A 57,361-nucleotide genomic window follows, 5' to 3' on the forward strand; every position below is an offset into this window, starting at 1 on the left:
ACCCTTACCCTTACCCTTACCCTTACCCTTACCCTTACCCTTACCCTTACCCTTACCCTTACCCTTACCCTTACCCTTACCCTCTCCCCGTGAAGAACGGGGAGAGGGGGTCGCCAGCGTTGCGGTCAAGCCCCTTCTCCCCATTTTTTTTCGGGAGAAGGTCCCGGCAGGGGGATGAGGGGCAGCCTCAACGATCGATCAAAAGCTCACACGTGCTGGCCGCCATTGATGTGGATTTCCGAGCCCGTCACATAGGACGCCTGCTGTGAGCACAGGAAGAAGATGATGTCGGCGACTTCCGCCGTGGTGCCCAGCCGCCGCAGCGGAATCGTCTCGACGATCTTTTCCGTGCCCGGTGACAGGATCGCGGTGTCGATCTCGCCAGGTGCGATGGCGTTGACGCGGATGCCGTGCGGGCCGAAATCATGCGCCATTTCGCGCGTCAGCGAGCCGAGCGCCGCCTTCGACGTCGCATAGGCGGTGCCGGCGAAGGGATGCACGCGAGTGCCGGCGATCGAAGTGACGTTGACGATCGAGCCCTTGGCCGACGCCAATTCCCTGAACAATCCCCGCGCCAGCATGATCGGCGCGAAGAAATTCACCTGGAACACGTCGCGCCAGACATGCATCGGCGTGTCGATCGAATTCATGCGGCTGTTGCCGTCCTTGAGCTTCGGCGAGATACCGGCATTGTTGACCAGCGCATGAAGTTGGCCGCCATGCGCCTCCAGCCGATGGCGGATCTCCGAGATCGCGATGCCGACATCCTCCTGGTCGGCGAGATCGACCTTGATGTGGTCTTCCGGACCGGCCGGCCACGGGCAGTCGTCGGCAAAGGCCTGGCGCGAGCAGGTGATGACGCGCCAGCCTTCGCGCGAAAAGCGCTTGACCGTAGCGTGGCCGATGCCGCGGCTGGCGCCGGTCAGCACGATGGTCTTTCTGGTGTCGGTCTCGGCCATTCACGATCTCTCTTTAACCCGCAGATGTAGCGGAACACGGCAACGATGACGAGGGGTCAGCCGCCGGTGAGGATGTCGAGGATCGAGGTCTGCCGCTTCTTGACCGGGCCGCCGACATCGGCGGGCGGCACCGGGCGCTTGATCGATGCGGTGGTGCCGCCACCGCCCGGCATGCCGAAGCCGCCGGCATCGACCGTTTCGGCGGGACGCACGGCGCGAGGCGGCGACGCTTTTTGGGCGGACGGCGCGGATTGGCCAACCGAAGCGGACGGCACCGGCGCCGGTTGCGCCGTGTTGGGCGGTAATTCGTCCTGCACGATCGTATCGGCAGGCGTCGACCGCCATGTTCCGGGCAGCGGCCGCACCGGCACGCCTTCGTGCGCGGCGACCATGAACTCATGCCAGGCCTGCGCCGGCAGCGCGCCGCCGGTGACCTTCTTCATCGGACCGCCATCGTCATTGCCGAACCAGACTCCGGTGGTGAGATTGGCGGTATAGCCGATGAACCAGGCGTCGCGCGAATTCTGGCTGGTGCCGGTCTTGCCGGCGGCCGGCCAGGCAAAGGCCGCCTTCCTGGCAGTGCCGATTTCAACGGTGCCCATCATCATAGAGTTCATCATGCCGACGATCTCGGGCTTGATGACGCGCGGGGCGCCGCCATTGTTGTCGTAGAGCACCTTGCCGCCGGCTGTCGTCACGCGGCGGATGAAATGGACATCCGGCCGGTAGCCGCCATTGGCGAAGGGGACATAGGCCGACGTCAGTTCCAGCGGTGTCACTTCGGAGGTGCCGAGCGCGATCGAGGTGTTGGCCGTGAGGTCGGACTGGACACCCATGCGATGCGCCGCCTCGACGACCGCGTCAGGCCCGACTTCCATGGTCAGCTGGGCGGCCACCGAGTTCAGTGACTTCGCCAGCGCCGTCGCCAGCGTCACCTTGCCGAAATACTTGCCGCCGTAATTGGTGGGCGTCCATTTGCCAATTTTGATCGGCGCGTCATTGCGCACGCTGTCGGGCGTGCGGCCGGCTTCCAGCGCCGCCATGTAAACAAAGGGCTTGAACGCCGAGCCGGGCTGGCGGCGCGCCTCCGAGGCGCGGTCGAACTGGCTGGTCGAATAATCATAGCCGCCGACCATGGCGCGTACCGCGCCGGAATTGTCGATCGACACCAGCACGCCCTGGCTGGCATTGAGCTTTTTGCCGCTGCCGTCGATCAGCCGGCGGATCGATTGTTCGGCGAGCTTCTGCAGCGTCAGGTCGACGGTGGCGTCGACGATGATGTCGCCGCGCACGTCGCCGATCAGGTCGGGCAGTTCTTCCACGATGGCGTCGGCGACGTAGTTTTCCGAGCCCGTCCAGTAGGATGCCACCCGCGACGCCGGCGCGCTCATCGCCGTGGTCAGTTCCTTGGCGCTGATCTTGCCTTCGTCGCGCATGGCGGCGAGAACAAGCTGCGAGCGCCGCTCGGCGGCCTTCGGGTCACGCGCCGGAGACAGTCGCGACGGCGCTTTCAACAGGCCGGCGAGGAGCGCGGCCTCCGGCAACGTGACGTCGCGCGCGCTCTTGCCGAAATAGCGGCGCGAGGCCGCTTCGACACCATAGGCGCCGGAGCCGAAATAGACCCGGTTGAGATACATTTCGAGGATCTGGTCCTTGGTGTGCTTGTGCTCGAGCCACAGCGCCAGAAGCACTTCCTGCACCTTGCGTTCCAGCGTGCGATCGGGTGTCAGGAACAGGTTTTTCGCCAATTGCTGGGTCAGCGTCGAACCGCCCTGCGAAAAACGCCCGCCGACAACGTTGGCCACCATGGCTCTGGACAGACCGATCGGGTCGATGCCCAAATGCGAATAGAAGCGGCGATCTTCGATGGCGATGACGGCTTCGGGAATATAGGTCGACATTTCATGCAGGCCGACGGCTTCGCCGCCGCTCATGCCGCGATTGGCAAGCAGCTTTCCGTCGACGGAGACGATCCTGATATTGGGTGCGCGGTCGGGAATGGCCCAGGTGGTGGCCGCCGGCATTTTCGCACCGTAATAGACAACGATGCCGGCGGTGGCGATGCCGCCCCAGATGGCCAGAACGAAGCACCAGTAGGCCAACCGGCCGAGCACGCCGAACAGGCCGCGCCGGCTTTTGCCGCGTCCTCGACGCGACGCTTTTGTCCTGGCCGATTGGCGCTTTGCAGAGGTCTTGCGGTTGCTCGGCACGACGCGATCCTCCTCGCTCACCGAAAAACCGGCCGAGGATTTCGCCCGTGGCGGTCCCTCGAAGCTCGGTTCGATGCGGCTGTCTCTGCGGTTCGCCATGCGCTGTGCTGTCTGTCCCGATGCTTATCGCATCGGCCCGAAACTCGCAATTTTCGGGCCGATGCGAAGCTTCAAAGTCGTAGAGCGCACTCTGTGCGTCCGAACGGACGCACGTCGCTCCATGGCGTTCGGGGTGAAGAGTAGATGCGGCGATTTAAGGGCGGGTTAAATGGTTCAAAGTTAGTTCAATGCGTTACGGCACGTCACCGCTCCGTTCCTTGCTCCTGGCGGTCGGCAACAATGGCGTCTATCGCGAGACGGCGGAGCGTTCTCGCATTTCGGCATCAACTGCCCAGCCGCAGTCGTTCGGCGCGGACCGCCAATAGCAAGGTAGCCGCAATCTATGCTCGTCATTAGAGCGCGATCGGTAAGTGCGTTCGATCGCGCTCTAACCCATTGACTCTACGCATGACCTTGTTACCAAAGTTACGCGAACTGGGGATCATGCGTTAGCCAATCGCAGCACGAACGGAAAGCGCTGCCCAGGATGATTGCATCGTCTCGCCCACATGGCAGTAGCAGACAATTTCGTGGAGCTCATCGTCGGTCAATTCGAAGAAACGCTTTGCTTCGCCATAAGTATCGTCTTTCAGCCCCTCATCGCGCAGGACCGAATCCTCGAAGGCAACCGATATTGGCGAGCCTTCGCCACGCATAATGTCGCGCTCGGGTGACGAACGATATTCGGTCCCGATAAGTGCGGTGAGGAGTCGGTTGGGCTGCCGTTCAAGAAGTTTTGACCAACGTTCGAGACGCTGGGTTCGGTCCATTGCAGGAGGTGTTGGGTCTCTGTGTACCTTTGCCACCGTATGCAGTTGGTCCAGTGTTTGGTGCCTCATGGCAACCTCCTAATAGTAGGTGGGTTGGCCCCAAACTCCCTGTACCAAGATCATACCGCGAATGTGTCGATACGTCACTCTCATTCCATATCCGGCTTGGCTTCTATCCGGGTGCATCGAAGGATGGAGCGGCCCCTGCCTAATCGTCAATTCTCGGCCTGATAGGGTTAGATCATCGGCACCTCTGCCGTGCCACCCCAACGCCGCTCAGTTCTGCTGGATCGAAATGCCTTTGTCGTCGATCTTCAGTTCCACGCCCTCCGGCCTGGTTTGCTCGCGATAGACATAGATGCCGAGCGCGATGACCACGACGACGAGCGCGCCGATGACGAGATAGAGCATGTTCTGTTTCATGGCGCGCCTTGATGTGCTTCGCAGGATCAGGCCTGCTTCACCAGCTTGATCAGCACGAGCAGGATCACCGCGCCGATCGTGGCGTGGATAATGGAGGCAAGTATGCCACCGCCTATGGCGAATCCCAGCCTTGGGAAGAGCAAGCCGGCTATCAAGGCGCCGACGATGCCGACGACGATATTGCCGATCAGGCCGAGGCCGAAACCCTTGACGATCAAGCCGGCGAGCCAGCCGGCGATGGCGCCGATGATGATGAAGACAAGCAGGCTCTCAGTACCCATTGCAGATCCCTCCCGAGCGAATGGTCGCGGAGCGGAAAGCTCCGAATCGACCTCCGATTGCAACAGGTCCAACCTATTGGAAAGAAGCCGGCGCCGCCAGCGGCGTCATTCGCCGTCGTCATCCCCGGATGCAGGCCGCCAGCTGATCGGCTCGATCTTTCTTTGCGTATGACCGTCCGTATAGGCCCACCAGCCGGTGTCGTTCTCGTCCCAGTCGCCGCCGGCCGCTTTCAGCCGGTCGAGCGACCTGTACTGCGCGATGGATTCGTTCATCACCCCGTCGCTGTCCTTCCAGTAGACGGTGACCTTGGAGCCATCCCTGGGTGCTGTTTCGATTGGTTTTCTGGCAGCCATTTCATCCCCTCCATCGATCGATAGAACGTCGAGGCGAACGCCTGGTTCCACTTAGCTGTGGGCGAAGATGTCTGCCTCATCCCAGCCCATCAGGTCGAGTTTCGCACGCGTCGGCAGGAAGCGGAAGCAGGCCTCGGCCTCCTTGGTCCGGTTGTCGCGCGCCAGCCGCATCGTCAGCACATCGCGCAGCTGGTGCAGGTAAAGCACGTCGGAGGCTGCGTATTCGAGTTGTTCGGGCGACAGTGTCTCCGCCGCCCAGTCCGACGATTGCTGCGCCTTCGACAGGCTGACGCCGAGAAGCTCAAAACAAATGTCCTTCAGCCCGTGCCGGTCGGTGTAGGTTCGGGTCAGCCGCGAGGCGATCTTGGTGCAAAACACCGGCTCTGGCATTACGCCGAAGGCGTTGTAGAGGACGGCGAGATCGAAACGGCCGAAATGGAACAGCTTGGTTATGCTGCGGTTCCTGAGCAGGCTGACGAGGTTTGGCGCCTTCTTCTGGCCGGGCGCGATCTGGATGACGTCGGCGGAACCGTCGCCCGGCGAGATCTGCACCACGCAAAGCCGGTCGCGATGCGGATTGAGCCCCAGCGTCTCCGTGTCGATCGCGACCGCCCCGACGTCGTAGTGCAAGAGCCCGGGCAGGTCGTTCTTGTGGAAGCGGATATCGCTCATCGTCTTCTCCGGTCGCGGCCCATTCGTGCGTCCAACTGGGCGCGGCGTCGCTCTATCCCGTCCTCGCCGCGATCCGATGAAAAATCAACAGAAAGTTGCAGTCTGGCCCTCTCAGCGTGTCAGCGCGTCGAGAATGCGCGCCCACGAGCGCTGGCCCTTGTGGAAGGAACTCATCTCGTATTTCTCGTTCGGCGAATGGATGCGGTCATCGTCGAGCCCGAAACCGACAAGCAAGGATTCGATGCCGAGATAAGTCTGGAAATCGCCGACCACCGGGATCGAGCCGCCGCTTCCCGTGGTCACCCCCGGCTTCGGCCACTCGTCGGACAGCGCGTCCTTGGCCTTGGCGAGAAATGGCGAGTCGTAGGAAAGCTGGATCGCCGGCGAGCCGCCATGCGGGTGGAAATCGACTGAGCAGTCGGCCGGGATGCGCTCCCTGACGAAGGCCTGGAAAGCGGCGCGGATCTTTTCCGGGTTCTGCTTGTGGACGAGGCGGAAGGACACTTTTGCCGAGGCTTCCGCCGCGATCACCGTCTTGAACCCTTTGCCGGTATAGCCACCTATAATGCCGTTGAACTCAGCAGTCGGCCGCGCCCAGGTGAGTTCGAGCACCGAGCGGCCGTGTTCGCCGGAAGGGATCGACAGGCCGACGGGCCCAAGGAACGTCTCAGCGGTCTCGCCGAGCGCCTCCCACGACTTCAGGATCTGCGAAGGCGTCTCCTCGACACCGTCATAGAAACCGGGAATGGTGACGCGGCCGTCATTGTCGTGGATGTCGGCCAGGATCCTGGCCAGGATGCGAATCGGATTGGCGGCAGCACCGCCGTAGAGACCGGAATGCAGGTCGCGGTCGGCGGCTTTCACCGTGATCTCCTCGCCGACCAGACCGCGCAGCGCGACGCAGATCGACGGCGTATCGCGGTCCCACATGCCGGTGTCGCAGACGAGGGCGAAGTCGGCCTTGAGTTCGGCCGCATTTGCCTCGAGGAACGGCTTCAGCGATGGCGAGCCGGACTCCTCCTCGCCCTCGAACAGAATTGTGATGCGGCACGGCAGCCCGCCATGCACCTGCTTCCAGGCGCGGCAAGCCTCGACGAAGGTCATCAACTGCCCCTTGTCGTCGGCCGAACCACGTCCCGTGATCACCTGGCGGCCGGGCTCGATCTGCTTTACCGAAGGTGCGAACGGATCGCTTTCCCAGAGCTCGATCGGGTCGACCGGCTGCACGTCGTAATGGCCATAGAACAGGACATGCGGCGCGCCTGCCGGCCCGTCATGGTGCGCCACCACCATCGGATGGCCTGGCGTGTCTCGCACGCTGGCGTCGAAGCCGATCAGCTCGTGCTCAGCCACCAGCCATTCCGCCGCCTTGCGGCAGTCTGCGGCATAGGATGGATCGGTGGAGATCGACTTTATCCTGAGCAGGCCAAACAGGCGCTCCAGGCTCTCGTCGAGATTTTTGTCGAGGCGGTCGAGGACGGGAGAAATTCTGGACATTTTATCAAACCTTTCGATTCTGAGCGGCAACCCTAAAGCTGCGAGGCAGAAACGAAAAGCCGGCGGTCGTTGGACCACGGGCACCGAAAGGCAAAAAAATGCCGCCGTGGTGGAGGGGAACCACGGCGGCCTTTACTCGAAAGGATGCGGCAGCCCGGAGAGGGGGGATAGGCTGCCGCAAGTGTCCGGGATAGGCGGGGGACGGGCCTTGCTCCGGACCTCGGCGAAAAATGCCGATGGCATTTATCTGTGTCTCCGAACGTGGCGATTCAAGGGCACGAAGATTACACTTTCGTAACATACCCGTGATCGGATCGACGTGTCAGGGATGTTGCCGGAACCGGTGGTTGAGGCCGCCTTTGGCATGGACCACGACGCCGCGCCGCGCTATCCCTTCGTCCCATGAAAAAAGGCGATCATCTGTTCCTTGTCGACGGCTCCGGCTACATCTTCCGTGCCTATCACGCGCTGCCGCCACTGACCCGCAAATCCGATGGGCTGCCGACCAGTGCCGTTCTCGGCTTCTGCAACATGGTGTGGAAGCTGACGCAGGACGCCCGCAACACCGATGTCGGCATCGTGCCGACGCATTTCGCCGTCATCTTCGACTATTCGTCGAAAACCTTCCGCAACGACCTCTACCCCGAATACAAGGCCAACCGCTCGGCACCGCCGGAAGATCTGATCCCGCAGTTCGGCCTGATCCGCCAGGCGACCAGGGCCTTCAACCTGCCCTGCCTCGAGACGGAAGGCTACGAGGCCGACGACCTGATCGCCACCTATTGCCGGCTTGCCTGCGAAGCCGGCGCCGACACCACCATCATCTCCTCCGACAAGGATCTGATGCAGCTGGTCGGCCCTTCGGTCGCCATGTACGACCCGATGAAGGACCGCCAGATCGGCGTTCCCGAGGTGATCGAGAAATGGGGCGTGCCGCCGGAAAAAATGATCGACCTGCAGGCGCTGACCGGCGATTCGGTCGACAATGTGCCGGGCGTGCCCGGCATCGGGCCGAAGACGGCGGCGCAATTGCTGGAACAGTTCGGCGATCTCGATACGCTGCTCGCCCGTGCCACCGAGATCAAGCAGGACAAGCGCCGCGAATCGATCATCGCCAATGCCGACAAGGCGCGCATCTCGCGTGAACTGGTGACGCTGAAGAACGACGTGCCGTTGAACGGCGGGCTCGATGATTTCGTGTTGCACCCGCCCGACGGACCAAGGCTGATCGGCTTCCTCAAGACGATGGAATTCTCCTCGCTGACCCGCCGCGTGGCGGAAGCAACCGGAACAGAAGCGGCTGACGTCAAGGCCATGCCCGTCATGATCGAGCGCGCCGACACCGCGCATGGTCCCGATATGGGGTTTGGCGTGCCGGGCGCCGCCGAAAGCGCGGCGGGCACAGTGACAGACGAAGCCGGGGAAGCGGTGCCGGCCACCGTCAAGGTGGAACCCACGCAAGGCGACACCCCATCGCTTCTCTCGGCGCTTCGCTTCGAGGACGCCACCGCCAGCAAGATCGACACCAGCGCCTACGTCTCCATCCGCGACACTGAAGTGTTGAAGGCATGGGTGGCCGTGGCGATGGAGGCCGGCATCGTCGGCTTCGACACCGAGACCAATTCAGCCGATCCGATGCAGGCCGAGTTGATCGGCCTGTCCATAGCCACTGCGCCCGGTCGCGCCGCCTATGTGCCGCTCGCCCACAAACGCGGCAATGGCGACCTGCTCGGCGGCGGAGTGGTCGAAAACCAGATTCCGATCCGTGATGCGCTTGCCATTCTGAAGCCGTTGCTGGAGGACAGGTCGGTTCTCAAGATCGTTCAGGAGCTGAAATACGACCTCGTCGTCATGAGCCGCCACGGCATCGATATCGCCCCCTTCGACGACACCATGCTGATTTCCTATGTGCTCGACGCAGGCACGTCCGGCGGCCACAGCATGGCGGCCCTGTCGGAAAAGTGGCTCGGCCACTCGACCATTGCCCTCAAGGAACTGGCCGGCTCTGGACGAAGCTTCGTCGGCTTCGACCAGGTCGACATCGACAAGGCAACCGCCTATGCCGCGGAGCATGCCGATGTGACGCTCAGGCTCTGGCGGGTGCTGAAGCCGCGGCTTGCCGCCAAGGGCCTCGTCTCGGTCTACGAGCGGCTGGAACGGCCGCTGGTGCCGGTTCTGGCAAGGATGGAGCAGCGCGGCATCTCCGTCGACCGGGAGATCCTGTCGCGGCTCTCCGGCGAGCTGGCACAGGGCGCCGCGCGGCTGGAGGACGAGATCTACCAGCTCGTCGGCGAGCGCATCAATATCGGCTCGCCAAAACAGCTCGGCGACATCCTGTTCGGCAGGATGGGCCTGCCCGGCGGCTCCAAGACCAAGACCGGCCAATGGTCGACCTCGGCCCAGCTCCTGGAAGACCTCGCCGCAGAAGGCCACGAGCTGCCGCGCAAGATCGTCGACTGGCGCCAGCTGACCAAATTGAAATCGACCTATACCGATGCGCTGCCCGGTTTCGTCCATCCCGATACGAAGCGCGTCCACACCTCATACGCGCTTGCCGCAACGACGACGGGCCGGCTGTCGTCCTCCGATCCCAATTTGCAGAACATTCCGGTACGCACCGTCGAGGGGCGAAAGATCCGGACGGCGTTCATCGCCGACAAGGGCAACAAGCTGGTTTCCGCCGACTACAGCCAGATCGAGCTGCGCGTGCTCGCCCATGTCGCCGAGATCCCGCAGCTCAAGCAGGCGTTTGCCGACGGCGCCGACATCCACGCCATCACCGCCTCGGAGATGTTCAACGTGCCGGTCGAGGGCATGCCCTCGGAGGTACGCCGCCGCGCCAAGGCGATCAATTTTGGCATCATCTACGGCATTTCCGCCTTTGGCCTGGCCAACCAGCTGTCGATTCCGCGCGAAGAGGCCGGCGCCTACATCAAGAAATACTTCGAACGCTTCCCCGGCATCCGCGATTATATCGACGCGACCAAGGCCTATGCCCGCGAATACGGCTATGTCGAAACGATCTTCGGCCGCCGCATCCACTACCCGGAGATACGGTCGTCAAACCCGTCGGTCCGTGCCTTCAACGAGCGCGCCTCGATCAACGCCCGGCTGCAGGGCACCGCGGCCGACATCATCCGCCGCGCCATGATCCGCATGGACGAAGCGCTGGAAAAGGCGAAGCTGTCCGCCCGCATGCTGCTGCAAGTGCATGACGAACTGGTCTTCGAGACGGCCGAAGCGGAGGTCGAGGCGACGATCCCCGTCGTGCGTCATGTGATGGAGAACGCCGCGATGCCGGCGGTGTCGATGTCCGTGCCGCTGCACGTCGACGCCCGCGCCGCCGACAATTGGGAAGAGGCGCATTAGCGCCTCATGCGGATGTCCGCGGCCGACCAGTTGCAATCTGTAGCGATCCTTCGCGCCCCCCTCTGTCCTGCCGGACATCTCCCCCACGACGGGTAGATTGGCAGCTTCGGCGCTGCAACCATCTTGCTCCGTTGGAGATTGGCGAAAGCCGGTAATGGCCGATCTCCCCCCGTGTGGGGGAGATGTCCGGCAGGACAGAGGGGGGCGCTGTCCCTCCGGCTTCCACCGCTAGGTCACGGCACAACCGGCCCTTAAGCCGCCTCGGCCAGGCATTTGGCACAGGTGCCGCGGAACTCGATCACCGCCTTCTTGGCGGCGAAGCCGGTCGAGCGTACCCATTCGTCGAGCCGGTGCCCGACATCATGGTCGGAGAATTCGGTCACCTGCCCGCATGTGTCGCAGATGGCAAAGGCGGTCATCGAATGGCTGTGGTCGTGCGGCTCGGCGCAGGCGACAAAGGAATTGAGGCTTTCGAGCCGGTGCACGAAGCCGGACTTCACCAGCGTGTCGAGCGCGCGATAGACCTGCAGCGGGGCGCGAAAACCCCGATCGCGAAGCTGGTCGAGCAATGTATAGGCGCTGAGCGGCCCGCTGGCGGCCTCGAGTTTCTCGAGCACGCACAACTGGTTTTTCGTCAGCACATCCCTTGCCGCCATGATCCTGTTCCAACCCGTTTTGCGCCGGTTGCTCGTCATTTTCCGCATGCAAGCGGCTTCAATTCTCTCCAGATAGCGACGAACCGGCCTTTTTGCTACTGTTTCTGTGCCGGCGCCGCAAACCTGAAGTGATTGCCCTGAATCACTTGCGTGGCGGACCCTTGCGCTCGGCGGAGGCGGCCCACAGATTGATGTCGGCCTCGCGCGCGTAGGTGTCGATTTCGGCGAGTTCGGCATCGCTGAAATCGAGCGCCTTCAGCGCGCCGACGCAATCCTCGACCTGTTCCGGCCGGCTGGCGCCGATCAGCGCCGAGGTCACCCGGCCCTTGCGCAGCACCCAGGCCAGCGCCATCTGCGCCAGCGTCTGGCCGCGTCGGCCGGCGATGGCGTTCAGCGCCTTGATGTTGACGATGGTCTTGTCGTTGATGAAGGCCGGCCGCAGCGACTTGCCCTGGCTGGCGCGGCTGCCCTCAGGGATGCCGCCGAGATATTTGTCGGTCAGCATGCCTTGCGCCAGCGGCGTGAACACGATCGAGCCGACGCCGAGCCCCTCCAGCGTGTCGAGCAGACCGTCGTCCTCGACCCAGCGGTTGAGCATCGAATAGCTCGGCTGATGGATGATGCAAGGCGTGCCGAGCTGCTTTAATATGTCGGCGGCCTCGCGCGTGCGCTGCGAATTGTAGGAGGAGATGCCGGCATAAAGCGCCTTGCCCGAGCGCACCGCGTGATCGAGCGCGCCCATCGTTTCTTCCAGCGGAGTATCAGGGTCGAAGCGGTGCGAATAAAAGATGTCGACATAGTCGAGCCCCATCCGCTTCAGGCTCTGATCGAGGCTGGCCAGCACATATTTGCGCCCGCCCCACTCGCCATAGGGTCCGGCCCACATCTCATACCCGGCCTTGGTCGAGATGATCAGCTCGTCACGAAAAGAGGAGAAATCCGTCCGCAGGATTTCGCCGAAAGCCGTCTCCGCCGAACCGGGCGGCGGGCCGTAATTGTTGGCGAGGTCGAAATGCGTGATGCCGAGATCGAAGGCCTTGCGCGCGATCGCCTGCTTGGTCCGGTGCGGCGTGTCGTCACCGAAATTGTGCCAGAGCCCGAGCGAGATCGCTGGCAATTTCAGGCCGGATCGCCCGCAGCGATTGTAGACCATGTTCTCGTAACGGTTTTCGGCGGGCACATAGGGCATGGGAGATCCTCAAATCAAAAGCGAGCCCGGCAGTTGCCACCGCGAAAAGGGTGAGTCGGCTCTGCCTCTCACCCTTAGCCTCTCGCCGTTTCTATGGGGAGAGGGATCGCTGAAGCGCTTATGCTACTTCTTTGCCAACAGGCCTTTCTTCTTCGCCAACAGCCCTTCCGCGTCCTTGACGCCCAGTGCCGCAGGCCGTTCGCAGGTGGTCTGCATGGCAACGAGCTTTCCGCTCGCGCCCGACCGCAACATGCCGGTCATCACATCGACGGCATGCAGCGCCAGTTCCATCGAGCAGCGATGCGGCCGTCCTTCCGTGATCGCCAGCGCCATGTCGGCGAGACCGGCGGTGCGGTAGTTGGCCATCATGCCGTGCGAATGCATCTGGTTGGCCACGCCGAATGGATGCTTCCACTTTGGCAGCTTCTTGACCGGCTTGGCGGCATCGGTGAAGCGAACGTCGCCGCCGAAGAAATTCGGATCCGACAAAAACACCGTGCCCAATTCGCCGTAGAGTTCCATCGGCGCATGGCCATGGCTCCACACGTCCCAGCTGGTATTGAGCGTCACCACGGCGCCATTCTCGAACTCCATCACGCCGTGGATGGTCGTCGGCGTCGCGACCAGGATTTTTTCGCCCGCGCGCGGCTTGGACGAGATCGTGCGTTCTGTCGAGGGGATCGAAGCGAAGGCCGCCACCTGCTTCACCGGCCCGATCAGCTGGATCAGGTTGGTGATGTAATAGGGTCCGATATCAAGCACCGGACCAGCGCCAGGCTGGAAGAAAAAATCCGGATTGGGGTGCCAGTGCTCCATCCCATGGCTCATCACATGGCATGTGCCGCTGGTGATCTTGCCGAGCTTGCCACTGTCGATAAGGTTGCGGACGAGCTGGTGCGCGCCGCCGAGGAAAGTGTCCGGCGCCGAGCCGATGCGCAGTCCGTCTTTCTCCGCCAGTTTCTTCAGGTCCAGCCCTTCCTTGACCGACAGCACGAACGGCTTTTCCGAATAGACGTGCTTGCCGGCATCGAGGATCTGTTTCGACACCTCATAGTGCACCGCCGGAACGGTGAGGTTGACGATGATGTCGATGTCGCCGGCCTTGAGCAGTCCTTCGACTGTCTCGGCGCGCAGCTTGAACTCCTTCGCCCGCGCTTTGGCTGCATCCATGTTGATATCCGCGCAGGCGCGCATCTCGATGCCGCGAAACAGCGGCGCCAGCGAAAAATACGCCTTCGAGATGTTGCCGCAGCCGATGACGCCGACCCCAAGTTTTCTTGCCATGCTGGTTTGCTCCTAATAGGTCTTGGCGGCGGTGATCGAGCGGCGGGCGAAGCGCTCGATATCGTAGGGGTTGTCGTGTTCCACGACGTAGTATTTGGCGGCGCTTTTGGCGCGCAGCGCCTGGATCAGACCGGCCCAGTCGATCGTGCCGTGGCCGACATCCGACCAGCCGTCCTCGTCGAGGCCCTCGCCGGGCTTGGCGATGTCCTTGACATGGACGGCGGCGATGCGTTTGCCATGCTTCTCGATCCAGGGCAGCGGATCGTCGCCGCCGCGCACCACCCAGGCGACGTCCATCTCCCAGCCGATGTCGGGCGCTGCCGCCAGGATGTGGTCCTGCGGCACCGAACCGTCGGCAAGCTTCTTGAACTCGAAATCATGGTTGTGCCAGGCAAAGCCGTAGCCGGCCTTTTCAGCCGTCTCGCCGACCTTGGCCAGGCGTTCGCCGAAGCCGCGCCAGCCGGCCGCATCGGTCGGCCTGCTCTCGGCGACCAGATAGGGGCAGATGAGCAGCGTGATGCCGAGCGCGTCGGCGATTTTGCGCACGCCGTCGAAATCGTTCTCGAGCGCATCGATCGAGAAATGGCCGGTCGGCATGGCGAGGCCGTTCTTGTCGAGTTCGGCACGAAATGCCGCGGGGTCGTCATAGACGCCGCCGAACCCTTCTACTTGCGCGAAGCCGAGCTCGCCCAGCATCTTGAGCACCCCTACCCAGGGTTGGAAGTTGCGGGCGCTGTAAAGTTGGAATGACCAATTCATCGTCTCTGTCCGTTCTCTGGGGATGGATGTGCTTGGAGGGTGAATTCTCGGGGTGTTACAGGCGAGTGCCGGTGGCAGCGTCGAACAGCGAAGCGCGCATCGGGTCAAAACCGATGCTCACGGTGTCGGCGTTGTTTGGCGTGCGCTCAGATGTCACCCGCACGGTGAAATTCTGATTTCCGAGCTTTAGCCAGACCAGCGTGTCGGACCCCATGGGTTCGACGACCACGACATTTGCCGTGGCTGTGAACGGCCATCCAGTGCCGCTGTTGAACGCGACATGCTCGGGCCGAATGCCGAACACCGCCGCTCCCGGCACCGGCTCCTTTTCGAAAGCGTAGGTGGCAAGCGGGATCCGCACTTCCTCGGCGACGAAGTGCCAGTTGCCATCGTCCTTCTCCAGCCGGCCGTCGAGGAAATTCATTGCCGGAGAGCCGAGGAAGCCGGCGACGAAACGGTTGACCGGGCGATTGTAGATCTTTTGCGGTGCGTCGAGCTGCTGGATGACGCCGCCCTTCATCACCGCGATGCGGTCGGCCAGCGTCATCGCCTCGATCTGGTCGTGGGTGACATAGATCATGGTGTTCTGCAATTTGCTGTGCAGCAGTTTTATCTCGACGCGCAATTCCGCGCGCAGCTTGGCGTCGAGGTTGGAGAGCGGCTCGTCGAACAGAAAGACGTCGACGTCGCGCACCAGCGCCCGCCCGATCGCCACACGCTGGCGCTGGCCGCCCGAAAGCGCCGACGGCTTGCGTTGCAGCAGCGGCTCGATCTGCAGGATTTCGGCGGCCCGCGCGATGCGCTTGGCGATCTCGTCCCTGGGAATGCCGGCAACGCGCAGCCCGAACGACAGGTTCTTCTCCACCGTCATCTGCGGGTAGAGCGCATAGGACTGGAACACCATGCCGATGCCACGGTCCTTGGGTTCCTCCCAGGTGACGTTCTTGCCCTTGATGAAGATGCGGCCGTCCGAAACGTCGAGCAGGCCGGCGATGCAGTTGAGCAGGGTCGACTTGCCGCAGCCGGACGGCCCGAGCAGCACGATGAACTCACCCTCGGCGACATCGATGTTGAGGGTTTCCAGCACCGAGATAGCGCCGAAATTCAGCGTCAGGTCCTGGATCGAAACGCTGGGATTTTCAAGTCTTCTCATCATCATCCTTTCACCGCGCCGGCGGCGATGCCACGCACGAAAAGCTTGCCGGAAACGAAGTAGACGACGAGCGGCACCAGGCCGGTCAGGATGGTGGCGGCCATGTTGACGTTGTATTCCTTCACGCCTTGCACCGAGTTGACGATGTTGTTGAGCTGCACCGTTATCGGATACGTGTCGGGGCGGGTGTAGACGACGCCGAACAGGAAGTCGTTCCAGATGCCGGTCACCTGCAGGATGATGGCGACGACGAAGATCGGCAGCGACATCGGCAGCATGATGCGGAAATAGATGCCCCAGAAGCCGGCGCCGTCGACGCGCGCCGCCCGGAACAGTTCCTCCGGCATGGAAGTGAAATAGTTGCGGAACAACAGCGTCAGGATCGGCATGCCGAAAATGGAATGGACGATCACCAGGCCGCTTAGGCTGCCGTAGAGGCCGATCTCGCGCAGGATGATGACGATCGGATAGATCATCACCTGATAGGGAATGAAGGCGCCGACGATCAGGATCACGAAGAAAGTATCGGCTCCCTTGAAGCGCCAGTTGGCAAGCGCGTAGCCGTTCACCGAAGCGATGGCGATCGACAGGATGACCGACGGAACGGTGATGCGCACCGAATTCCAGAAGCCGCGCGAGAGCCCGTCGCAGTTGAGGCCGGTGCAGGCGCTGGACCAGGCCTTCACCCAAGGCTCGAAGGTGATCTCGAGCGGCGGCGAGAAGATGTTGCCGAGGCGTATCTCCGGCATGCCCTTGAGCGATGTCACCACCATCACGTAGAGCGGCAGCAGATAATACAGCGCCACCACGATCAGCGTGCCGTAGAGGAAGATGTTGCGGCGCGAGAACACATGCCGCGGCTTCGGCCCTCGCGGCCCGGATGCCTCAAGCCCGATAGAGCCCGTACCGGCAGGCAGGGGAACGGCAAGGTCAGCCACGCTTCTTGCCTCCGAATTCGAGATAGGCCCAGGGAACGATGACGACCACCACCGACAGCAGCATCATGGTCGAGGCGGCGAAGCCCTGGCCGAGGTTCTGGGCGAAGAACATGTAGTCATAGACATATTTGGCCGGCACTTCGGAGGCGATGCCGGGACCGCCGCTGGTTTGTGCGACAACCAGGTCATAGACCTTGACGATGCCGGCAGCGATGATGACCAGCGCGGTGATGAAGACCGGTCGCATCATCGGGATGATGATGAACAGATAGGTCTTCAGGGTGGGTATCCCATCCACCCGCGCGGCCTTCCAGATATCCTCGTCGATGCCGCGCAGGCCCGCCAGCATCAGGCACATGATGAGGCCGGTGCCTTGCCAGAGCGCGGCGATCAGGATGCCGTAGATGACGATGTCGGAATTGTAGAGCGGATCGAAGCTGAAGCTTTCCCAGCCGAGGCCGCGCACCACCCCCTGGATTCCGAACTCCGGGTTGAGCAGCCACTGCCAGACCAGACCGGTGACGATGAAGGAGAGCGCGAAGGGATAGAGGAAGATGGTGCGGAACGTGTCCTCGAAGCGGATCTTCTGGTCGAGCAGCGCCGCCAGTATGAAGCCGATGACCAGAGAGAACACCAGCGACAGCACGCCGTAGACCAGCAGGTTCTCGATCGAGACCAGCCAGCGCGGCGTCGACCACAGCCGATAATACTGGTCGAGCCCGACGAAGTTCAGCCGCGGCAGCAGTTTTGAATTGGTGAAGGAATAGAGCACCGTCCACGCGCTGCCGCCGACGAAGATCACCAGTGCGGTGAGGACCATCGGAATAGAGGCGACCTTGGCGTTAAGGTTGCGGAAGAGTTGGTTGGGGCGTTCGCTCTTGCTCATCTGCACAGCCGGGCTGGATCGGGTAAGGCCGAAGGGTCAGGGCCAAGGGTCAAGACTTGACCCGGAGCTCCCGGCCCCGCGGTCGCGGGCCGGGAGCGAGCGGTTCGTCGATCGTCAGTCCGCTGAGGCGACGATGTCGGCGAAGCGCTTTTGCGCCTCTTCCACGGTCATGTCCGGCTTGGCGAAGAACTCGGAGAAAAGGTCCTCCTTCTGCTTTTGGGTGTCTTGCGACAGCAGCTGGTCCGTCCAGGGCATGACGCTGCCCTTGGCCAGGATGTCGAGCCCTTTCTTCATGCAGTCGTTCGCCGCCTTGAGGTCGATATCGCCGCGGACCGGCAGCGAGCCCTTCTTGAGGTTGAAGGCGACCTGCGTCTTGGGATCGAGCAGCGTTTCGGCCAGCGCTTCCTGCGCCTTGGACTTTTCCGCGTCCTGCAGCAGCGGGAAGTAGAAGGCATCGCCGCCGGTGGCGATGACCTCGTTCAGGCCAAGGCCGGGAAGACACGTATAGTCCTTGCCGGCGGTCTGCCCGGCAACCTGGAACTCGCCCTGCGCCCAGTCGCCCATGATCTGGCCGCCGGCCTTGCCGGAGATGACGAGATTGGTGGCCTGGTTCCAGTCCTGCACATTGGTGTTCTTCGCCATCTTGCGGGCATCGTCCGCGGCCTTGAATACCTTCGCGACCTCGGGCCCGGCGGCGAATTCGGCATCCTTGTCGCGATAGACCTTCAAGAAAGCGTCCGTGCCGCCGACCGCCGTAAGCAGCACGTCGAAGGCGCCCGAGGATTGCCAAGGCTGCCCGCCGACCGCCAGCGGTATGATGCCTGCCTTCTCCAGCGCGGGGGCGGCCGCGACATATTCATTCCAATTCTTCGGCACCGGCACACCGGCCTTTTCGAAGGCCGCGTTCGACAGCCACAGCCACTGCCAGGAGTGAATGTTGACCGGCACGCAATAGATCTTGCCGTCGAGGGTACAACCGTCCAGCAGGCTCTTCGGCTGCACGATTTCCGCCCACTTGTCCCTGGTGGCGAGCTCGGTCAAATCGCGCATCAGACCGGCCTGCACCAATTCTTCCGCTTGCCTTCCGTGGTTGAACTGGGTGGCGCCCATCGGGTCGCCGCCAGTGATGCGGCTGATCATGATCGGCCGCGCCGTGCCGCCGGAGCCGGCGATAGCGCCGTCGACCCAATGATTGCCTGTCGCGTCGAACGCCTTGGCGAATTCGGCGACCGCCGCCGCCTCGCCGCCCGAAGTCCACCAATGGGTGACTTCCAGATCGGTCGCTGCCGCCGGGCCGGCGAATGGCAGCGCGGTTGTCACTGCCAACGCAGCGGACATGAATTGGTATCGCATTTCGGCTCCTCCCAGAATCTGAAACGTTACAGATTTTCGATACGGCAATTGTTGGAAACGCGCAACCCCCGAACAGGAGCAGCTCGGCATTTTTTCGAGCCGCGAACAAACCCGCCGCGCAATGCCCGCCTACTGCACCGCAGCAAGGCAGGTTGCCTTGCAAAGATGATGCTGCAATGCGTGAAATTCGGCAAAACCTTGCTCAGCGGCAAGCCTTGCCGACACACACCGACTTTGCGTCGAACGGAGCGCCGCTCATCCAGGCTAGCTTTTACTGGCCGCTGCGCGATGGCAAGTGACAATCTGTAACGTTTCAGTATATAGGGTGTTCATCACCGATTGCCGACCTGCACGGCAACTGCTATGCGCCTGACGGGCGGGATGAATGGACAGAGATCAGACGGAAAAGGACGACGAGGGCTCGGGCCGGCCGACATTGAAGACGCTTGCCTTCATGACCGGGCTGGGCGTCACCACCGTGTCGCGGGCGTTGAAGGACGCGCCCGAGATCGGCGCCGAAACCAGGCGACGCGTCCAGCTCGTCGCCAGGCAGATTGGTTACCGGCCCAACCGCGCCGGTGTGCGGCTGCGGACCGGCAAGACCAACGTCATCAGCCTCGTGCTTAACACCGAGCGCGAGATCATGAGCTTTGTCTCGGACATCATCTACGGCGTCTCGGAAGTCATTGCCGACACACCCTATCACCTGATCGTCACGCCCTATTCACGCTCTCAGGATCCCCTGGACCCGATACGTTATCTGGTGGAAACCGGTTCCGCCGACGGCGTCATCATTTCGCGCACCCAGCCGAATGACCCCAGGGCCCGTTACATGCTCGAGCGTGGCATTCCCTTTGCCACGCATGGCCGCACCGACATGGGGCTGATCCACCCCTATCATGATTTCGACAATTACGCGTTCGCGACCGAGGCTGTGCGCCACCTGGCCGGCATCGGCCGCCGCAGGCTGGCTCTGCTGGCGCCTCCAGTCGAACTGACCTACCACAGTCATACGCTGAACGGCTTCACCGATGCGCTGAGCGAGGTCGGCGCCAGCGAGATCCCGTTCAACACCGTTTCGGTCGACCATTCGATCGATCAGATCAGGATGAGGACCGCGCAGCTGATGCGCCGCGACGTCAGGCCTGACGGTTTCGTCAGCAGTGCCGCTGCCGCGACACTCGCCATCGTCGCCGGCATCGAGGACGCCGGCCTCAAGCTCGGCCGCGATGTCGACGTGGTGTCCAAGCAGTCGTCCGACCTGCTGCACCTGTTCCGCAGGGAATTGCTGGTCGTCAACGAGAACTTCCGGCTGGCCGGCGCCGAGCTCGCCCGCTCAGTGTTGGGCTGGATCGGCGGCGCAACACCTGGCTCCTTGCAAAGCCTGAGCAAGCCTGGCGAGGTTACGGCCTATCGCCGTCCCGACTAGAGCGAATACCTTCAAATTGAACTGGGCATCCCGCTCCATCTATTTGTTTTAGTCGCATTTCTGCGGCGCCAAGTGATTCCACTGGCTGCAAAAAAATGCGCGCTGCTGACTGGCCTGGGGCCGACGATACGGACCGGCAGGTGCGGAACCTGGACCTTCAAAAGCGGACAGGGATGACGGCGACTGCCGTAAAATGGGGCATCGAAGATAGGTGGATGCACGGAGATGATGGGGCCACTCCAATCAGCTTCCCAATGCTAGCCTTACGGCTGAGATCTGAAGCGGTTCATCTCGGCCTCTAATCACATGAAATCCGAGGTTCTCCGCGACGACATGTGGAGGTAGAACACGGATACCGGCGAGAAGATCTGCGGAGACCAGGATAGGTTGACCGAGAGCCTTGGATAGCGACTCCAGACGTCCAGTGGTGTTCACGACATCGCCGAAATACGCGATCTTGTGTCGCTCAAGGCCAATCTCAGCGGTAACGACCGGGCCGCAATGCAGGACGGCGCGAAACTCCGGCACCTGTCCGAAACGCGCTTGCCACGCCGCCGCCTGATCCCTTATGACCGCCGCGAAGTCGAAGACGCAACGAAGACACGCGGCGTCCCGCATGCCGCGATCCATGGGCCAGGTGACCACCGCCATATCCCCGATGTAGTCGTCAATAGAGCCGTGGGAGCGACGAACAGGAGACGCAAGTGCGTTGAATATCTGTCCGAGGTAGGCCTGGGTCTCCAGATCTCCGTACCGATCCGCGAAGTGCGTGGAGCCACTGACATCGAGGAACAGAAAGATCCGCTCCTCCTTGATGGGACGGTGATAACGACCGAGAAGCAGGCTGGTGAACAGGCTTGGCCCGATAAGGTCACGTACTCGGAACACGAATGCGACGAGGGTGGAGACGCCGAGTGAATACAGAAGACCGGACTCCGACATCACCATGGCTTCGCGAGCGGTGCTCATATAGCCGAGGAGATGGTGAAGCGCTGTGCCAGCGGCGGCATTGCCGATCAAGATCGTCAATACGTAGGTTGCGATCGTAGCCACGACGAAGACCGGCGTTGCCGCTTGCCGGATCACATTGCGCCATCGGCGCAAGATAAAGCCGCGCTCATACAACAGAATAGGCGTGCCGATGAACACGCCCCTGACTGCGGAGTGCAGTGCTTCGACATCGAACATCAGTGCGTAGGCCAAGCCCGCTACTGCCCCCACAATGGGTGCGAGGAGCCACTGCAAAGGGCGACGAAAGCGGTCCCGGCCGCGCCAAATATTCATTTCGTATCGGAGGGATTGCCCCGGGTGTGATTTCATCAGTTTTTGCCTTGGGCATGGTCGATCATGTATCGTGGCATGGCCGTTTTGCTCAGGCTAGACTCGCCACCTGAATTATGGCGTCTGCAAATGCCTTCGGTGCTTCCTGAGGAAGATTATGCCCTACGCCGCCGGATATGAGCCGGTGCTCGTATTTGCCGGAGAACATCTTGGCGTAGGCGCTGGGGTCGGGATGCGGCGCGCCGTTGGCGTCGCCCTCCAGAGTGATCGTCGGCACTGCGATGACCGGAGCTTTCGCAAGTCGCTGCTCCAACTCGTCATATTGTGGCTCGCCTTCCGCCAACCCAAGCCGCCAGCGGTAGTTGTGTACTACGATGTCGACATGATCCGGATTGTCGAAGGCGGTGGCGCTGCGCTCGAAGGTGGCGTTGTCGAAATTCCACTGCGGAGAAGCGAGTTGCCAGATCAGCTTGGCAAAATCCCGCGTGTATTTCCCGTAGCCAGCGCGGCCCCGCTCAGTGGCGAAGTAATATTGGTACCACCATGGCAGCTCGGCCTTTGGCGGCAGAGGCAACTTGTTGGCCTCCTGGCTGCCGATCAGGTAGCCGCTGACCGAGACAAGGGCCTTGCAGCGTTCCGGCCACAGCGCCGCGACGATGTTGGCCGTGCGTGCGCCCCAGTCGCAACCGCCGACGATCGCCTTATCGATTTGCAGTGCATCCATCAGCGCAATGACATCAATCGCGACCACCGCCTGCTGGCCATTGCGTGGCGTTTTGTCGGAGAGGAACCGCGTGGTGCCATAGCCGCGTAGATATGGAACGACGACCCGAAAGCCTTTCGACGCCAAGATCGCCGCAACGTCGACATAGGTGTGGATGTCGTACGGCCATCCATGCAGGAGGATAACGACCAACCCTTTGCCAGGACCGACCTCGGCATATCCAATGTCGAGCACGCCAGCTTGAACCTGCTTCAACGGACCGAACGACGTGTTTGCTTGTGGTTCGATTGTGCTGGCGTCCGGTTTCGTAATGCTGGACTGCGCATTTGCCGAGCCCGTCATGGCAAACTGAGCGGCCGCAACGGTGGTGACGGCCACGCCCAACAAGTGGCGTCGATGGAGGTCGATCTGTTCGGTCATAGTGGTTTGTATCCGTTGATAAGGCATGGTGCCTGGTGGAGGATTATCTTCGGTCGACTGCCACATCGGACACGTTGACCGTGATAGGTGCGAATGCTTGGTTTGCGACCCCCTCGGCGTCATGCAGGAGCACACGCCGCCGTGTCGGGAATACGAACCCGTCAAAGGTTTTGTGGTCATAAGCGTAGTGTGCGACCGGCGGGTTTCCCGTCACGTCGGGCGAATAGTCCATGCGCCGCTGCATAAACGCATCGTCGAAATAAAAGACCTGATCGGCGTTATGGTTGGCGATGGTCTTAGGGAACGTGACGGCCAGCCGTCGCCACGTTTGCGCGCCCTCTCTCCAGGGGGCGATTTCTCGTGCTTCGACACCGGGCAGGGTGAAGACGAACGGCGCCGTGAGGTAGTTCCATACGGCGGCGCTCGTGAAGTACGCCACCTGGATCGCATCCCAGGGTGTGCTGCCATCCAGAAAGGGCAGCGGAAATGAGCCACGTGGATTGAAACGTTCCTCGATGATGCGGCCGTCGCGCGTAGCGATAGCGATCCGTTCGGGACCGACATCCAGCACGGACATACGGTCTGGCGCTGTGAAGGGCGCAAAAACGATGCGCTCGCGATGTGGATCGAGCGTGACCGTCTGCTTGGAATAGATGTCCGGCCAGCCCCTTGCAGCCCAAAATACGCCCCCGAGCGACATTTCCGCAGTGATGCTTGTAACGTTACCCCAGTTCTGCAAACCGCCATGCGCCTCTAGAACCGCCGTCAAAAGCTTGTCCATTTGATTCTCCTCTGGCGCGTTACCAGGCTGCCCCACTGAGTTTTCGCTTGGTTAGGCGGCCACGGCGATGCCGGACCGCGCCGGCGAGGCGTTGAGCGAAAGATTTGGGATGAGTTTCTGCCGCGCCGCTTCATAGGCGTGCCAGTCGGCGACGTCGGGAAGCGAGGGAATAGTCACCAACTCGCCCTGGTCGAGGCCGGCAACGGCCGCGTCGACGAGGTCATCGGACTGCATGATCGCCTTGCTCGGCAGATCGTCGAGTGAACCTCCTGATACGTCCCAGAAATTGGTGGCGATGGCGCCGGGCAGAACCGCCTGGATGCGCAGCTTCTTGTCCGCAAGCTCCTTGTGGAGCGACAGGCTGAAAGCGAGCACAAAGGCTTTCGTCGCACCATAGACACCGTTGAGGATTTCCGGCGCGATGGCGACTGCTGACGAGATGTTGATGATTGTGCCGCCGCCTCGCGCCACAAAGGCCGGAGCCGCTGCATAAGTCAGGCGGGTCAACGCCGTGATGTTGAGCCCGATCATCGCTTGCATCTTGTCGATGTCGGATTCCAGGAGCGGCGCGACAGCGCCGATGCCAGCGTTATTGACCAACATCGTGATGGCGGGATCGGCGCCGAGCAAGGTCTCGATCCGGCCCAGATCCGCCTTGTCGTTGAGGTCAGCCGCAACGGTGTTGACGCTGCAATTCGTTGAGCCGGCGATGTGCCTGGCCACTTTGTCCAGCCTCTCCAGGCTGCGCGCCACGAGAATGAGGTCATAGCCGCGGCGCGCGAGCCGGTCGGCGTAGATCGCTCCAATCCCGGCGGAAGCGCCGGTCACCATCGCGATGCCCATTTTGGAATACGTCATGATTGCTCTCCCATTCGATTGCGCTGGCAACTGCGCGTCAAACCATCAGCCGCAAACCTGGCTTGGATCGCCGGCTAAGTTTGGCGGCGGGACGGTGACCCGTCCCGCTCACCCAATTTCGGTTGCTGCTTAAAGCGGCAGCGGCTTGCCCGCCTGCTCCGCCACCATGTACTTGGCGTACCAGTCCGGCCAATTCTCATCGCGTTGGCCGCCGTTGCGCTTCTCGTGCTCGCCGTGGGCTAACCCCGCGCGCCACATTGCGGCCGCAAGGTCCGCTACCGAAGCATAGTCCGTCGTATTGGAATCGACCCGGCCAGGGAGCCGGGTGGTGACCTCCTGCAGCAGCCACTCGTTGCCGTCTGGATCCTTGAAGGTTGCGTAAGAGGAATAGCTCTGCCGCTCCGGATGCCTGCCGCTGACCGCTGGTTTGCCCGGACCGGCGCGGTGGAACACTTCGCTCACCTCGACGCCGTGGCCAATGAGTTCGGCGCGCGCGGCGTCAATGTCCGACACGACGAGGAAAAGCCCGCTTGCGGAGCCGGGCGCGGCCGGCGTGATGCCGGTGCCGAAATGGATCGAGGCCGGCGAGCCCGGAGGCGTGAACTGCATCGCCCGGAACGCGTCGCCGACGACGAAGTCGCCGTCGAGCCTCCAGCCCAGGCCTTCGTAAAACTGCTTGGAGCGTGCTGCGTCCGAAACTGGGATAACCACGGCCTCGAGCTTCATGTCGAGCGTCCGCGTTTCGATCGGTTTTTCGCTATGCGTCTGAGTGGTGCTGCTCATGTCGATCTCCTTAGGTTTAACCTGTTGAGCGTTGAACGCGTCCGGGCTGGGGCCTGGTACGCGCGCCTCAGAAATCTTGTCGGAGCGGTCGGAACGCCGCACGCAATTCGGCGGAAAACAGTTCGGGCTGCTCCCAGGCGGCGAAATGACCGCCCTTGTCGACCTCATGAAAGTAAATCAGGTTTGGATAGGCGCGCCGGGCCCACGTCTCCGGGGCCAGATAAGTTTCCTCCGGAAAGACCGTGATGGCCACCGGCAGCGCGATCTCGAGGGTCCGCTCCACGGCCGCAAAAACAACGCTGCGTCCACCGTACTCCCAGTACAGCCGCCCTGCTGAGGTCGCGCTGTTGCTCAGCCAGTACTGCGTAATGTCGTCCAGCACCTCGTCCGGGGTCTTTTCGGGATCGCTGTTGTCGTATGTCCAGCGCGAGAAGCCCGGATGTCCGAGCATCCACGCCGCGAGGCCTGTGGGAGAGTCATTGATGGCGTAGCCGATCGTCTGCGGCCGGGTGCCCATCATCGTAGCGTAGGATCTGTTCCCCATCTTGGCACCAGCGCTGAGCGCGTCAAACGCTGCGCGTTCCTTATCCGTGAGTCCCGTTGGCGCTGGCCCGCCGACGGCGAGCACCGCGGCAATCTCGGGCGGCACCACCGCCGGCAAGTTAATATGAATGCCGAGCAGACCTGTCGGCGCCTGGCGCGCCATCGCGCTGGAGACGGGGGAGCCCCAGTCGCCACCCTGTGCGACGTAGCGGGTGTAACCCAGGCGCTTCATCAGCTCCGCCCAGGTTTGCGCGATGCGATCCGGTCCCCAACCCGTCTCTGTCGGTTTGCCGGAGAAGCCATATCCCGGCATCGAAGGCAGGACGAGATCGAACGCGTCCTCCGCTCGTCCGCCATGAGCTGTGGGATCCGCCAGCGGGCCCACGGTCTTGAGCAGTTCGAACACCGACCCGGGCCAGCCATGCGTCATGATCAGCGGCAAAGCATTGGGATGCTTCGAGCGGACGTGAATGAAGTGAATGTCCACGCCGTCGATCGTTGTCATGAATTGAGGCAGGGTGTTGAGCTTGGCCTCGGCCTTTCGCCAGTCGTAGCCGGTGCCCCAATACTTGACGAGCGGCTTCAGCTTCGCCAACTGTATGCCCTGCGACTGGTCATCGACCGTCTCGCGATCCGGCCACCGTGTTTCGGCGATGCGCCGACGAAGGTCTTCGAGCGCCGCTTGCGGGATGCCGACGGTGAAGGGCCGGATCGAGCGATCTTCGGCCGCACTGGCGTTGGCCAAGGCGGAAAAGATGCAAAGCCCGAATGCCAGCACGGTCGCCAACTTGTGGAGCTTCATGGCTGAATCTCCTTGCCCGGCGAGTGGAACGTCACCGTTTGCTTGGTGAAGACGTTACCTTCGGCGTCCACCACCTCGACTAGGACCTTGTGCTGTCCGCGCGGCATGCCCACCAGGATGATGGTGTCGCTCTGACCGTAGTCCGCCCACGCCCATGGCAGGTCGTCGACGGTGAGGTGCAGATGCCCGACGCGCGGAGACACATTGCGCGCGGCCGGCCCACCGACAGGCAGGATGCGCAGGTTCTCCACCCGGTACGGGATGAACACCACGCCCCCGGCCAACGGACCCGGAAGCGGCGGCTCCACGATCAGCTTTGGGGCGGGCTCGTTGTCGATGGGCACGACCGTGCTCTGGGCGAACGCACCCGTGGCGAACACGGTGCAAGCCGCGAGTGCGGTGAGCGTCTGGATGAGAAGGTTCATTGCATTCTCTCCTTTTGGAGATGCGCTGGGGGTTAATCGCCAGGCGGAGGATGACGCGCACGTCCGGCGCGCCATCCCCGCTCAACACTTCACGCCGTCCGCAACGTCTTGAACGATGCGCGCACGTCGTCGGTGAAGTACTTCGGCTGTTCCCATGCCGCGAAGTGGCAGCCCTTGGGCGGGTGGCCGTAATGCAGGAGCTTCGGGAACGCGCGCTCGGTCCAACTCTTCGGCGCCGTGTAGATCTCGCTGGGGTTCGCGCTCACGCCGACGGGAATGGTGATGCCTTTGGCGTCGAAGAAGCCCGCCTTCGCCGTTTGCCGGTGTTCCCAATAGAGCCGGGCCGACGAGATGGCCGTGTTGGTCAGCCAATAGAGCGTGATGTTGTCGAGGATGTCGTCGCGGGTAAGGCCCTCCGGCTCCCCATCGAAGGAGCGGGCTATCAGTGCATAACTGTCCGCATCGTGATCGAGAATCCATGACGCCAGGCCGACCGGTGAATCGACGAGCCCGTAAAGCGTCTGCGGACGAAGCGCCATCTCGTTGGCATAGCCCAGGCCGAACTTGTAAAAGAAGGCGACCTGCTCGTAGGCGCGCTTTTCGTCGGGCCCGAGATCGGCGGGAGGCGGACTGCCGGCGGCAAGCGCCTTCACAATCTCGGGCGGAATGGTCGCTGGCATATTGGTGTGGATGGCGATCAGCTCGGGAGGCGCCATCAGAGCCATCTGTTCGGTGATGAGAGCCCCCCAGTCGCCGCCCTGTGCAACAAACCGGTTATAGCCCAGGCGCTTCATCAGCACGGTCCACGCTTTCGCGATGCGCGCCGGATCCCAACCGGGTTGGGTCGGTTTGGCGGAAAAGCCGTAGCCCGGCATCGACGGGATCACCACGTCGAACGCGTCGGCCGCGGTTCCGTCATGCGCCGTGGGGTTCGTGAGCGGATCGATGACCTTCAGCAGCTCGATGACCGAACCGGGCCAGCCGTGCGTGATGATGACCGGCAGCGCACCCTGATGGCTTGATTTCACGTGGATGAAGTGGATGTCCAGCCCGTCGATCTCGGTGACGAAATGCGGCAGCGACTTCAGCTGCGCCTCGCACTTGCTCCAATCATATTCCGTTCCCCAGTACTGAATGAGCTTCTGCATCGTCGCGAGTTGCACGCCTTGTGTGTCGCCTGCCGCCAACGTCGCCGAAGTCCGCCGAGAAGCTGCTTCGGACACCAACTCGTGATCGGGCCAGCGCGTGGCGGCGATGCGACGGCGTAGCTCGTCGATCTCCTCCTGCGGGAAGCTGACGGTGAAGGGGCGGATTGAACCGGCATCGGCCGCGGCCGCCGGCTGAGACGAGGTGAAGTTGAACGCGGCAGCACCTGCCGAAGTGGCAAGCAATGCGGTGGCCGATGTGGCAAGAAAGTCGCGCCGATTTGGCGCCGGTGATGCCGTGGACATGATCAGTCTCCTTCGTTGCGCGATGCCATTAGAGGGGTTGAACACTTTAGTTGTGCTCTCACTCCAGTGCGCGCTCCATCGGACGTAGGTTGGTCGTGACCGCGTGTTCGTTTATGGCGGTCATACCTAGGTTTATAGGCCTCGACGGCCCCGAGCGTCCCTCGGTTGAACGGATGCGCTTCGACGATTGGACTTTGCGGTCTGCTGAGCCTGATCGTGCCCAGCGATCGGCGACGCGCTAGTCGCTCTCACCGGCATTGTTTTTCAATGCAACGTCGAGGCAGCGAGACAGCGTGTCGCCGTCAAAAGGCTTGCTCAAAAAGCAGACGGCGCCTCGAACCAGCGCTTGAGCGCGCGCCTTTTCATCGGGAAAGGCCGTGATGAAAATGATGGGCGTTTTATGTCCACGCGAGCGCAAGACATCGTGCAACTCGATTCCGCTCATCTCCGGCATCTGGATGTCTGAAATCAGACACAAGGTTTGAGTCAGTTGTTCCGAGTGCAAGAACGCACGTGCGGATGGGAACGCGTGGGCGACAAACCCAAGCGACCGTACAAGACTCGCAGTTCCGCTTCGGATGGATTCGTCATCGTCGACGATTGAAATAACGGGGGTGTCTGGCAAGCGATTGGCCCATCTATGCACACCGACAATGGTACGAGTCGGCTGTGTTCGAAAGTCATACATAGATATGAGGCTACGAGGACATTTCCCGGCCGATACCGAGTGCTTCGGCCATTTTGACCAGGTCCGCGAGCGATTTCGCACGCATCTTCTTCATCGCATGGCCGCGATGAATCTTAACCGTAATCTCGCTGAGGCCGATGTGAGCGGCGATCTGTTTGTTCATTAAGCCAGTAGCGACGAGCGCCATCACCTCCTGTTCGCGCGACGTCAGGCTGTCGAACAGGCCCTTTAAGTCGAGCCGTGCGCGATCGGCATCCAGTCTGGCCCGGTCGCGGGTGATCGCGGCGGTGACGGCATCCAACATATCCTGGTCGCGAAACGGCTTGGTGATGAAGTCGACGGCGCCGGCTTTCATAGCCCGTACGGACATGGGGATATCGCCGTGTGCAGTGATGAAGATGATGGGAATATGGACATCGGCCTTGGTCAACTCGGCATGAAGCTCAAAGCCGCTCAACCCCGGTAGCCGAACATCGAGAACCAGGCAGCTCGGGATCGGAGGCAGCTTGCTTTGCATGAGTTCGTTCGCCGAATGGAATAGTTCGGCGCGCAAACCGACCGAGCGGAATAACAGGCCGAGCGCGTCGCGGATTCCGGCGTCGTCATCGATCACATAGACAGCAGGCTCGACTTCTGTCGTCGGCTGCAAACTGTTCGGTGCGACTTTGATCACAGACGGATCCTCGTCATGCGGAGACAGAGCGAATTGCGCTAAAATGAAATATGGCACCCCGGGGCGTGTTCGGGGCCGCCCACAACCGCCCATCGTGGGCTTCGACGATCGATCTGCAGATCGACAGGCCCATCCCCATGCCGTCGGGCTTTGTCGTGAAGAGCGGGTTGAATATTCGATCCACGTCTTGCGGACCAATTCCTGTTCCAGTGTCCGCAACCGAAACTGTTACGTGGCCATCGTCATGCAACTTGGATTTCACGGACAGCACCCGCGCCCCGCCGACCGCAGCCATGGAATCGATGGCGTTCGTGATCAGGTTTACAAGCAACTGCTGTAGCTGGATTCGATCACCTGTTACCCGCGGCAGGCGTTCATCCAGCTCGGCTTCGACCATTATCCGGTGTTTCGCCAGACCCTCTCGCACCAGGGTGAGTGTTTCCCCGATAAGGCCGTTGAGGTCGAGCGGAGCTCGCTTGCGGTCTTCTTTCTTGAAGATCGTTCTAATTCCGTCGATCACCGCAGCCGCGCGATGACCACCGGCGATAATCTGCTTGAATGCCTCCTTTGCTTCCTCCAGATCGGGCATCGAGCGACCGAGAAAGCGCAAGCCCGCATCGGCGCTCGTTATCATGCCAGATAGAGGTTGTTTGACTTCATGCGCAACCGTGGCCGCGACTGCGTCGCCGGTTACCAGCCGCGCCTCGCGCTCGTGACGCTGGCCACGGACCGCTCCGAGAAGCCGCGTATAAAGGGTTGTTATCTCATGAAGCAGAACCATAAGGACGAGACCGCTGGACAGAACTCCGAAGATGCGGACGGTATACCAGCCAAGGCTGAAGCGGGCCGGATCGGGGTAATAGCTTAAAGGCATCTCTATCGTGAATAAGATCATGACGACCATCAACCAAAGATCGAGCATTGAGTGTCGCCGGATCCAGAGCACGACGATGGCGACGATACTCAACAACGCGACCGGCGCACCCACATAGGGCCACACCGGGCTAAGGCGAGTGGAATCGAGGGTCACGCGCGGTAACGACGCTTCGCCCGCTATGAAAAGAAAAGACGCTAACGAGACCACAGCTGCAGTCAGGGCGACACTGACAGCGATCTGCCCCCGCACGGTACCCTGTCGAAATCGTTTGCTGGGGTTCGAGCCCTTTGAGAGGGCATAGCCTATGACAAATAGGGGAAAGCCAGCGTGCTGGAAAAAGTAGATCCATGACGTACTCTGCATGCCGCCCACCAGGCCGCCCTTTGGCGTGAACAGACCTGGAAATGCCAGAACAAACGGGATCAGCATGAGCGCTGTAAAGAGATATCCGCTTGCAATCAGGAGCGTGGCACGTGAGCGCAGGATGGAAAACTGAGTGTACAGGAGGATTGCGGTGATCGAATCGTTCACGAACATCGCTGTCGCATAGGCAGGGACGAAGGCGTCGACCCGGCTCAGATGGATGCCCGAGAGCGGACTAACAGTGATCAACACGTAGACGGCCAACAGGCCAAGCACAAAAACGAGAGCGAGCTGCTTCTGCGCCTGACTTGGCGGCAAGCTCGAGAGGACGAAAAAATCGTCCTCTGGGACTGTCACGACTGTCCTCTCCATAAGATACTCATCGCAGCGGCTGCAGCGCGCGGCACGAAAGTCATGGCGCTCGAAAATGATAAAGCTATTTTGCCTGAACTCATCGTCATTCTACCACCCGGGCTGCCAAGTAACAACGAACCAGGAGGCGCGTCAGCGAGATCGCACTTTCCTGCCAATGACCCGATCTCGAACGTGGATCTTCCCCGATCGGCGATTGGGCCGTGGCCCATCAAAACCGAGCAGCGGCGGATTGGGCTGCCCTGCTTGTTCGGCTTGTGCCCGGATCGACTCGAGTCCGTAGGCTCGGGCGCACAAAGATTCGTCAGCGCGTGCCAATGACCGCAATGGGTCCGGCTCCGGCTGCTCGGTGTTGGGCTGGAACGGCGGCGCAACACCTGGCTCCTTGCAGAGCCTGAGCAAGCCGACCGGGGGTTCTGGCCTATCGCGCTCCTGACTGATCTTTTTGTTCAAGCATCGGATTTTTTCCCAAACCAGAAGTCACAGATGCGTGCCTGGCGGCCGCTCTGCCCCGGGTTCTCTGGAACCCGACCCGAATGCATCGTCCCGTCAACATATGTTGACACGAGACGATTTCGTCAACTAATGTTGACGCATGATCGATGTCCGCCAACTGCCCACACCTGACCAGCCGGAGGAAGCATTGGCTGCGGTCGTTGCGCTTCGGCGAGCGGCTGACCTATTGGAGCGTAGAGCGGTCAACTATGTCTGCTTTTGGAAGGCGATCGACAGCTCGAACGACGCCCATTGCGGCGCAAAGCGGAACGGCGCTTAAGCCGTGTTTCGGGCTTTTGATCCGAGTTCCCGTGCTAGCTCAACGAATGCTCTGTGCGCCGCGGATGGATTCCGTCGTCCCGGGTAATAGATGCAGAGTTCGTCGGAAGGCGGCAGCCATTCCTTCAGAACGCTGATCAACCGCCCTGCCTCAATATCCTCGCGCACGTCACGTTCCATTACGTAGCCCAGCGCCACGCCTTCGAGCACTGTGCCGCGGGACAGGCTTGCCTCATCCAAAGTCATCGGTCCGTTCACATCGATCAATAGCGGTTCCCCATCCTTCTCGAAGCGCCAGCGAAAGAGCGCGCCATTCGGCAGCCGGATACGGATACACCGATGTTGAAGGAGGTCAGTCGGTGTGGAAGGCGTACCATAGCTTTTGAAATAGTCGGGCGAGCCTATGACCACATTTCTCTGCGGCCGACCCAGCGAGATCGCAATCATGTCACTCGGCACGAGGGTGGCGCGACGCACGCCCAGGTCGAATCCTTCCGCGACGATGTCCAAGAGCCGTCCCTCGGTGACCAGATCGATATGGACCTGCGGGTAACGCCTGATGAACTCCAGAAGCAGGGGTGAAAGGATTTCTCGCGCGGCAGTGGCATAGGAATTGATGCGGAGCGTTCCCGTGGGGTTTGCCTGCTTTGAGCGCGCTTCATCCATGGCACCATGGATGTCCTGCAACGCTGGACGGACGCTCTCGACGAACAGGCGACCGGCATCCGACAGAGATACGCTGCGGGTGGTTCGGTTGAGCAAGCGAACGCCAAGGTGGGCCTCCAGCTTGCCGACGGCATTGCTAAGGGCAGTCGTCGACATTCCCAGTTCAAGCGCCGCGCCGCGGAAAGAGGATCTGCGAGCAACGGCTACGACAGCTTCCAGATCGTGAAGGCCTGGTCTCGCCATTATCCCACTTTCCGCAATTCGACATCCATACTTATCCCAATTATCCGAACATCGAAATACGCCTACTTGTGGAGCGAACAATTCCCCAGAGGAGATGAGAGATGCAACTGCCTCAGGCGATCCAGGCTTATTTCGAAGCGGATCGGAAGAACAACTGCGAGGCTCTGCTGGCCTGTTTCGCGCCGAGCGCCGCTATCCATGACGAGGGCCGCTCCCACTCCGGGCACTATGCCATCGGCAATTGGTGGGAATGGTCGAAAGCCAGGTATCGGCACGTCGCCGATCCGCTCGAAGCCCTCACTGACGAGCACGGGACGAAGGTGATCGCCAAAGTCACTGGCGAGTTTCCCGGCAGCCCTGCAAATCTCACCTACATCTTCCGTCTGATGGGCGACAAGATCGCAGCCTTGGAGATCGGCGCATGAGCGACTTCCTGAACCTGTCAGGCAAGCGCGCCCTGATCACTTCCGGCACAAAGGGAGCCGGTGCCGCAACCGTCGACCTGTTCCGCAAACTCGGCGCGCGTGTGCTGACGACGGCCCGCTCGTTCCCCGCGAACTCTTCGGCGGAGCTTTTCGTGGCTGCCGATCTTTCCACCAGCGAAGGCTGCTTCACGGTGGCCGAAGCTGTCAGGGGTAAGTTGGGCGGCGTCGACATTATCGTTCACATGCTCGGCGGTTCTTCCTCGCCGGCAGGCGGCTTCTCGGCGCTGGGCGACAGTGATTGGCACAAGGAACTCAATCTCAACCTGTTTCCCGCCGTGCGGCTCGACCGAGAACTGATACCGGGAATGATCGCGCAGGGAAGCGGCGTGGTGATCCACGTCTCTTCCATCCAGAGGCTGCTTCCCCTGCCGGAAGCCACGACCGCGTACGCCGCGGCGAAGGCGGCGTTGTCGACCTACAGCAAAAGCCTCTCCAAGGAGGTGTCGCCGAAAGGCGTGCGTGTCGTTCGCGTGTCACCAGGCTGGATTGAAACCGAGGCCTCCGTCGAGCTCGCCCGACGTCTCGCGGATGAGGCAGGCACCGACGTCGAAGGCGGCATGAACATCATAATGGACTCCCTCGGTGGAATCCCCCTCGGTCGCCCCTCAAGCCCTGCCGAGATCGCCAATCTCGTCGCCTTTCTGTCTTCCGATCGTGCCTCTTCGATCACGGGTGCGGAGTACACAATCGACGGAGGAACCGTGCCTACAGTGTAAAAAAGGCCCATGCTTGCCGGCTTAGGCCGTGCTCCTCCAGACCCCCGTATGTTCATAGATCGCGTCACGTAGCTCCCTGACGTCACGGTTGATCTGGTTGAGATGCGCTGGGCTTTGTCCTGAGGAGGAAAGCAGAGCGTCAGCAAGGCAGCCTGCACGAGATCTGAGTTCGCGTCCCTTATCAGTCAGTGCAACCACGACCTGCCTCTCGTTCGCGGGATTCCGCGTCCGGCGCAGAAGTCCTGCCGCTTCGAGCCGTTTGAGCAAGGGCGTCAGAGTGCTCGACTCCAGCGCGAGCCTTTCGGCGATGCTGCCAACGGTCAGCTTGTCCTCGCGCCAGAGGACATTGAGTACGAGGTATTGGGGATAAGTCAGGCCCAAATCGTCCAGCAGTGGCTTGTACACCCTCTGGATCGCCATGCCGGCAGAGTAGATCGCGTAACAGAGCTGATCGTCGAGCGGCAATGGGTCGTTGAATTTTTTCGCTGGCATGGGTGCTCTCCTTGGACCCCGATATAGCGTACCCGATCCCAAAAAAGAATATCGCGATAAAAATTATGCTGGACATATCGCGGCTGGAACCGTAGAGAAAGATATCGCGATAATTGTTATCGGGTGAATAAGAGGAGATCAGCATGACTTCCAGGACGACCAACCTTCTGGCCGCAACCGCCGCCGTCGCAGGAATTGCCGCAGCCACGGCCACTCACTCTGCCGAGATAATTCCCGACAACCAGACCGTCCGGAACGTGGTGCTGGTGCACGGCGCGTTCGCTGATGGATCGGGTTGGCGCGGCGTCTATGACGAACTGACCGCCCGCGGCTACCGTGTGTCGATCGTCCAGAACCCGCTTACCTCGCTTGCGGACGACGTTGCCGCAACCAAACGCATTCTTGACCGTCAGGATGGACCTGCGGTCCTTGTGGGACATTCCTGGGGCGGCACCGTGATAACGGAAGCAGGTACCCACTCAAACGTCACAGGCCTGGTTTACGTATCGGCGTTGTCGCCAGATGCCGGAGAGACGACTGCGCAGCAGTACGAAGGCTATCAGAGCCCGCCTGAATTCGTCATCGAAACTACCGCGGACGGCTTCGGCTTCGTTTCTCCCGACCGGTTCAAGATTGGCTTCGCTAACGACACGACGGACGCGGATGCCGCTTTCATGCGGGACTCTCAGGTGCCGATAAACATGTCCGCCTTCGCAACCAGGCTCGAGCATGCCGCCTGGCGAAGCAAGCCGAGCTGGGCAGTGATTGCTACCGACGACAAAGCCTTCGATCAGCGTATGTTGCAAGCGATGGCGAAGCGCATCGGGGCGACAATCACGGAGGTCGCGGCAAGCCATGCGGTCTTTATGACTCAGCCAAAGGTCGTCGCTGACGTGATCGACGAAGCTGCCCGCAAGGGATCTGTCGAGGCGCAATAGTTCGGCCACGCGCGGTGTGCGGACATTTCGAGCTTTAAGCTGTCATAAACGAAAATACGGCCGCCGGATGGCTCATCCGGCGGTTTTGTTTCGAGAGTGTTTCTCTCCGACTCCGCAGACCACTGCCGGTTGTCTCCTTGAAGGCAATCCGGCAGTGGACTGCGCTGGCACTTCTTCGCTACGACCAAGGCGGTCGAGGAATGACCAGGTTCAGGCTCGGCCGGGACGTCGACGCGGTGTCCAAGCAGTCGTCCGACCTGCTGCACCTGTTCCGCAGGGAATTGCTGGCCGTCAACGAGAACTTCCGGCTGGCCGGCGCGGAGCTCGCCCGCTCGGTGCTGGGCTGGATCGGCGGCGCGGCACCCGGCTCCTTGCAGAGCCTGAGCAAGCCGACCGGGGTTATGGCCTATCGCCGTCCCGACTAGAGCGGATGCGGTCAAATTGAGCTGGGCCATCCCGCTCCATCTATTTGTCTTAGCCGCATTTCTGCGACGCCGAGTGATTCCACTTGGCTGCAAAATGCGCGCTGCTGACTGGCAGCCTTGGGCCGAAAACAGACCGGCAGCTTCGGTCTGCAAATCGTCCAGAGCGGACATATACGTTGGGCGCGGGCATCGTCGTGAGACGCGCGGCCGCAAGGACACTTCGACGTTGCCGCTCCCGCCCTACGGGCTCAAGATTCACTCAGCGCTCGACGCATTCTGGCAGGTGCACAGGCTTTTCGAAACGGGCCACCGCCTCTGCCTTTGCACAGGGCGGGAAACCGGCGAGCCGCATGGTCTCGATGAGCCGCCGCCTGTCGTCTTCATTTGTGTCAGGAAGGCTAACAAATCCCTCTATGGTAAGATCGGGAAACCATTTCAGTGCTTCCGCAAGCGCGGTTTTCGCTTCCGCCGTTCGGCCGGAGGCGGCCAGCGCAGCTGGGCGATATACCCACATCCGTCGACCGTAGTTCTCCGGACCCATTTGCTTCTGCATGCGAAGCGCGTCTTCATAGCGTCCGGCCATGAAATAGGCAGCAGCAAAAAGCCTCGTACTCGCCATCGGGTAGTTCGGGTTAAGGCGGATTGCCCGATCGGCCATCTCGGCACCGCGCTGCGGCTCGCCGAAGCTGGATGCCAAGAAAGCGTAGAAGCTCAGAATTTCGAACTGGTTCGGCGCCATGCGTAGCGCCGTGTCGAATTCCATCTTGGCACGTGCAAGATCATTCCTGTCGCCGAAACTGAAGCCCAGCACGGCGTGCGCCTCCGCGTCGCTCGGGTCGAGCATGACCGCACGTTCGGCAGCCTCGGCGGCCAGTCGGAAGTTGGCCTCGAAATCGGCGCCGAAACTGGGCATGACGCCATACGCGTGATAGAGCTCGACCCAGGCGCGCGCGAGCCCCGGGTCGAATTCGACGGCGCGTTTGAGGAGCTTGATGGCCTCCTCGACATCGGCGCGATTCATCTTCGCAAGCTTTTCCGTGCCGAGCAGGTACAGCTCGTAGGCAGTAAGGTCGCTTGGCGGCTTGCGATGCGCCGCAATCCGGCCTGCAACCTCGATCACGCCGTGCCCGCCGCCGAGGCGGTTGGAGACCTGCTCGGAGATCTCCGTCTGGATAGCGAACAGATCTTCGTCGGGCCGGTCCCAGCGGTCCGACCATAGATGTTTGCCGGTTGCCGCGTCGAGGAGCTGCGCAGTGATGCGCAGCCGGCCGGCCTGGCGCTGGATCGAGCCTTCGACCACGAAACCGACCCCGAGCGTTTTGGCGATCTCGGCCAAACCGATCGATCTTCCGGCATATGTTTCAGTCGAGTCGTGCGCGATTACTTGAAATTCCGGGAAACGTGCGAGATCGGTGATGATTTCTTCGGTCAGGCCGTTGCCCAGTCGGCGTGCGGACGTCTCCTCACCCAACACGTCGAAGGGCAGCACCGCGACCAAAGGCTTGCCGCCAGGGGAGAGGGGCCGCAGCATCCACCCTGCAGCAGCGGCGACAGCAAGCACAATCAGTAGCGACCCCACAAAGGCGGCGAGCGGTCGCTGGAGCGCGCGATTACTCGTCCGGCTCGTGGCGGGCATCGCAGCCGCATTCGCCTCCGGCAGCGCCAGCATGTAGCCGCGCCGCGACTTGGTCTTCAGGATGGCATGTCCGTCATCCTTCAGTGCGCGTCGGATCTCGTGGATGCATTGCACCAAGCTGTCGTCAGTGACTGCCGTTCCCGCCCACACCGACTGCATCAGCTCACCCTTGGTGACGAGTCGGTTGGGGTTGTTCGACAAATAGCGGAGCACCGCGAACGCCTGCGGCCTGAGATCAATCGGATTGCCCGGCCCGTCGCTCAGCGTTTCGTTGCTCAGGTCCGCAACTACCCCATTGATAAGGAGCCTGGTCGGCGCCGGGGTGTTCATCGGCTATCTCAATGTCGCTGTCTTGCCTGCCTCGCTTCTTACCATAGTTTTCGGCGCCTGGACTGTCGCCCGATCGTCGTTTCTTCGGCAAAAGATCGTACGGCATTCGTTACTCGACAAGCCCTTCGGCTCACCCTCATGGCAACGTCTTCGGCATTGTCCCGAACAGCCGCCCAACCACAAACTCGTTGCATCGAGAGGAGGACCCACCCATGAAGCCGCGATCAGTCAACGCACGTCGTATCGGCATACTTGTGTTCTCACTGTGTGCTCTCGGGCTCATTCCCTCAGCGCCGATGGCCGCGGATGCCAAATTGGTCGTCGAGCCGGTGGTCGAGAAAAAGGTGAAGGAACTGCCACCCGGACCATTGTTCTGGCGGTTGGAGAATTTCCCCACCCTGGCCCAGGCCCAGGGCGCTGCGGGCTCCACCTCGCTTGCGGCGGAGGTCGCAGGCAAGGTCTGGCTGTTCACGCTTGGGCCGAAGGACGGCGCCACTGCCGGCGGAACCAAGGTAACTGAGATTGGTCCCCTCCCATCGGTCAGCGCGAGCGAATACTTGCTGCGCATCAACCGTGCCGGCGGCGCGCCCGGCGCCAAGTCGTCGATCCATTCACATCCGGGACCGGAGGCCTTCTATGTCCTGGCCGGCAAGCTCGGCCAGAGGACGCCCCACGGCGTGGCTTATGCCGAAGCCGAAACGATCATGGTCGGGCATGGCGCCGATACTCCTATGGAAGTGTTCAACGCCGGAACAACCGATCTCGATCAGTTGGCCATCTTCGTGGTGGATGCCAATCGGCCGTTCTCGTCGCCGGCCAGCCTCAATTGAAGCGACATTTCGCTGGGTCGCGCGAATGTTTGGACGGCGACGAGGCGCCACCCCGGCGCTTTCATCACGGCGCGGTATCTACAAGAGCGGCGCATGCTGTTCAGGTATCGCGTCCGCTTGCCGCGAATGCAAATCCTCGATCGCCGCGGCTCGGGCGCCGTTGCGCTGGCATCAACCTGGCCTGCTGCTCCATATGGCGCAACCACGATTTCCACCGTGGCCGCTGACAATGTCGGCTTTCAGGCGGTGGCAAAGCTGACTTTAGGGGCCGATATCAGGCGCGAAGCGGCCAGAAATGCAGAGTCGAGCAGCCGTTGTCACCACGCAAGCCGTTGGCCGTCGCGGAAGAAGCCGCCGGTCGGGCCATAGTTCGGCAAGGTCTCGGCTCAGACGATGCGCTCTGCCGCGAGCACGCGGGTCAGGGCGTTGAGCTTGCCTTGTTTATGGCGGGCATGGCAGGCGCTGGTCCTTCTGCTATAGCTTTGAGTGCAGCCCTTAGGGCGCCGCGGCGCTGTCCCCGCGGCCGTGTAGCCGGGAGCGCTTCGTAATACGGCCCTGCACTAGGCCGGTCCTTACCATCTGCTGATCTTTCGCTTATGGTCGCCGTTTCGATTTCTCCCAGAGCCGCGATGTTGCAAAACTTTGGACCATTCCAACTCGATGAGGAGGCGCGCTCGCTGAGGCTGCGTGGAGCGGCACAGAAGATTCAGCCGCGCGTCTTTGACCTTTTGGCCTACTTGGTAAGGAATGCAGGTCGGGTAGTGCCGAAGGACGAGCTCATGGATGCTCTTTGGCCGGACCTTACGGTTACCGAAGCTTCCCTGCAGCGCGCCGTGAGCTTGGCCCGTCGCGCGCTTGCAGCCGGAGGGTTGGCGAATTCCATCCGCAGCTTCGTCAAGCATGGCTATCGCTTTGGGATCGACGACCCCCTCCTCGGCCAGATTGCGCCGACTGAGGCTAGCGACGATCTGGAGATTTCTGCCGCACGAGACCTGGCGATCCAGCGGGACTGGGCGGGCGCGGCCGAGCGGTTCGACGCCATCTCCCGGACGCGGGAGCTGGACCCAGGCGATCTTGATCTCTGGGCTCTGGCGGTCGAGTGTTGCGGCCGTCCCGTCGCGGCGATCCCAATACTTTCTCGTGCGGTCGCGGCTCATATGCGGATAGGTCAGTTGGTGCGGGCCGCACGAGCAGCCATCACATTGGCAAAAATCCATCTCGAACGCGGGGCGGCGGACGCAGCCATCGGCTGGCTGGAACGGGGCGGCCAGTTGCTGACCGGCTTGAGCGACAGCGGCACGATGGGTTATCTTTTGTGGATGAAGTCGCGCCTTGCCACTTTCGGAGGCCGACCGAAGGAAGCTCTTGAGCTCGCATCGAAGGCATTCGAGCTGGCCGAGCAGACCGACGATCAGGGACTTCGGGCACTGACGCTGGTTTACAAAGGCTTCTACAACCTCTCCCTCGGCAGGGTGAACGAGGGCAGTGAGCAGCAGAACCACGCCGCCGCCATCGCACTCTCCAGTCAGGTCGACCCGATCACCGGCAGCTTGGTCTACTGCAATATCCTTTGGAGCTGTCGCACTTTCGCCGATTGGCCCCGTGCAAGGCAATGGAGCGAAGGCTTCGAGAGCTGGTGTGAAGCCAGTTTCGCGGAAAGCCCAGGCGCCTGCGGTTTGCATCGTGCGGAAATAGTTGGAGCGCAGCGAACGCTCGGCGAGGCCCTGGCTAACATTGAGGCAGCGATTCCGAAGCTGGCGGACGAAGAGGCTTGGTCTCTGGGCGAGGGCTACCGCGTCCGAGGGGACATTCACGCAATGATTGGCGACCTCTCCCAGGCGAAGTCGGACTATGCAATGGCGTATTCGATTGGATGGGACGCTGAACCGGGCAATGCCGTTCTGCTCTTTGAGACAGGCGACGTGGAGGCTGCGCTTGCTACGCTTCACCGTGCTCTAGAGGGGCTCTCTTGGTTTCACCTGCAGCGTCGCGGACTGCTCTTGGTCAATGCCGCTCGCCTAGCCGCCCTGGGCGGTCGGCCGGAATTGGCCGCCGGTTTCCTCGCGGAAATCGACGCCTCCCCGGAGCGCTGGCCTCAGCCTGCGGTGCGGGCGATGATCGCCGAAACCCGCGCCGCTCTCCTCCCCGCCGATGACCCCCAGGCGATGCAGCTTCGTCTCCTCGCCCGTCAGCTTTGGACAAGTGCCGGCGTAGAGTATCACGCGGCACGTCTCCGGATCGACTTGGCGCGTCGCTTCTTCGACATGGGTGACGTTAGCGGCGGCACCTCGGAACTGGCAGCTGCCGAGCGCACCGCCGCGCGTATCGGATCGCCTCGGCTCATGAGCATGGCTGCAAGTCTGGCTCCAGCACCGATCCCGGCTCACGGGAAGCAGCGTGGCGAGAGCGAACACCTCATGATCGCACCAAGCGGCACTTAACGGCTTTCGCTGTCCCTTGATCGGCAAAAGATAAGCGCAGGATAGGTCGACGGTAAGGACGATCTGCGGCAGCCGGCGCTAACTCTGGCCCAGTCATGCAACCCCGCATGGCCATTGCAATGGTGGGCGTCGAACCTGGGCGCCCGTAATCGGGAGAATTGGAAATGCAACTCTACGTTATTCGTCGGCCGAGCGCCTGGGCGTCGCTCGCCGAACTGGAAACCGCCGGCGCCAAGTCAGCACGGATCGGAAACGAAGAAATGCCTGACAGGGTCAGGTGGATCCGCAGCTACGTCGTGCATGAGCCCGACGGTCGCATCGGCACCTTCTGCATCTACCAGGCGCAGGACGGTGCGGCGATCCGCGAACATGCCCATCGCGTGGGCATGCCCGGCGAGGAATTCTATCCGGTCGCCACCACCGTGATCGTGCGGGCTGACCCGGCTGTAGAAGCCGCGGCAGCATGACCCATTAGCCCCGCGGGGCCATAGCTCCGCGGGTGCTCCTCAACCCCTCAGATGGAGGAACATAATGAATTTCCCACAGACGACCTTGCTGGTCGCCACCCTCGCGGCTGGTGCCGTTTGCCAGCCCGTTAAGGCTCACGAACTGGGTTCACGTGGCGACCCCACGGCTATTGCCCAATCGCGGGCCGCCGCAGAAGCTTACTACGACCTCGCCGACGCGACTGCAGCCGGCTACGAGCCGCTCTTCGACTGCACCGACGCGGGCGCCGAGGGGGCCATGGGCCAGCACTACATCAATAAGGGCTACGCCATGGACGGAAAGCTGGTTCTGGATCAGCCGGATGTGATTATGTACGAGCCGCAGGCCGACGGATCGATGCATCTGGTAGCGCTCGAGTACATCGTGTTCAAGGCACAGTGGCAGGGTTCGGAGGCACCGAGTTTCCTAGGTCAGGAGCTGAAGCTCAAGTCCAAGGTCGGTGTTCACCCGGTGGATCCATACTATGAGCTCCACGTCTGGCACTGGCGCTCCAATCCCAGCGGCATGATGGCGGACAACAACCGCAGTGTTAGCTGCGCTCACAGCGGCTGATGCGCTTGCATCGGCCCGCAAGTGCGGGCCGATGCAACGACCTCGGCGTTTGGGACAGCCGCCTCCATCCGGGTGGCGGAGTTGAAACCGGACAGAGGTGGGAAGCTTAGGCTGGGCACCGAGCATCTCCAGGTATTTTGGGCGGGACCTGGGACGACGCAAATTGACCAAGGCGGACATTCCCGAGTGCGGAATAAGCTCCTCGAAGCGGGCGTTGGGCGAGACCGGAAATCTCCGACTTCGTCGTACGTTCTTCGGCCGCTGCCCGTTCTTTGCCCGGTTGGAAGTCAACCGAGAAACATCGTTCCCGCAAGATTTCAGACGGGGCTGATCGGCACCGCCGCCGGGGGCCGCTTCAGTGTGCTCGCGTATGTGTGAATCTTTGCTGTATGGGCAAGCACCTCGGCCTTGCTTGGCCCGCGAACTATGACCGCCCAGTCGGTCGACGACGGGCGGGTATCCATCCCAAATGAACGAGACATGATCTGATCTCCTGTGGTTTCGGTTGTGGCGCCTTCTTGGCGCACTTGCGGAGATCGCAGCTTCGCAGGGAAGCAAGCGTTTGAACGCCCGTTGTTTTTGTCAGACCCGACCGGCAGGGCGTCCACAGCCGTTCTGACGCAAAAACCTCTCGATTTCACACTGTCGTTCCCACTGCACGTCAAACGCTGCCAGCCGAGGTTTAGCCGTCCGGGGCGATCCCGGTCGCGCAACATTCGAACCCAGGAGTGAATGACATGCAGGATGATACAATGATCATGGAAAAGTCTCCCGTTAAGAAGGCGCCGCGGGAGCCGAGGAACGGCGTCGACACGCCCACCCTTCTGGCCACCATCAACGCCGTCGCGGGGCAGCCGGAGCTTGCCCAGTTCAAATTCCGTGCCAAGAGCCGCTGGATTGCCGGCACCCACAGCAGCAGCACGATGGCCAACTTCTTCGGCGCCGGCGCGGAGCAGTCTCACATGATGGCCTACCAGGCCGACAGCGACCATCCAGCGGTCCTGTGCGGCACAGACAACGGCCCGACGCCGGTCGAATACCTCCTCCACGCGCTTGCTTCCTGCCTCACGGCCGGCATCGCGAACATCGCGGCCGTGCGCGGGGTTACGCTGCATGAGGTGGAATCGACCGTCGAAGGCGACATCGACCTTCGCGGCATCCTCGGCATCTCCAACGAGGTCCGCAACGGCTACCAAGGCATCCGTATCTCCTTCAAGATCAAGGGCGATGCTCCGGCTGAGAAGCTCGAGGAAATCGTAATGCAGTCGCGCGCCCGTTCCGCGGTGTTCGACGTGCTGACCAACGGCGTGCCGGTCTCGGTTGCCGTGAAAGGCTGACTTTGGTCGGAAGTGCAATATCGCCGGCCTTGTCCTGGAAAGGATGGCGCCGGCGATCTGTTGCCCCCTGCTTACAAGGCGCGAATTCAATGCAATGTACAGACGTGGCCATTATTGGTGCCGGGCAGGCGGGTCTAGCCATGAGCCGGTGCCTGTCAGAGCGCGGGGTCTGCCACGTCGTGCTGGAGCGTGGCCGGATCGCGGAGCGCTGGCGCAGCGAACGGTGGGATTCCCTCCGCCTGCTGACGCCCAACTGGATGACGCGCCTGCCCGGCGGCGGCTATCGCGGGGCCGATCCCGACGGTTTCATGACAATGGCTGAGACCGTCGGGTTCTTGGAGAATTACGCATGCTCGATCACCGCGCCGGTAGTGGACGGTGTAGAGGTGCTTTCGACCGAAAGGATCGACGGAGGCTTCCGGCTGCTGACCGATCGCGGTCAATGGAGCGTGCGTGCGGTGGTAGTTGCGACCGGATACAGTGACAGGCCGCGGATTCCGCCAATCGCAAAGCAGATCTCCTCCCGTGTCAGGCAGATCGTGCCGCGGGACTATCGCAATCCTCGGCAGCTGGCTCAGGGCGGCGTTCTCGTGGCCGGGGCCTCCGCGACGGGAATACAACTCGCGGAGGAGATCCATCGCTCCGGGCGCCCGGTAACCCTGTCGGTCGGCAGTCATACACGCCTGCCGAGGCTTTACCACGGGCACGACATCCTGTGGTGGCTCGACCGGCTGGGAATGCTTGCCAAGCCCGTCGCCGAAGTTTCGGATCTAGCTGCGGCACGGCGGCAGCCGTCGCTGCAGCTAATAGGTACACCCGAGCGCAGGTCGCTCGACCTCGCCGGCCTTCGGGAGCAAGGCGTTCGTCTTGTTGGTCGAGCGGTTGCCGCTTACGATACACGCATTCGGTTCAATGGCGATCTCGCCGACACGACCATGGCGGCGGAACGTACGCTGAGGCGCGTGCTGGCCAATATAGACCGCGCGGCCGCCGGCGAGGGCCGCTACTCCATCGGTCCCGGTTCCATTCCGAGCCTGATCCTGAGCGCCGAACCGACCGAAATCGATCTCATCGACCAAGGTATCGAGACCGTCATATGGGCCACCGGCTATCGCCGGGAATACCCATGGCTGAAACTGGATGTGTTCGATGGCCGGGGCGAAATTCAGAACGATGGTGGCGTCTGCGCGTATCCGGGACTTTACGTGCTCGGCCTCAATTTCATGCGCCATCGAAGCTCCAGCTTCCTTGACGGCGTCGGCCGCGATGCGGAGGCGCTGGCGGCCCACGTGGCAATGTTTCTCAACGCCTCCCGCCGAGCCGCGGCCTGACCGCCGAATACAACGCTGGCGCGGCAAAAATCGACGTTGCCTTCAACGGTGACGCTCACGGCAGACCACGACAAGGGGCTCCACTGGCGCCGCAGTCAGCGCCCGCAACCATGGAGAAAATCAAATGAGTGCAATGGTGAACCCATCCCTGTCCCTCACCACAACGCGAGGTTTGCGCTGGGCTGGCGGAACAATGCTGGCCGCAGTCTGGCGTTCCATTCGCATCCAGCGGGACCGTCGACAGCTTTATGAGTTGCCGGACTACATCCTGCGCGACGTCGGCATCACCCGCTCCGAGATCAACTCGATCACCTCCTTTGCCGGGCGTGATCCCAGCCGCCGCACCCGGCCTTGAGCCGGCACGAAGGAGGTCGTCCGATGAGCGCCGCATCGACGTTCTGCGTCTCGCATAAAGCGTGCCACGCACCGCTTGCCATCGCCCTGCACTGCTCCGGCGGCAGCGGACGGCAGTGGCGCAACCTGGCGGAGCGGCTCGATGACAGCTACCGGTTCATCGCACCCGATTTGATCGGGGCACCGGGCGCCGGCACCTGGAATGGTGCCGGCACTTTCCGTTTGGCCGACGAAGCCGCCGGGATCCTGGAGATGATCGACCACCATGACGGGCCTGTGCATCTTGTTGGCCATTCCTATGGTGGTGGATTGGCCCTGCATATAGCAGCGATGCGTCCAGACAGACTGGCCAGCCTCTCCCTTTATGAACCGTCTGCCTTTCACCTGCTGCGCCAGCTGGACTCTGAGGGCCACGAGGCGCTCGGCGAAATCTCGTCGATCGCAGGCGCGATACACGACAGCTTGATCAACGGTAGCTACCTGGCCGCGACAGCTCGTTTCATCGACTACTGGAGCGGAGCCGGCACCTTCGACGCGATGAAGCCGGAACTTCAGGCGGCACTCGTGCGGTTTCTGCCGAAGGCCAGCCTCGACTTCCACGCGTTGATCCACGAGTCGACGCCGGCGAGCGAATATGCCCGATTTGGCTTTCCGGTCTTGATACTGCGTGGCGAATTTGCACCAGTTCCGACGCGGCTCATCGCCTGCGAACTGGTTTCTCGCGTTCCGGCCGCGATCGGGGCGATTGTTCCTGGCGCCGGACACATGGGGCCGCTGACCCACGCAGACCTGGTGGCGGATCGTTTGGTCCGGCAGATATTGTTCCATGATACCGCAGGATCGCGAGCTGCGTGACCGCGGCTTGCTCGCCTAGGCAGCGCAAACCTTCGAAGCAGATCCTTGGATGCGGAGGAATCACACCGTAGCGGCTATGCGATCGCGCACGATATTTCCGGCCGGGTCCTCCGTGTCAGAGAAATCTTCCCGCATCTGCATTTCGGCGTATAGCTTGCTCGCTTCCGCGAGAGTGGCATCCGCACCAGCGATTTTACCGCGCCGCTTCGCCAGCCCGAGAGCTAGCAAGGAGCGGGCAAGCTCCGGCCGTAATTCAACCCGCCGGGCAAGATCGCAGGCCTGTTCGAGCCAGTTAATGGCAGATCTGGAAGGTTTGAGTTCCGCAAGGCCGCGCAGTACCATGACCTCGCTCCACGGGTCGCCGCGTCCGCGCGCAAGCTCGAGCGCATGGCCGAGATTGGCCGCAGCTTCCGGCTCACAGAGGCGCGTACGCACGCATGCGAGCACCGCGCGCGCGTGACATTCGAACTGGGCAAGATCGAGCCGCTCAGCCTCGGTCACTGCCATTTCCAAGGTGGCGCCCGCGTCGTAGTTGCGGCCGAGCAGGAATTCCGCATGCCCGAGCACAGTCAACAGCCATGGCCGGAGTAGGATAAATGCGCTGGTCGCGGCTTCGGAGGACCAAAACTGCAGCGCCTCGACAAGCGCCGGATCGGGCCCGCGCAGGACGCCCACCACACCGGTAAAATAGGCGGCCGCGCAGCTGTCGATCGGGCGCGCCACTTCGGCGGCGACCTTCTGCAATCCCGCAAGCGAACGCTCCGCATCGTCGAACCGGCCAAGGCGCGCTTCCGCCTGCGCGCGATGCCCCAGATACCAAACCGCACGCGCACCGAGCTGTCCGAAACGCTCCAGACGCCAGGCTTTGGTGAACCTCTCCTCATGCGGAACAAGGCGCTCCAGCACCTGCCGCGCCTCGCTGCGGATCAGAAGCGCCTGTGAGGTGGCCAGATCCGACTCGCTTATGCAGCGCTGCACGCCATTTGCCATCGCGCCGCGCTTGAGTGTGTCGGCCGGTTCCAGCGCCTCCTCGTAGCGGCCGTGGGAGCTGTTTAGATAGCTCAAGTGGAGCAACACGTCGGAGATGAGTTGCGGGTCGCCCAGTTCCATGGCCAGTTCGCGCGCTTCCAACAGCTGCGGCAGCGCCTTCCGGTAGGCACCAAGCGCGCCGTAGGCGGGCCGCATCCGCACCCGCAGGTTGATCGCCTGGGCGAGAGTTTTGGGATTCCGGGGCAATGCGGTGACTGCTTTGCGGGCGTTTTCGAGGAACTGGACCGCGGCGGAATAGGCCGAGCGTTCCTCAGCCCGACCCGCCGCTTGCAGCAGATAATCCGCGGCAGGTTCCCATGCCTCGGCACGAAGCGCGTGTTCGGCCAGTTCCTCGATGTGGTGATTCAGCGATCCGGCATAGAGTCTGTCCATTGCAACCAATGCAGCCCGATGCAGCCTTTTTCGGTCCTCCGCCAGCAGCGATTCGTAGGTCACCTTGAGCGTCAACGCGTGCTTGAACGTATATTCCACGTGAGGATAGCTCTGGACCTCGAACAGGAATTCCAAACTCTGCAGTTTGGCCAGACATGCCTCCAGCTCGGCCGCCGGTAGCGGCGAGAGCGCCCTCAGCAGCGGATACGGAACATTCTTGCCGATAACCGAAGCGACTTGGAGTATCTGCCTTTCCGAGTCACCCAGCTGCTGGATGCGTGCGGCGATGAGCGATTGAACCGTCGACGGGATGGTGATGGATTCCACGGGTCTCTTGAGCTCGTAGCAGCCCGACTGGCCGGCAAGGACACCATCCGCAACCAGTCCGCGCACCATTTCCTCCAGAAACAGCGGCGTGCCCTCGGCCCGCTCGGCAAGCGATTGCCGAAGTTCCCCGAGGCTAGGATCGGATCCCAGCAATTCGGTAAGGAATTGCTCCATTTCGTCCCGCGCGAACCGCTCCAGCCTTACCTGCTGGAAATAGCCGCGGCGGTTCCATTCGTGCCGGTACTGCGGCCTGTAGGTGGCGAGCAGCATGATACGGTTGGCGCCCATGACCTCGACCAGCCTGTTCATTACGGCCTCGCTCTCGGCATCGATCCAGTGCAGATCCTCGATAAGAACGGCCACGGGCGAGGCCTGACTCAAGGCAACGAGGAAAGCGCTCATCGCCTCGGATACCCGTGAGGTCCGCTCCCGCGCATCGAGATGCGGCCAGGAAGAATCGTTGATCGGCAGGTCCGCGAGGAAGCAAAGCGGCGCCGTATGACGTGGATCCAGGTCCAGTTCCGCCTGTTTGAAGGCAAACAGGCGCTGGGCTTCCGCCAAGCCGTCTTCGCCGCGAATGCCACAAGCCGAGAGCAGCAGCTTCTTTACGGCGCCCAGAGTAACTGACGAATCAAACTCCAGACCGCCGCATTCAAGCACAGTAAAACCGGCCACCTCGTCGAGGGAGAGAAATTCATGGGCAAGCCTCGACTTGCCGATGCCGGGGTCGGCGACGATCCCGACGACCTGGCCGTGGCCCTCCCGGACGCGGCGCCAGGTTGCAAGGAGGATTTTGAGCTCGAGCTCGCGCGCCACCAGTCCGGTAAGGCCGCGGTTGGCCCTCAGGTGCCAGCGCGACAGAGCGTGATTTTCGCCCAAAAGCTCGTAAATGCGTTCGTCGCGGCCAAGTTGCGGATACTCCGAATGCGCTAAGCGGTGCATCTGCACATAGCCCCCGGCGGCGGCGCGCGCCCGGCCTGTTGCGGCGATCGTCGCACGGTGCAAGGCACGCATCAGCCGGTTGGCTGCACGCGGCGCGGCTCCGGCCAGTTCAACCTTGCTGGCTTCGGTCGTCCATTGCTGCCGTACGATCAACTCGCCGGTGTCTATTCCGGCCCTCAACTGGATCCCGCCCTGGGAAAGCTCCTCCACAGCTAGCTTGGCCGCAAGCGCGGCGCGGCATGCAAGATAAGCGTGGTCCTCGGTGGCGCGAGCGAGGCCGAATGCTGCGGTGATTGTCCCGTCAGCAGCCGACGTGACGACGCCGCCATGGCTCTCCACGACTTGTATCACGCGATCCTCGACGGGCTGGAATTCGCGGATTGCCACTTCTGGGTCCTCCGTTTCGAGGAGATGCATGGGACTGATCACTTCCGTGGCCAGCACTGTGATGTACTGCCGCGAGCGGTTGATCCCCAAGGACGCCGGAGGGCCTGCCAGTTGCTGCGTCTGTTCGGGGTCGGCAAGGAAACGACGCGTTTCGTCCACGAAGGTTGCGAATGCCGGTTCATGGCCAAGTAACACGTGGTTGACGCTGTCGAGCGCGACGAAACGGGCGCCGGGGATTTTGCCGGCCATCGCCTGGCCGTGATCGAACGGAATGACCGCGTCCCTCGTGGCATGCATCACCAGGGTTGGAACGCGAATCCGCGGTAACAGCTCGTCCACGTCGATTACTGCGCCTTCCTCGAAGATGCGATGGGCAATCTCCGGCGAGACGGTGTTGCGTTGCAGTTCGTTATACCAGTTCCTCTGTTCCGGCGTTGCTTCCGGAATGAAGAGGGAGGTGAACATCTGCCGGAACACCGGGTCGTCTTGGCCCCAGCCCTCCTGTATCAGCGCTCCCATGGCCTCGCGGCGCGCTATTTCGCGCTGACTGCCCCGTTTGCGCCAGCCTTTGGCAAATCCGCCATACAGCACCATCCCCGCGACGCGCTCGGGATGCCGGGCGGCATAGGCTATCGAAACGGCGCACCCCTGGGAAATGCCGAGCAGGGAAACGCGGCGCAGACCGGCCGCATCGATGATGCTCTCCAGGTCGGCGACCATGGCATCAAAGGATAGGTCGGCCGGATACCGGTCCGACAGGCCGTTGCCGCGCTGGTCGTAGCGTATCAGCTGGTAGTGCGAGGAAAGGCCCTCGATCCAATGCTTCCACACCGGACTGTCCCATTCGAGCTCGAGATGGGACATCCAGTGGGCTGCCCTTACCAAAGGAGGGCCTTGACCACTCAAGGAATAGGCCAGGCGCGCGCCGTCCGGAGTAGTGCACCGGCGGATCTCCTGCGCGAGGGCCCGCTCCGGCAAAGGGGAGAGATCCATCTCCGCCGCCGGCCAAACCGGCGGAGTGACGGTCTCACCGGTGGGAGCGGTCCCGGTGTCGGTTCTCAAAGCGCGGCTCTGGACCATGGCGGATTGCCGTGCTGCCTCGCTCAGCCGGCGGATGTCCGCCCGAAGAGCCTCGTCCTCGGGCTCCAACCCATGCAGGACATGCGCGTGCGTAAGAGCACGCGCCGGCTCATCCGCCAGCCTGTCGACGAGCACCCGAAGGATGCGCAGATGCGTCACGTGCAGTTCGTCGGCGGTCGCAATGCGCCAAGCTTCGAATTCCGGACAGCGCGGCAGTGAGAGATCATCCAGGAAACATCCGCGGAACGCCCCAGCGAGGGCCTCCAGTTTCTCCCGATCGAGAGCCTCTATGTCACGAACATCGAGGCCGCGGAGCGGCGCGATGTCCAGCACGATTTCGCTGGTGTTCAGGCGAACTACGCTGCGGTCGGCTTCCAGAATTCCGCTGTTCCCGAAGTCGACGACCTGCCTTATCTTGGAGAGACTCCAGCGCAGGGCGCCGCGAGGATCGTCCGGTACCTCCCAGAACATTTCGCAAAGGCGCTCGCGCCGCTGCGGGCGCTCTACGAGCGCAAGATAGGCCAGCAGCGCCCGCGTCTTTTTCGAAGGCGGCAAGGAAACGACCTCGCCATGGCGAAGGACGGTCAGATCTCCAAGAACGCGAATTTCGAGCGACACTTTGCCAATCCCAGTGCGCCTGCTAAATTAGCGATGGATTGTATCAAGTCCGTGCCGCTGCAGAGAGCGTTCGTTTCAGAAGCGCGAGGTTTCCGCTTGCGCTCTGATTTGCTCTTTTGTTTGTGGGGAAGCCGACACCGACAAGTGCAGGTGAAGCCGAGCCGAACGGGATCACGCCCGTTTCGACTCGCTTTGGTGATGACGACGACGCTCCAAACAGCCGGGAGGCGGGATCTCACGCTGCCGCGCGCACCCATCGGGGCAGCAGGCTCTCGGGATTTGCGCATGCGCCGGACGTGTAGTGTGCGCCGACGAACTCCAGCCGGGCGGCGAGCGTGCCGTCCCGCCAGGCCGCAAGCGTATCCATGCAGCCACCGATATGCTCGCCGCCGACGAAGACCTGCGGGATTGTGGGCGAACCGATCCGGGCCCTCAGGGCCTTGCGGATTTCCCCGTCCAGGCCGTTCTTCTGGAATTCCGGAGTATCGATTTCGATGGACCTGTAGGCGATTCCGGCACGGTCGAAGAGCTTTCTTACCGTCCAGCAGAATTCGCACCATGTCAGAGCGAACATGACCACCGGACGCTCCGGATCATGGATCGCCTCATCGACTAGCGCATGCGCCGACGGTTCGATTTGGATTTCGTTCACGGGTGCCGATGAAAGGACGAAGGACGGCGGCCGGTCGAAGCGGTAGCCGGGTGTGGAGTGAGAGATCGCCTCTTCGGCTGCCGACATTTCCTCGCTGATGTTATCGAAGAGGATCGTACTGAGATACCGCTCCCCCGTATCAGGCAACATACACAGCACGTTCCGGTCCGGGCCGACGCGTCGAGCGATTTCCAGTGCCCCGCTCAAGGTTGCCCCGCCGGAGATGCCAGCCAGTATTCCTTCTTCCGTCGCAAGCCGGCGCGCGGCTTTCAGAGCGCTGGCGCCTGAAACGGGCAGGATTTCGTCCACGAGATCGTCAGCCATAGCTTTGCCTACGATCTGCGGAATGAAATCAGGGCTCCACCCCTGCATCGGGTGCGGCCGGAAGCGAGTATGCGCCCGTGTCGGCAGTCCTTGTTCGTCGAAGCTTTGCGGAATGCCACTCGACAGCAGCGCCGAATTGTCAGGCTCGCAGACGATGATCCGCGTTTCCGGGCGCTCGCGCTTGAGCACTCGCGCCACACCGGCAAGCGTTCCGCCGGTCCCGGTGCCGGTAACCCAGTAGTCGAGTGGACGGTCTTGGAATGCCGCGAGGATTTCGAGCGCAGTCGTGCGGGCATGGATATCGGCGTTGACGGGCGTCTCGAATTGCCGGCAGAGGAACCAGCCGTGCAATCCGGCCAACTCGACCGCCTTGGCAAGCATGCCGCTGCCGCGCTCGACGGCAGGGGTTAACACGACCTTGGCACCGAAGAAACGCATCAGCTTGCGGCGTTCGACGCTGGCGTTTTCCGGCATGACGATGACGAGCGGGTAGCCTTTCCTCGCACAAACCATGGCAAGTCCTATGCCCGTGTTGCCGCTCGTCGCCTCGATCACCGTCTGGCCAGGCCGAAGTGCACCGGAACCCTCCGCCTCTTCGATGACCGCGGCGGCAAAACGGTCCTTGATCGAGCCGCCAGGATTGAACGCCTCGATCTTGGCATAGAGCGAAGCGGTGCCGTTGTTGATGCGGGAAAGGCGAACGACCGGCGTATCGCCGATCGTGTCGAGAATGCTGTCGTAGATACTGCTCATCTCAGCTGGTCCTTGATTGGTGACGACGGTGCTCCGCCAGTCTCATCGATCTCTGAGGTTGGCAGGACGACCGTGGTCTGCAGCGTTCGAACCACCGTGGAATTAAGTGGATTTCGACGTTTGAATCAAAGGCTCATCGCAGGGTTCGGAAGTCGGCCGCATGGTATCTGCGCTCTCGCGCCGGATGACGCTGCCAATACGCCCAAAATCACGAGATTGGCCGCGCCTGCGACAAATGCCCCCAGGAACGCGGGGCCATAGCTGCCGAAGCTGTCATAGACGAAGCCGCCGAAATAACCGGCCACGCCCATGCCCACCCAGCCGATCAGCATGACGATGCCGAGTGACTGGCCAAAGCGTTCGGCTGGCGCAAATTGGCGCACGCAAAGGATCAGGCACGTCATGTTTCCGGCAAAGCCGAAGCCGAAAACCGACGACAGCGCCAGTAGGCTCAGCTGCTGGTCCAGCGCTGGAAAAATCGCAACGCATGCCGTCTGAATGAAGGACGCGAGGGCATAGGCGGCAAGATTGCCTGCCCGGTCGGCGAGGAGCCCGAATGCGATCCGCCCGATGCCGCCGAACAGCATGGCGATCAGCAGACTAAGCGATCCGACGTCCGAAGACCCGCACACGGCCGTGACGAAACTTGTGAGGTGTATCAGCGGGAAGCCCATGCAGGCGCAGCAGAGAAAGGCTGCGGCAGATAGCAGCGTCATCGGAGAAAGCCGGCCACCTTGGAAACCTGGTCTTGCTGAAGACTGCACCGGTGCGGCAACCACACGATCGACGGGCGGCGCCTGCACCGCCGGCATGGAGATCGCCAGCGCGGCCAGCGTCGCCGCCGCCATGATCGCGTATGCGAGGCGCCAGCCGACGCCGTCGATCAGGGCATTTGCGGCGTAGGGCATTATGCCCTGACCCAAGGCTCCGCCTGCTGTGACGATCCCTATCGCCAGGCCGCGGCGGCGGTCGAACCAGTGCCCGGTTACGGCAAGTACCGGCGCGTAGAGACACGCAAAGCCTATCCCGCCCAAGACGAAATTGGCCGCATAGATCTGCCAGAGCGAACAGGCGAAGGAAAGCGCGGCGAGCGCGATCACCATGCCGGCCGAGCCGATGAATAGCAGGGTTTTGATACTCACGCGATCCGACAGCCGGCCCCAGAGCAGCCCGCCCACCGCCATGCCGATGCTTGACAGCGTGTAGGCAAGGCTGATGTCGGCTCTCGACCAGCCAAACTCCGCCTCAAGCGGTCTGATGAAGACGGATGTCAGAGCTAGGCTGCCAAATCCGAATGCCATCGCGGTCGTAGCGCCGGCCGCGGCCAAAAGACCGCGCAGCGGCATTGCGCTGCCCAGAGGCGCCCTGCCTCGAGTCGGTGATGATTGACGATTCGAAATGTTCCTGCCCTCGAAAGACTTCTTCGAGGCTGTCATCGGCCAGGGGTATGGAAGCAGGCGTGTGCGTCAGCGTGGAAAATTATAATGCGGACCGTGGAAACGGCTACATAGAAACCTCCAATCTCCTTCCTTGTGGGGTAAGTGCCGCACGCTGCCGTGTGTAGAGAAATTCAAGGTGCCGCAAAGCCGCAGAAACAGAAGCGCCGCATCAGTTGGGCCGAACTGTGGAAGATTCGGCCTGACCTGAAGCCGGTGAATGACAATGAGCAAACGCCTAGGTCGGCTCGCCCAATTCTGCTTCGTTTCTTGCCGTCGGGCGACGCTCGTCATCGATAGGCGGAAGCTGCATAACCTCCGCCTCGGTGCGACCGAACTCACGGCCGATTTGAAATGCCGCGAACAGCGCGCCAAGGCCGATCAAGAATCTAAGCATAGGGGTCTCCTTCGGCTCAGTAACCCGACGGACGGCGGTTTGTTCCAAGGGACGGGAACCGCAATGAACAGTGCCCGTTGCCTATGATCGATTGGTGAGGAGACGCAGAGATGGCCCGAAAAAAATCGACCAAAACGAGCCGGGTTAAGAAGGGGGCCGATCTTGAAGTTGAGCACCTGACGGAAGTGTCAGACGTGACACCGAAACAGGCGCGAACACTGCTTCGCAAGCACGGTGCCGACTGGCAGAAGCTGAAGGACGAAGCCGAAGATTTGAAGGAAGACTGACCAGGTATCCGAGGCAAGCCTGATACAAGAATACTCGCCTGATCTGACGGGGAAGGTAACTATAGCGTCAGCTTCGCCCCCCGGGTGGAGCCTTATAGCCGTTCCAGTTTGGGGCCGAGAGCGGACTGCCAGCTTCTGGCTTCGCAACCAGGATCTAGACGTTCAACCTGCTCGGCCACAGGTCGCGAATTGCCCCACGTAAGTCGTGCGGGGTCACGGCGGACTTGCTTGAGCGGGGTGGTCTTGCCGTGGGTGAGCGGCTCGCTCCGTACTCCAAAGGAGCATAGTCATCCGCTTCAGCGGTGCTCATCCCCTGCTTGTATGATATCTTTAGGGTTATCTTCCAGGCCGTTGGCGGGCGACAGGCTTCCATGGAACGCAAACTGGCTGCAATCCTCTCTGCCGATGTTGTCGGCTACAGCCGTCTGATGGGTGCCGACGAGGACGCCACGCTGGAGGCGCTCCGTTCGCATCGCGAGATCATTGACGCACTGATTGGAGCCCACCGAGGAAGGGTGTTCAACAGTGCCGGGGACAGTGTCGTCGCCGAATTCCCAAGTGCCGTTGAAGCGAGCCTTTGCGCCGTCCAAATCCAACAGGATATGGCCCAACGCAACGAGCGCGTCCCCTTGGATAAGCAGCTACAGTTTCGCATTGGCATCCACATCGGTGACGTCGTCTCCGAGGGCGGCAATTTGTTTGGCGATGGCGTCAATATAGCGGACCGTGTTCAGAAGCTTGCGGCGGCTGGCGGGATCTGTGTCTCGCGCAACGTTTACGATCAGCTTACGAGCAAGGTCAGTTTCAAATTGGAGTCTATGGGCGAGCATCGGGTTAAGAATATCGCATCGCCAATCTCTGTTTACCGCGTTCTCGTCGGCGACGCGGCCAAGCCGCGGCCGATCACCAGCCGGCTTTACGCACTGGCGCGAAGGTCCAGCCGCGTCGCCGCTATCGGCGCGGTGCTGTTGGCGGTCATTTCCAGTCTGGCGTTTTGGCAGTGGCAACGGAGTGGGCCGGCCCGGGACGGCTTTCCGTCCGTAGCGGTGCTGGCCTTCCAAAACTTCAGCGGCGACCCTGGGCTCGATTCATATGGCCGCGTCATCGCCGAGGACCTCACTACCGCAATGTCCCGATTTCCCGACATAACGGTGCTCTCACAAAACTCGAGCTTTGGCTTTGATGCTACCGACGTGACTCCGGGGCAGGACTTGAAGGTCGACTACATAGTTGAAGGCAGCGTGCAGAAGAAGGGGAGTGGGCTGGCCATCAATGCCCAGTTGACCGATGTTTCTACCGATGCCCACGTATGGGCAGAGCGGTACGACGGACGCGAAGCCTCCGACCTTCAGGACGGGGCCATTGGAAGGATCGCAAACGCGCTGGCGAGCGAAGGCGGAGCAATCAGGAGATACGAATACAAGCGGACCGAAGGCAAGGACAAAACCGACTTCAGCGAATACGACTACTTCCTCAGCGGTCACGAGATTTTCGCTCGGTTTGCAAGCATAGAAGAGCACGACCGCGCGGGAGCGATTTGGCGGGAAGGACTTGAGAAGTTCCCGACCTCCGGGCTGCTGCGCGTCTCGCTGGCTTGGTATCATTTCTTCCGCCCCTGGAATTTCAACACCGACAAAAGGGCGGCAGACTATCGGCGAGCCGGGGAACTCGCACGAGAAGCTCTTGCCGAACAGAATACGTCGCCGCGTGTCCAATGGAGCGGCCGCAAGCTCATGGCCTACATCCATTGGCTCGAAGGCAACTTCGAGCGGGCTGTTGCGGACGCCGAAGCCGCCGTTGCCCTCGCCCCCTACGATGCCGACACCTTATCCTTCCTGTCTCGGGTGCAGGCCGCGTCAGGCAACACGACCCGGGCCTTGGAATGGGTGCAAGAATCCGTGCGCATCGAGCCGACCGTCCAAAGGACCACACGCATATTGGCCTGGATTTACTACTTGACTGGCGAGTACGAGAAATCGGTAGAGGCCGCAAAAAAACATCAGGAACTGAGCCGCCAGTTCGGTGATGATGCCAGCTTTTACATGGTTACCAGCTATGTCCGCCTCGGCCGCATGGAGGATGCGCGGGGGGCGCTCAAGCAAGCGCTCGAGGCTGAACCGCAATGGAGCCAACTGAACGAACGGAATAATCATCTTGAAAGACCTTACAAGGATTCGGCTGTCTTCGAGCGCCAGCTCGAGGACCTCGCCGCTGCAGGACTGCCGGAACTACCATTTGGATATGATGGCGAGTTGGTAGATCGGCTGAATTCGGAGGAGATCAAGGCGATGACCTTCGGGCATACGCTCCGCGCAAAGGACATGCGGTCCGGCTCATCCTTCACGGACGTGATAGCCAGTAACGGGACGATCCAATCTTCGGGGGACTTTGGCCAGGATACCGCGACCATCCAGTATCTTGGCAACTCCTTGATCTGCTATCGCTGGAAAGACACGGGACCCAACTGTGCGGCCGTCTTCCGCAGCAGGAACGAAACATCGA

50 protein-coding genes and 1 pseudogene (1 of these 51 only partly in view) are annotated in these 57,361 nt (G+C 61.8%); 16 read left to right on the forward strand and 35 right to left on the reverse strand.

What is annotated here, in order from left to right; translation table 11 throughout:
• Positions 1-206: 206 nt before the first annotated feature.
• The 8 genes from AC0L2M_RS16955 to AC0L2M_RS16990 all read right to left on the reverse strand — a co-directional run bounded on the left by AC0L2M_RS16955 (position 207) and on the right by AC0L2M_RS16990 (position 7,265).
• Entirely contained in the window at positions 207-959 is a 753-nt protein-coding gene (locus tag AC0L2M_RS16955; RefSeq protein ID WP_065010150.1) for an SDR family NAD(P)-dependent oxidoreductase, read from the reverse strand.
• Between the two features lie 56 nt (positions 960-1,015).
• The gene (locus AC0L2M_RS16960; RefSeq protein ID WP_473535420.1) at positions 1,016-3,268 is read right to left on the reverse strand and encodes a transglycosylase domain-containing protein; all 2,253 of its coding nucleotides are present in this window, start codon (positions 3,266-3,268) and stop codon (positions 1,016-1,018) included.
• A gap of 449 nt (positions 3,269-3,717) precedes the next feature.
• On the reverse strand, positions 3,718-4,107 hold the full coding sequence (locus tag AC0L2M_RS16965; protein WP_023797418.1) for a hypothetical protein: 390 nt from the start codon (positions 4,105-4,107) through the stop codon (positions 3,718-3,720).
• Between the two features lie 207 nt (positions 4,108-4,314).
• Positions 4,315-4,461, reverse strand: a complete 147-nt coding sequence (locus AC0L2M_RS16970) for a hypothetical protein (RefSeq protein ID WP_023797417.1) — start codon at positions 4,459-4,461, stop codon at positions 4,315-4,317.
• A 26-nt stretch (positions 4,462-4,487) separates the two neighbouring features.
• Complete coding sequence (locus AC0L2M_RS16975) at positions 4,488-4,742, reverse strand: GlsB/YeaQ/YmgE family stress response membrane protein (RefSeq protein WP_023797416.1); 255 nt, start codon at positions 4,740-4,742, stop codon at positions 4,488-4,490.
• 105 nt (positions 4,743-4,847) lie between these two features.
• Entirely contained in the window at positions 4,848-5,096 is a 249-nt protein-coding gene (locus AC0L2M_RS16980) for a hypothetical protein (RefSeq protein WP_023797415.1), read from the reverse strand.
• A gap of 51 nt (positions 5,097-5,147) precedes the next feature.
• Positions 5,148-5,768, reverse strand: a complete 621-nt coding sequence (locus tag AC0L2M_RS16985; protein ID WP_023797414.1) for a ribonuclease D — start codon at positions 5,766-5,768, stop codon at positions 5,148-5,150.
• Between the two features lie 111 nt (positions 5,769-5,879).
• Positions 5,880-7,265, reverse strand: coding sequence for a M20/M25/M40 family metallo-hydrolase (locus tag AC0L2M_RS16990; protein ID WP_473535421.1), 1,386 nt, complete (start codon positions 7,263-7,265; stop codon positions 5,880-5,882).
• Between the two features lie 402 nt (positions 7,266-7,667).
• Here AC0L2M_RS16990 and polA point away from each other — a divergent pair, with 402 nt between their 5' ends.
• On the forward strand, positions 7,668-10,634 hold the full coding sequence (gene polA / locus AC0L2M_RS16995) for a DNA polymerase I (RefSeq protein ID WP_473535422.1): 2,967 nt from the start codon (positions 7,668-7,670) through the stop codon (positions 10,632-10,634).
• 251 nt (positions 10,635-10,885) lie between these two features.
• On the opposite strand, the gene AC0L2M_RS17000 is transcribed toward polA, so the two are convergent.
• From AC0L2M_RS17000 to AC0L2M_RS17035, 8 genes are all read right to left on the reverse strand, one after another.
• A complete protein-coding gene (locus AC0L2M_RS17000; protein ID WP_023797411.1) occupies positions 10,886-11,290 on the reverse strand; it encodes a Fur family transcriptional regulator in 405 nt (134 codons plus the stop codon).
• Between the two features lie 142 nt (positions 11,291-11,432).
• Complete coding sequence (mgrA, locus tag AC0L2M_RS17005) at positions 11,433-12,479, reverse strand: L-glyceraldehyde 3-phosphate reductase (protein ID WP_128173478.1); 1,047 nt, start codon at positions 12,477-12,479, stop codon at positions 11,433-11,435.
• Positions 12,480-12,602: 123 nt separating this feature from the next.
• Positions 12,603-13,763, reverse strand: coding sequence for a Gfo/Idh/MocA family protein (locus AC0L2M_RS17010; protein WP_473535423.1), 1,161 nt, complete (start codon positions 13,761-13,763; stop codon positions 12,603-12,605).
• A gap of 12 nt (positions 13,764-13,775) precedes the next feature.
• Positions 13,776-14,522: a sugar phosphate isomerase/epimerase family protein gene (locus AC0L2M_RS17015; RefSeq protein ID WP_473535424.1), complete on the reverse strand. Its 747-nt coding sequence runs from the start codon at positions 14,520-14,522 to the stop codon at positions 13,776-13,778.
• Between the two features lie 55 nt (positions 14,523-14,577).
• Positions 14,578-15,675, reverse strand: a complete 1,098-nt coding sequence (locus tag AC0L2M_RS17020) for an ABC transporter ATP-binding protein (protein ID WP_473535425.1) — start codon at positions 15,673-15,675, stop codon at positions 14,578-14,580.
• 2 nt (positions 15,676-15,677) lie between these two features.
• Positions 15,678-16,613 (reverse strand): carbohydrate ABC transporter permease, encoded by a 936-nt coding sequence (locus AC0L2M_RS17025; protein ID WP_473535426.1) that lies wholly within the window; start codon positions 16,611-16,613, stop codon positions 15,678-15,680.
• Positions 16,606-17,499, reverse strand: a complete 894-nt coding sequence (locus AC0L2M_RS17030; protein ID WP_023797405.1) for a carbohydrate ABC transporter permease — start codon at positions 17,497-17,499, stop codon at positions 16,606-16,608. The genes AC0L2M_RS17025 and AC0L2M_RS17030 overlap by 8 nt, the downstream gene beginning before the upstream one ends.
• Positions 17,500-17,613: 114 nt before the next feature.
• Positions 17,614-18,852, reverse strand: coding sequence for an ABC transporter substrate-binding protein (locus AC0L2M_RS17035; protein ID WP_473535427.1), 1,239 nt, complete (start codon positions 18,850-18,852; stop codon positions 17,614-17,616).
• 385 nt (positions 18,853-19,237) lie between these two features.
• Here AC0L2M_RS17035 and AC0L2M_RS17040 point away from each other — a divergent pair, with 385 nt between their 5' ends.
• On the forward strand, positions 19,238-20,281 hold the full coding sequence (locus AC0L2M_RS17040) for a LacI family transcriptional regulator (protein WP_473535428.1): 1,044 nt from the start codon (positions 19,238-19,240) through the stop codon (positions 20,279-20,281).
• Between the two features lie 243 nt (positions 20,282-20,524).
• Here the strand turns inward: AC0L2M_RS17040 and AC0L2M_RS17045 are convergent, their stop codons facing one another.
• The 12 genes from AC0L2M_RS17045 to AC0L2M_RS17100 form a co-directional block, all read right to left on the reverse strand.
• A complete protein-coding gene (locus AC0L2M_RS17045; protein WP_473535429.1) occupies positions 20,525-21,484 on the reverse strand; it encodes an adenylate/guanylate cyclase domain-containing protein in 960 nt (319 codons plus the stop codon).
• 169 nt (positions 21,485-21,653) lie between these two features.
• Positions 21,654-22,706, reverse strand: coding sequence for an alpha/beta fold hydrolase (locus AC0L2M_RS17050; protein WP_473535430.1), 1,053 nt, complete (start codon positions 22,704-22,706; stop codon positions 21,654-21,656).
• Positions 22,707-22,749: 43 nt separating this feature from the next.
• On the reverse strand, positions 22,750-23,487 hold the full coding sequence (locus AC0L2M_RS17055) for a hypothetical protein (RefSeq protein WP_473535431.1): 738 nt from the start codon (positions 23,485-23,487) through the stop codon (positions 22,750-22,752).
• A gap of 51 nt (positions 23,488-23,538) precedes the next feature.
• Positions 23,539-24,345, reverse strand: a complete 807-nt coding sequence (locus AC0L2M_RS17060; RefSeq protein WP_473535432.1) for an SDR family NAD(P)-dependent oxidoreductase — start codon at positions 24,343-24,345, stop codon at positions 23,539-23,541.
• Positions 24,346-24,474: 129 nt separating this feature from the next.
• Complete coding sequence (locus tag AC0L2M_RS17065) at positions 24,475-25,128, reverse strand: VOC family protein (RefSeq protein ID WP_473535433.1); 654 nt, start codon at positions 25,126-25,128, stop codon at positions 24,475-24,477.
• Positions 25,129-25,195: 67 nt separating this feature from the next.
• Positions 25,196-26,473, reverse strand: coding sequence for an epoxide hydrolase family protein (locus AC0L2M_RS17070; protein WP_473535434.1), 1,278 nt, complete (start codon positions 26,471-26,473; stop codon positions 25,196-25,198).
• Positions 26,470-26,898 carry a DUF6130 family protein gene (locus AC0L2M_RS17075; RefSeq protein ID WP_077380650.1) on the reverse strand — a complete coding sequence of 143 codons (429 nt, stop codon included), beginning with the start codon at positions 26,896-26,898 and terminating at the stop codon, positions 26,470-26,472. Before AC0L2M_RS17075 ends, AC0L2M_RS17070 begins: the two co-directional genes overlap by 4 nt.
• An 89-nt stretch (positions 26,899-26,987) precedes the next feature.
• The gene (locus AC0L2M_RS17080; RefSeq protein ID WP_473535435.1) at positions 26,988-28,349 is read right to left on the reverse strand and encodes an epoxide hydrolase family protein; all 1,362 of its coding nucleotides are present in this window, start codon (positions 28,347-28,349) and stop codon (positions 26,988-26,990) included.
• Positions 28,350-28,587: 238 nt separating this feature from the next.
• Entirely contained in the window at positions 28,588-29,037 is a 450-nt protein-coding gene (locus tag AC0L2M_RS17085) for a response regulator transcription factor (protein WP_473535436.1), read from the reverse strand.
• Between the two features lie 10 nt (positions 29,038-29,047).
• Complete coding sequence (locus AC0L2M_RS17090) at positions 29,048-29,710, reverse strand: response regulator transcription factor (RefSeq protein WP_473535437.1); 663 nt, start codon at positions 29,708-29,710, stop codon at positions 29,048-29,050.
• Positions 29,711-29,723: 13 nt separating this feature from the next.
• Entirely contained in the window at positions 29,724-31,307 is a 1,584-nt protein-coding gene (locus tag AC0L2M_RS17095) for an MASE4 domain-containing protein (protein ID WP_473535438.1), read from the reverse strand.
• Positions 31,308-32,093: 786 nt separating this feature from the next.
• A complete protein-coding gene (locus tag AC0L2M_RS17100) occupies positions 32,094-33,005 on the reverse strand; it encodes a LysR family transcriptional regulator (protein WP_473535439.1) in 912 nt (303 codons plus the stop codon).
• 101 nt (positions 33,006-33,106) lie between these two features.
• On the opposite strand from AC0L2M_RS17100, the gene AC0L2M_RS17105 reads away from it, so the two are divergent.
• Both AC0L2M_RS17105 and AC0L2M_RS17110 read left to right on the forward strand, forming a co-directional pair.
• On the forward strand, positions 33,107-33,430 hold the full coding sequence (locus tag AC0L2M_RS17105; RefSeq protein WP_473535440.1) for a nuclear transport factor 2 family protein: 324 nt from the start codon (positions 33,107-33,109) through the stop codon (positions 33,428-33,430).
• Positions 33,427-34,206, forward strand: a complete 780-nt coding sequence (locus tag AC0L2M_RS17110) for an SDR family oxidoreductase (RefSeq protein WP_473535441.1) — start codon at positions 33,427-33,429, stop codon at positions 34,204-34,206. Before AC0L2M_RS17105 ends, AC0L2M_RS17110 begins: the two co-directional genes overlap by 4 nt.
• 21 nt (positions 34,207-34,227) lie before the next feature.
• On the opposite strand, the gene AC0L2M_RS17115 is transcribed toward AC0L2M_RS17110, so the two are convergent.
• Positions 34,228-34,698 carry a MarR family winged helix-turn-helix transcriptional regulator gene (locus AC0L2M_RS17115; protein ID WP_128169661.1) on the reverse strand — a complete coding sequence of 157 codons (471 nt, stop codon included), beginning with the start codon at positions 34,696-34,698 and terminating at the stop codon, positions 34,228-34,230.
• Positions 34,699-34,841: 143 nt separating this feature from the next.
• Between AC0L2M_RS17115 and AC0L2M_RS17120 the strand changes: the two genes are divergently transcribed.
• A complete protein-coding gene (locus AC0L2M_RS17120; RefSeq protein WP_287260446.1) occupies positions 34,842-35,636 on the forward strand; it encodes an alpha/beta fold hydrolase in 795 nt (264 codons plus the stop codon).
• Between the two features lie 212 nt (positions 35,637-35,848).
• A pseudogene (locus AC0L2M_RS17125) lies at positions 35,849-36,061 on the forward strand (LacI family transcriptional regulator); the annotation flags it as partial.
• Between the two features lie 259 nt (positions 36,062-36,320).
• Here the strand turns inward: AC0L2M_RS17125 and AC0L2M_RS17130 are convergent.
• The gene (locus AC0L2M_RS17130; protein WP_128169659.1) at positions 36,321-38,027 is read right to left on the reverse strand and encodes a winged helix-turn-helix domain-containing protein; all 1,707 of its coding nucleotides are present in this window, start codon (positions 38,025-38,027) and stop codon (positions 36,321-36,323) included.
• 212 nt (positions 38,028-38,239) lie between these two features.
• Here AC0L2M_RS17130 and AC0L2M_RS17135 point away from each other — a divergent pair, with 212 nt between their 5' ends.
• The 4 genes from AC0L2M_RS17135 (at position 38,240) to AC0L2M_RS17150 (ending at position 42,357) form a co-directional block, all read left to right on the forward strand.
• Entirely contained in the window at positions 38,240-38,857 is a 618-nt protein-coding gene (locus AC0L2M_RS17135; RefSeq protein WP_473535442.1) for a cupin domain-containing protein, read from the forward strand.
• Between the two features lie 596 nt (positions 38,858-39,453).
• Entirely contained in the window at positions 39,454-41,298 is a 1,845-nt protein-coding gene (locus tag AC0L2M_RS17140; protein ID WP_128169657.1) for a winged helix-turn-helix domain-containing protein, read from the forward strand.
• 164 nt (positions 41,299-41,462) lie between these two features.
• Entirely contained in the window at positions 41,463-41,765 is a 303-nt protein-coding gene (locus AC0L2M_RS17145; RefSeq protein ID WP_023797384.1) for a nickel-binding protein, read from the forward strand.
• A 64-nt stretch (positions 41,766-41,829) separates the two neighbouring features.
• On the forward strand, positions 41,830-42,357 hold the full coding sequence (locus AC0L2M_RS17150) for a hypothetical protein (RefSeq protein ID WP_023797383.1): 528 nt from the start codon (positions 41,830-41,832) through the stop codon (positions 42,355-42,357).
• 317 nt (positions 42,358-42,674) lie between these two features.
• Here AC0L2M_RS17150 and AC0L2M_RS17155 read toward each other — a convergent pair whose 3' ends face one another.
• Entirely contained in the window at positions 42,675-42,839 is a 165-nt protein-coding gene (locus AC0L2M_RS17155) for a hypothetical protein (RefSeq protein ID WP_156942548.1), read from the reverse strand.
• Between the two features lie 255 nt (positions 42,840-43,094).
• Here AC0L2M_RS17155 and AC0L2M_RS17160 point away from each other — a divergent pair, with 255 nt between their 5' ends.
• The 4 genes from AC0L2M_RS17160 (at position 43,095) to AC0L2M_RS17175 (ending at position 46,234) form a co-directional block, all read left to right on the forward strand.
• Entirely contained in the window at positions 43,095-43,694 is a 600-nt protein-coding gene (locus AC0L2M_RS17160) for an OsmC family protein (protein ID WP_084833613.1), read from the forward strand.
• An 89-nt stretch (positions 43,695-43,783) separates the two neighbouring features.
• Positions 43,784-45,025: an NAD(P)-binding domain-containing protein gene (locus tag AC0L2M_RS17165; RefSeq protein WP_023797381.1), complete on the forward strand. Its 1,242-nt coding sequence runs from the start codon at positions 43,784-43,786 to the stop codon at positions 45,023-45,025.
• A gap of 124 nt (positions 45,026-45,149) precedes the next feature.
• On the forward strand, positions 45,150-45,380 hold the full coding sequence (locus AC0L2M_RS17170; protein WP_128169656.1) for a YjiS-like domain-containing protein: 231 nt from the start codon (positions 45,150-45,152) through the stop codon (positions 45,378-45,380).
• A gap of 23 nt (positions 45,381-45,403) precedes the next feature.
• Positions 45,404-46,234, forward strand: a complete 831-nt coding sequence (locus AC0L2M_RS17175; protein WP_473535443.1) for an alpha/beta fold hydrolase — start codon at positions 45,404-45,406, stop codon at positions 46,232-46,234.
• Between the two features lie 60 nt (positions 46,235-46,294).
• On the opposite strand, the gene AC0L2M_RS17180 is transcribed toward AC0L2M_RS17175, so the two are convergent.
• From AC0L2M_RS17180 to AC0L2M_RS17195, 4 genes are all read right to left on the reverse strand, one after another.
• Entirely contained in the window at positions 46,295-51,010 is a 4,716-nt protein-coding gene (locus tag AC0L2M_RS17180) for an alpha/beta fold hydrolase (protein ID WP_473535444.1), read from the reverse strand.
• Between the two features lie 235 nt (positions 51,011-51,245).
• The gene (gene cysK, locus AC0L2M_RS17185; protein ID WP_128169653.1) at positions 51,246-52,739 is read right to left on the reverse strand and encodes a cysteine synthase A; all 1,494 of its coding nucleotides are present in this window, start codon (positions 52,737-52,739) and stop codon (positions 51,246-51,248) included.
• Between the two features lie 125 nt (positions 52,740-52,864).
• Positions 52,865-54,085 carry an MFS transporter gene (locus AC0L2M_RS17190; RefSeq protein WP_287230151.1) on the reverse strand — a complete coding sequence of 407 codons (1,221 nt, stop codon included), beginning with the start codon at positions 54,083-54,085 and terminating at the stop codon, positions 52,865-52,867.
• 328 nt (positions 54,086-54,413) lie between these two features.
• Positions 54,414-54,572: a hypothetical protein gene (locus AC0L2M_RS17195; RefSeq protein ID WP_287230153.1), complete on the reverse strand. Its 159-nt coding sequence runs from the start codon at positions 54,570-54,572 to the stop codon at positions 54,414-54,416.
• Between the two features lie 110 nt (positions 54,573-54,682).
• On the opposite strand from AC0L2M_RS17195, the gene AC0L2M_RS17200 reads away from it, so the two are divergent.
• Both AC0L2M_RS17200 and AC0L2M_RS17205 read left to right on the forward strand, forming a co-directional pair.
• Positions 54,683-54,859, forward strand: a complete 177-nt coding sequence (locus AC0L2M_RS17200; protein ID WP_084833610.1) for a hypothetical protein — start codon at positions 54,683-54,685, stop codon at positions 54,857-54,859.
• A 371-nt stretch (positions 54,860-55,230) separates the two neighbouring features.
• A protein-coding gene (locus tag AC0L2M_RS17205) for an adenylate/guanylate cyclase domain-containing protein (RefSeq protein ID WP_473535445.1) crosses the window boundary here: on the forward strand, positions 55,231-57,361 show its 5' portion. It continues 65 nt past the right edge of the window; only the first 2,131 of its 2,196 coding nucleotides appear in the window; its start codon is at positions 55,231-55,233; the stop codon falls past the right edge of the window.

The organism is Mesorhizobium sp. WSM4806, from assembly GCF_055811635.1.

Coding starts and splice junctions, on each gene's coding strand:
- AC0L2M_RS16955 (WP_065010150.1), bottom strand. CDS start 959: ATGGCCGAGACCGACACCAGAAAGACCATCGTGCTGACCGGCGCCAGC.
- AC0L2M_RS16960 (WP_473535420.1), bottom strand. CDS start 3,268: ATGGCGAACCGCAGAGACAGCCGCATCGAACCGAGCTTCGAGGGACCG.
- AC0L2M_RS16965 (WP_023797418.1), bottom strand. CDS start 4,107: ATGAGGCACCAAACACTGGACCAACTGCATACGGTGGCAAAGGTACAC.
- AC0L2M_RS16970 (WP_023797417.1), bottom strand. CDS start 4,461: ATGAAACAGAACATGCTCTATCTCGTCATCGGCGCGCTCGTCGTCGTG.
- AC0L2M_RS16975 (WP_023797416.1), bottom strand. CDS start 4,742: ATGGGTACTGAGAGCCTGCTTGTCTTCATCATCATCGGCGCCATCGCC.
- AC0L2M_RS16980 (WP_023797415.1), bottom strand. CDS start 5,096: ATGGCTGCCAGAAAACCAATCGAAACAGCACCCAGGGATGGCTCCAAG.
- AC0L2M_RS16985 (WP_023797414.1), bottom strand. CDS start 5,768: ATGAGCGATATCCGCTTCCACAAGAACGACCTGCCCGGGCTCTTGCAC.
- AC0L2M_RS16990 (WP_473535421.1), bottom strand. CDS start 7,265: ATGTCCAGAATTTCTCCCGTCCTCGACCGCCTCGACAAAAATCTCGAC.
- polA (WP_473535422.1), top strand. CDS start 7,668: ATGAAAAAAGGCGATCATCTGTTCCTTGTCGACGGCTCCGGCTACATC.
- AC0L2M_RS17000 (WP_023797411.1), bottom strand. CDS start 11,290: ATGGCGGCAAGGGATGTGCTGACGAAAAACCAGTTGTGCGTGCTCGAG.
- mgrA (WP_128173478.1), bottom strand. CDS start 12,479: ATGCCCTATGTGCCCGCCGAAAACCGTTACGAGAACATGGTCTACAAT.
- AC0L2M_RS17010 (WP_473535423.1), bottom strand. CDS start 13,763: ATGGCAAGAAAACTTGGGGTCGGCGTCATCGGCTGCGGCAACATCTCG.
- AC0L2M_RS17015 (WP_473535424.1), bottom strand. CDS start 14,522: ATGAATTGGTCATTCCAACTTTACAGCGCCCGCAACTTCCAACCCTGG.
- AC0L2M_RS17020 (WP_473535425.1), bottom strand. CDS start 15,675: ATGAGAAGACTTGAAAATCCCAGCGTTTCGATCCAGGACCTGACGCTG.
- AC0L2M_RS17030 (WP_023797405.1), bottom strand. CDS start 17,499: ATGAGCAAGAGCGAACGCCCCAACCAACTCTTCCGCAACCTTAACGCC.
- AC0L2M_RS17035 (WP_473535427.1), bottom strand. CDS start 18,852: ATGCGATACCAATTCATGTCCGCTGCGTTGGCAGTGACAACCGCGCTG.
- AC0L2M_RS17040 (WP_473535428.1), top strand. CDS start 19,238: ATGGACAGAGATCAGACGGAAAAGGACGACGAGGGCTCGGGCCGGCCG.
- AC0L2M_RS17050 (WP_473535430.1), bottom strand. CDS start 22,706: ATGACCGAACAGATCGACCTCCATCGACGCCACTTGTTGGGCGTGGCC.
- AC0L2M_RS17055 (WP_473535431.1), bottom strand. CDS start 23,487: ATGGACAAGCTTTTGACGGCGGTTCTAGAGGCGCATGGCGGTTTGCAG.
- AC0L2M_RS17060 (WP_473535432.1), bottom strand. CDS start 24,345: ATGACGTATTCCAAAATGGGCATCGCGATGGTGACCGGCGCTTCCGCC.
- AC0L2M_RS17065 (WP_473535433.1), bottom strand. CDS start 25,128: ATGAGCAGCACCACTCAGACGCATAGCGAAAAACCGATCGAAACGCGG.
- AC0L2M_RS17070 (WP_473535434.1), bottom strand. CDS start 26,473: ATGAAGCTCCACAAGTTGGCGACCGTGCTGGCATTCGGGCTTTGCATC.
- AC0L2M_RS17075 (WP_077380650.1), bottom strand. CDS start 26,898: ATGAACCTTCTCATCCAGACGCTCACCGCACTCGCGGCTTGCACCGTG.
- AC0L2M_RS17080 (WP_473535435.1), bottom strand. CDS start 28,349: ATGTCCACGGCATCACCGGCGCCAAATCGGCGCGACTTTCTTGCCACA.
- AC0L2M_RS17085 (WP_473535436.1), bottom strand. CDS start 29,037: ATGTATGACTTTCGAACACAGCCGACTCGTACCATTGTCGGTGTGCAT.
- AC0L2M_RS17100 (WP_473535439.1), bottom strand. CDS start 33,005: ATGGCGAGACCAGGCCTTCACGATCTGGAAGCTGTCGTAGCCGTTGCT.
- AC0L2M_RS17105 (WP_473535440.1), top strand. CDS start 33,107: ATGCAACTGCCTCAGGCGATCCAGGCTTATTTCGAAGCGGATCGGAAG.
- AC0L2M_RS17110 (WP_473535441.1), top strand. CDS start 33,427: ATGAGCGACTTCCTGAACCTGTCAGGCAAGCGCGCCCTGATCACTTCC.
- AC0L2M_RS17115 (WP_128169661.1), bottom strand. CDS start 34,698: ATGCCAGCGAAAAAATTCAACGACCCATTGCCGCTCGACGATCAGCTC.
- AC0L2M_RS17120 (WP_287260446.1), top strand. CDS start 34,842: ATGACTTCCAGGACGACCAACCTTCTGGCCGCAACCGCCGCCGTCGCA.
- AC0L2M_RS17130 (WP_128169659.1), bottom strand. CDS start 38,027: ATGAACACCCCGGCGCCGACCAGGCTCCTTATCAATGGGGTAGTTGCG.
- AC0L2M_RS17135 (WP_473535442.1), top strand. CDS start 38,240: ATGAAGCCGCGATCAGTCAACGCACGTCGTATCGGCATACTTGTGTTC.
- AC0L2M_RS17140 (WP_128169657.1), top strand. CDS start 39,454: ATGGTCGCCGTTTCGATTTCTCCCAGAGCCGCGATGTTGCAAAACTTT.
- AC0L2M_RS17145 (WP_023797384.1), top strand. CDS start 41,463: ATGCAACTCTACGTTATTCGTCGGCCGAGCGCCTGGGCGTCGCTCGCC.
- AC0L2M_RS17150 (WP_023797383.1), top strand. CDS start 41,830: ATGAATTTCCCACAGACGACCTTGCTGGTCGCCACCCTCGCGGCTGGT.
- AC0L2M_RS17155 (WP_156942548.1), bottom strand. CDS start 42,839: ATGTCTCGTTCATTTGGGATGGATACCCGCCCGTCGTCGACCGACTGG.
- AC0L2M_RS17160 (WP_084833613.1), top strand. CDS start 43,095: ATGCAGGATGATACAATGATCATGGAAAAGTCTCCCGTTAAGAAGGCG.
- AC0L2M_RS17165 (WP_023797381.1), top strand. CDS start 43,784: ATGCAATGTACAGACGTGGCCATTATTGGTGCCGGGCAGGCGGGTCTA.
- AC0L2M_RS17170 (WP_128169656.1), top strand. CDS start 45,150: ATGAGTGCAATGGTGAACCCATCCCTGTCCCTCACCACAACGCGAGGT.
- AC0L2M_RS17175 (WP_473535443.1), top strand. CDS start 45,404: ATGAGCGCCGCATCGACGTTCTGCGTCTCGCATAAAGCGTGCCACGCA.
- cysK (WP_128169653.1), bottom strand. CDS start 52,739: ATGAGCAGTATCTACGACAGCATTCTCGACACGATCGGCGATACGCCG.
- AC0L2M_RS17190 (WP_287230151.1), bottom strand. CDS start 54,085: ATGCCGCTGCGCGGTCTTTTGGCCGCGGCCGGCGCTACGACCGCGATG.
- AC0L2M_RS17195 (WP_287230153.1), bottom strand. CDS start 54,572: ATGCTTAGATTCTTGATCGGCCTTGGCGCGCTGTTCGCGGCATTTCAA.
- AC0L2M_RS17200 (WP_084833610.1), top strand. CDS start 54,683: ATGGCCCGAAAAAAATCGACCAAAACGAGCCGGGTTAAGAAGGGGGCC.